41 protein-coding genes (2 of these 41 cut by a window edge) are annotated in these 57,671 nt (G+C 37.5%); 33 read left to right on the forward strand and 8 right to left on the reverse strand.

Annotated elements, in window-relative coordinates; all coding sequences use genetic code 11:
* A protein-coding gene (pxpB, locus tag ACJJVW_RS11345; RefSeq protein ID WP_405251953.1) for a 5-oxoprolinase subunit PxpB crosses the window boundary here: on the forward strand, positions 1 to 281 show its end. It extends 412 nt beyond the left edge of the window; the window shows 281 of its 693 coding nt (coding positions 413-693); its start codon lies off the left edge, out of view; it ends in the stop codon at positions 279 to 281.
* Positions 278 to 1,141, forward strand: a complete 864-nt coding sequence (locus tag ACJJVW_RS11350) for a biotin-dependent carboxyltransferase family protein (protein ID WP_405251955.1) — start codon at positions 278 to 280, stop codon at positions 1,139 to 1,141. Before pxpB ends, ACJJVW_RS11350 begins: the two co-directional genes overlap by 4 nt.
* Here ACJJVW_RS11350 and ACJJVW_RS11355 read toward each other — a convergent pair.
* Complete coding sequence (locus ACJJVW_RS11355) at positions 1,124 to 1,378, reverse strand: hypothetical protein (protein WP_298326168.1); 255 nt, start codon at positions 1,376 to 1,378, stop codon at positions 1,124 to 1,126. The two genes, ACJJVW_RS11350 and ACJJVW_RS11355, sit on opposite strands and share 18 nt — an antisense overlap.
* A 155-nt stretch (positions 1,379 to 1,533) precedes the next feature.
* Positions 1,534 to 2,907: an aldehyde dehydrogenase gene (locus tag ACJJVW_RS11360; RefSeq protein ID WP_405251957.1), complete on the reverse strand. Its 1,374-nt coding sequence runs from the start codon at positions 2,905 to 2,907 to the stop codon at positions 1,534 to 1,536.
* A gap of 337 nt (positions 2,908 to 3,244) precedes the next feature.
* Here ACJJVW_RS11360 and ilvD point away from each other — a divergent pair, with 337 nt between their 5' ends.
* The 5 genes from ilvD to ilvA all read left to right on the forward strand — a co-directional run bounded on the left by ilvD (position 3,245) and on the right by ilvA (position 10,314).
* Positions 3,245 to 4,924: a dihydroxy-acid dehydratase gene (gene ilvD, locus ACJJVW_RS11365; RefSeq protein WP_405251959.1), complete on the forward strand. Its 1,680-nt coding sequence runs from the start codon at positions 3,245 to 3,247 to the stop codon at positions 4,922 to 4,924.
* A gap of 129 nt (positions 4,925 to 5,053) precedes the next feature.
* Positions 5,054 to 6,778 (forward strand): biosynthetic-type acetolactate synthase large subunit, encoded by a 1,725-nt coding sequence (ilvB, locus tag ACJJVW_RS11370; protein ID WP_405251961.1) that lies wholly within the window; start codon positions 5,054 to 5,056, stop codon positions 6,776 to 6,778.
* 74 nt (positions 6,779 to 6,852) lie between these two features.
* Positions 6,853 to 7,410: an acetolactate synthase small subunit gene (gene ilvN / locus ACJJVW_RS11375; RefSeq protein ID WP_108878204.1), complete on the forward strand. Its 558-nt coding sequence runs from the start codon at positions 6,853 to 6,855 to the stop codon at positions 7,408 to 7,410.
* 85 nt (positions 7,411 to 7,495) lie between these two features.
* Positions 7,496 to 8,968: a ketol-acid reductoisomerase gene (gene ilvC, locus ACJJVW_RS11380; RefSeq protein WP_405251964.1), complete on the forward strand. Its 1,473-nt coding sequence runs from the start codon at positions 7,496 to 7,498 to the stop codon at positions 8,966 to 8,968.
* Between the two features lie 80 nt (positions 8,969 to 9,048).
* On the forward strand, positions 9,049 to 10,314 hold the full coding sequence (ilvA, locus tag ACJJVW_RS11385) for a threonine ammonia-lyase (protein WP_405251966.1): 1,266 nt from the start codon (positions 9,049 to 9,051) through the stop codon (positions 10,312 to 10,314).
* Between the two features lie 98 nt (positions 10,315 to 10,412).
* Here the strand turns inward: ilvA and ACJJVW_RS11390 are convergent, their stop codons facing one another.
* The 5 genes from ACJJVW_RS11390 to ACJJVW_RS11410 all read right to left on the reverse strand — a co-directional run bounded on the left by ACJJVW_RS11390 (position 10,413) and on the right by ACJJVW_RS11410 (position 25,972).
* Complete coding sequence (locus ACJJVW_RS11390; RefSeq protein ID WP_405251968.1) at positions 10,413 to 11,819, reverse strand: glycosyltransferase; 1,407 nt, start codon at positions 11,817 to 11,819, stop codon at positions 10,413 to 10,415.
* A 198-nt stretch (positions 11,820 to 12,017) separates the two neighbouring features.
* Positions 12,018 to 12,917, reverse strand: coding sequence for a DUF6503 family protein (locus tag ACJJVW_RS11395; protein ID WP_405251970.1), 900 nt, complete (start codon positions 12,915 to 12,917; stop codon positions 12,018 to 12,020).
* Positions 12,918 to 13,093: 176 nt separating this feature from the next.
* A complete protein-coding gene (locus ACJJVW_RS11400) occupies positions 13,094 to 19,456 on the reverse strand; it encodes a choice-of-anchor D domain-containing protein (protein ID WP_405251972.1) in 6,363 nt (2,120 codons plus the stop codon).
* A gap of 401 nt (positions 19,457 to 19,857) precedes the next feature.
* Positions 19,858 to 20,052, reverse strand: a complete 195-nt coding sequence (locus ACJJVW_RS11405; protein ID WP_298326137.1) for a PID-CTERM protein-sorting domain-containing protein — start codon at positions 20,050 to 20,052, stop codon at positions 19,858 to 19,860.
* A gap of 10 nt (positions 20,053 to 20,062) precedes the next feature.
* Entirely contained in the window at positions 20,063 to 25,972 is a 5,910-nt protein-coding gene (locus ACJJVW_RS11410) for a M14 family zinc carboxypeptidase (RefSeq protein ID WP_405251974.1), read from the reverse strand.
* A gap of 383 nt (positions 25,973 to 26,355) precedes the next feature.
* Between ACJJVW_RS11410 and ACJJVW_RS11415 the strand changes: the two genes are divergently transcribed.
* From ACJJVW_RS11415 to ACJJVW_RS11520, 22 genes are all read left to right on the forward strand, one after another.
* On the forward strand, positions 26,356 to 27,762 hold the full coding sequence (locus ACJJVW_RS11415) for a vanadium-dependent haloperoxidase (RefSeq protein ID WP_405251976.1): 1,407 nt from the start codon (positions 26,356 to 26,358) through the stop codon (positions 27,760 to 27,762).
* 231 nt (positions 27,763 to 27,993) lie between these two features.
* The gene (locus ACJJVW_RS11420; protein ID WP_298326127.1) at positions 27,994 to 28,509 is read left to right on the forward strand and encodes a DUF3124 domain-containing protein; all 516 of its coding nucleotides are present in this window, start codon (positions 27,994 to 27,996) and stop codon (positions 28,507 to 28,509) included.
* 39 nt (positions 28,510 to 28,548) lie between these two features.
* Positions 28,549 to 29,625: a sensor histidine kinase gene (locus ACJJVW_RS11425; RefSeq protein WP_405251979.1), complete on the forward strand. Its 1,077-nt coding sequence runs from the start codon at positions 28,549 to 28,551 to the stop codon at positions 29,623 to 29,625.
* Positions 29,626 to 29,631: 6 nt separating this feature from the next.
* Positions 29,632 to 30,972, forward strand: coding sequence for a sigma-54-dependent transcriptional regulator (locus tag ACJJVW_RS11430; protein ID WP_405251981.1), 1,341 nt, complete (start codon positions 29,632 to 29,634; stop codon positions 30,970 to 30,972).
* A gap of 482 nt (positions 30,973 to 31,454) precedes the next feature.
* Complete coding sequence (locus tag ACJJVW_RS11435) at positions 31,455 to 32,753, forward strand: Glu/Leu/Phe/Val dehydrogenase (RefSeq protein ID WP_298326118.1); 1,299 nt, start codon at positions 31,455 to 31,457, stop codon at positions 32,751 to 32,753.
* A gap of 26 nt (positions 32,754 to 32,779) precedes the next feature.
* On the forward strand, positions 32,780 to 33,199 hold the full coding sequence (locus ACJJVW_RS11440; protein WP_405251983.1) for a GreA/GreB family elongation factor: 420 nt from the start codon (positions 32,780 to 32,782) through the stop codon (positions 33,197 to 33,199).
* A gap of 11 nt (positions 33,200 to 33,210) precedes the next feature.
* Positions 33,211 to 33,636, forward strand: a complete 426-nt coding sequence (locus ACJJVW_RS11445; RefSeq protein WP_405251985.1) for a hypothetical protein — start codon at positions 33,211 to 33,213, stop codon at positions 33,634 to 33,636.
* 19 nt (positions 33,637 to 33,655) lie between these two features.
* Positions 33,656 to 34,045, forward strand: coding sequence for a hypothetical protein (locus ACJJVW_RS11450; RefSeq protein ID WP_339847169.1), 390 nt, complete (start codon positions 33,656 to 33,658; stop codon positions 34,043 to 34,045).
* 10 nt (positions 34,046 to 34,055) lie between these two features.
* Positions 34,056 to 34,898: a hypothetical protein gene (locus tag ACJJVW_RS11455; RefSeq protein ID WP_405251988.1), complete on the forward strand. Its 843-nt coding sequence runs from the start codon at positions 34,056 to 34,058 to the stop codon at positions 34,896 to 34,898.
* A 437-nt stretch (positions 34,899 to 35,335) separates the two neighbouring features.
* Positions 35,336 to 37,639, forward strand: coding sequence for a chondroitinase-B domain-containing protein (locus ACJJVW_RS11460; RefSeq protein WP_405251990.1), 2,304 nt, complete (start codon positions 35,336 to 35,338; stop codon positions 37,637 to 37,639).
* A complete protein-coding gene (locus tag ACJJVW_RS11465) occupies positions 37,639 to 39,873 on the forward strand; it encodes a heparinase II/III family protein (protein WP_405251993.1) in 2,235 nt (744 codons plus the stop codon). Before ACJJVW_RS11460 ends, ACJJVW_RS11465 begins: the two co-directional genes overlap by 1 nt.
* 6 nt (positions 39,874 to 39,879) lie before the next feature.
* Positions 39,880 to 42,177 (forward strand): alginate lyase family protein, encoded by a 2,298-nt coding sequence (locus ACJJVW_RS11470; protein ID WP_405251997.1) that lies wholly within the window; start codon positions 39,880 to 39,882, stop codon positions 42,175 to 42,177.
* Positions 42,178 to 42,181: 4 nt separating this feature from the next.
* Positions 42,182 to 42,529: a cupin domain-containing protein gene (locus tag ACJJVW_RS11475; RefSeq protein WP_013749808.1), complete on the forward strand. Its 348-nt coding sequence runs from the start codon at positions 42,182 to 42,184 to the stop codon at positions 42,527 to 42,529.
* Between the two features lie 265 nt (positions 42,530 to 42,794).
* A complete protein-coding gene (locus tag ACJJVW_RS11480) occupies positions 42,795 to 45,863 on the forward strand; it encodes a SusC/RagA family TonB-linked outer membrane protein (protein ID WP_405251999.1) in 3,069 nt (1,022 codons plus the stop codon).
* Positions 45,864 to 45,880: 17 nt separating this feature from the next.
* Positions 45,881 to 47,314, forward strand: coding sequence for a RagB/SusD family nutrient uptake outer membrane protein (locus ACJJVW_RS11485; RefSeq protein ID WP_405252001.1), 1,434 nt, complete (start codon positions 45,881 to 45,883; stop codon positions 47,312 to 47,314).
* A 16-nt stretch (positions 47,315 to 47,330) separates the two neighbouring features.
* The gene (locus ACJJVW_RS11490; RefSeq protein WP_405252003.1) at positions 47,331 to 48,167 is read left to right on the forward strand and encodes a PKD domain-containing protein; all 837 of its coding nucleotides are present in this window, start codon (positions 47,331 to 47,333) and stop codon (positions 48,165 to 48,167) included.
* Positions 48,168 to 48,174: 7 nt separating this feature from the next.
* Positions 48,175 to 49,089, forward strand: coding sequence for a polysaccharide lyase family 7 protein (locus tag ACJJVW_RS11495; RefSeq protein ID WP_405252005.1), 915 nt, complete (start codon positions 48,175 to 48,177; stop codon positions 49,087 to 49,089).
* Between the two features lie 112 nt (positions 49,090 to 49,201).
* Positions 49,202 to 49,906 (forward strand): FadR/GntR family transcriptional regulator, encoded by a 705-nt coding sequence (locus tag ACJJVW_RS11500; RefSeq protein WP_298326078.1) that lies wholly within the window; start codon positions 49,202 to 49,204, stop codon positions 49,904 to 49,906.
* 130 nt (positions 49,907 to 50,036) lie between these two features.
* Entirely contained in the window at positions 50,037 to 51,338 is a 1,302-nt protein-coding gene (locus tag ACJJVW_RS11505; RefSeq protein WP_405252007.1) for an MFS transporter, read from the forward strand.
* Positions 51,339 to 51,362: 24 nt separating this feature from the next.
* A complete protein-coding gene (locus tag ACJJVW_RS11510) occupies positions 51,363 to 52,124 on the forward strand; it encodes an SDR family NAD(P)-dependent oxidoreductase (RefSeq protein WP_298326072.1) in 762 nt (253 codons plus the stop codon).
* Positions 52,125 to 52,145: 21 nt separating this feature from the next.
* Positions 52,146 to 53,168: a sugar kinase gene (locus ACJJVW_RS11515; RefSeq protein WP_339847192.1), complete on the forward strand. Its 1,023-nt coding sequence runs from the start codon at positions 52,146 to 52,148 to the stop codon at positions 53,166 to 53,168.
* Between the two features lie 2 nt (positions 53,169 to 53,170).
* Complete coding sequence (locus ACJJVW_RS11520) at positions 53,171 to 53,839, forward strand: bifunctional 4-hydroxy-2-oxoglutarate aldolase/2-dehydro-3-deoxy-phosphogluconate aldolase (RefSeq protein WP_298326066.1); 669 nt, start codon at positions 53,171 to 53,173, stop codon at positions 53,837 to 53,839.
* 236 nt (positions 53,840 to 54,075) lie between these two features.
* Here ACJJVW_RS11520 and ACJJVW_RS11525 read toward each other — a convergent pair whose 3' ends face one another.
* Entirely contained in the window at positions 54,076 to 54,459 is a 384-nt protein-coding gene (locus tag ACJJVW_RS11525; RefSeq protein WP_339847197.1) for a helix-turn-helix domain-containing protein, read from the reverse strand.
* Between the two features lie 225 nt (positions 54,460 to 54,684).
* Here ACJJVW_RS11525 and nfsB point away from each other — a divergent pair, with 225 nt between their 5' ends.
* The 4 genes in view from nfsB to ACJJVW_RS11545 are tightly spaced (at most 33 nt apart) and all read left to right on the forward strand, a layout consistent with a single transcriptional unit that may run on beyond the window.
* Positions 54,685 to 55,338, forward strand: coding sequence for an oxygen-insensitive NAD(P)H nitroreductase (nfsB, locus tag ACJJVW_RS11530; protein WP_405252010.1), 654 nt, complete (start codon positions 54,685 to 54,687; stop codon positions 55,336 to 55,338).
* Positions 55,339 to 55,357: 19 nt separating this feature from the next.
* Complete coding sequence (locus ACJJVW_RS11535) at positions 55,358 to 55,981, forward strand: putative quinol monooxygenase (RefSeq protein WP_405252012.1); 624 nt, start codon at positions 55,358 to 55,360, stop codon at positions 55,979 to 55,981.
* 33 nt (positions 55,982 to 56,014) lie between these two features.
* Complete coding sequence (gene budA, locus ACJJVW_RS11540) at positions 56,015 to 56,872, forward strand: acetolactate decarboxylase (protein ID WP_405252014.1); 858 nt, start codon at positions 56,015 to 56,017, stop codon at positions 56,870 to 56,872.
* A 23-nt stretch (positions 56,873 to 56,895) separates the two neighbouring features.
* Positions 56,896 to 57,671 carry the 5' portion of an NADP-dependent oxidoreductase gene (locus ACJJVW_RS11545; protein ID WP_405252016.1) on the forward strand. The gene runs 163 nt beyond the window's last position, so the window shows 776 of its 939 coding nt (coding positions 1-776); it begins with the start codon at positions 56,896 to 56,898; its stop codon lies beyond the right edge, outside the window.

The raw sequence follows: 57,671 nt of genomic DNA on the forward strand, positions 1-57,671 counted from the left end.
GTTTCCCATATTTAGAAAATCTCGATGCAAGATTACATCTTGATAGAAAATCTGTTCCATCGCAATCAATAGCAAAGGGAAGCGTAGCTATAGGAGGAACTCAAACTGGTATTTATCCTCAAGATAGTCCTGGTGGCTGGCATGTCATTGGGAGAACTCCTATTTCGCTATTTGACGCTACAAAAGCAAAACCCAGCCTATTTAAGGCAGGTGATGTGATTAAATTTTATGCCATTAATGAGGCTGATTTTGAGAAGATAGCAACGTCTAATAATTTATGAAACCTTCTATTTCCATACTGCACCCAGGATTTTATACAACTGTCCAAGACAATGGTAGGGAATGTTACGCGCATCTAGGAGTTCCACAAAGTGGTGCTATGGATAAACATGCTTTTATGATTGCAAATGCTATTCTCAATAATACACCTGGTGCAGCAATGCTAGAGTGTACTTTATTGGGACCTACTATAGTATTCAATCATGATGTCAACTTTGTAATTACTGGTAGCAATGCAGGAGCTACGCTAGATGGGGCTCAGGTAATGGAAGGCGTTCCTGTTTTGGCGAAAGCCAAACAAGTATTAAAAATGTCTAAAATAAGCGGAGGATCTAGAAGCTATCTGGCATTTGCAGGAGGACTAGATTCTCAAAATATACTGGGTAGTAAAAGCTGGTATTACCCACTCACACCACAAGGAAAGCTCAGCGTAGGGATGGAGCTACCTTTGGGTATCTCGAGATATGGTGCGTCAAAAAATGCACATCTCAAGATGCAATCACAATCTGGGGTAGTTAATTCATCTATAGTTACTATTAATGTGTATACGGGGCCTGAGTTTTCAAAGCTCACTTATAACCAGCAACAACAATTAAGAAATCATGTATTTACGGTTTCAAATCTATGGAACAGGATGGCAATACAACTTGTTGAGATATTACCAAACGCGCTAAAAAGTATATATACAAGTCCCGTTATACCAGGAACAGTGCAGCTCACACCTTCTGGAAAATTAATTATTTTAATGAATGACTGTCAGACTACAGGAGGTTATCCTCGAGTGTTACAAGTAGTAGACAGTGATCTTAATAAACTGGCGCAAATGCAACAGGGTAGTCAGTTTTTATTGAACGTTACTTGATTTTCTATGCTCCATGACAATATCACTTAGTAATTGCACCACATCACCTGTGCCTAACATTTCGTCAAGTTTTAAAGCATCTTTTTTGATAGCATCGTGCTTCATCATTGTTGTCCACAGATTGTTGATGTAATCTGCATAGTCTTGATCTTCATTCCAGTGAGTAAGTTCAAGGCGACGACTGCGGGCATAGATTTTTTGTAAATTCAGTTTGCAAAAAATTAGGGTTGATTGCATAATAATTGGTCTGGCTTCTTTTAAACGTTCGGTTTTTGTTGGTCTTCCCATAAGAAAATTATTGTGGGGGGAAAATTGAACATACGTAAAAGTACTAGGGAAGTGATTATTCTAGTAGGGGTAAATGCCCTTATTTTATTGTTATAGGTAAAATACTACAACCAGTTCATAAACTTCTTGAGCACACCTATTTTTCCTTTGTAAGGAGCATAACGCATGGGTACATCTATCCATGTACCACGACTTACAATTGCCTTTGCATGACTAAAGGTGTAAAAAGATTTCTTGCCATGATAGCTTCCTATTCCTGAGTGGCCTACTCCGCCAAATGGTAACTTATCATTTACAAAATGAACAAGCGTATCATTCATAGCACCTCCACCAAAAGAAAAGCTATCATTAAACCATTTTTTAAAAGATCGCTTTTCGGAAAAAACGTAAGCGCTCAGTGGTTTCTCCATAGAATTTATAATTCTTGAGATGTTCTCTTTGTTTTCATAAGTGAGTACAGGAAGAATTGGGCCAAAAATTTCATCCTGCATAGCTTTATCTTTTAGAGTAACATTATCAAGCACCGTAGGGGCAATGTAAAGTGCATCTTTATCAGTATTTCCACCTTTAAATACCGTGGCATTTTCAAGCATACCTGAAAGTCTATCAAAGTTTTTCTTACTAATGATTCTTGCAAAATCTGGAGATGTTGCAGGATCTGCACCATAAGCATTTGTGATTTCCACATCTAGTGCGGTGAGCAACTTATCTTTTACAGAAGTATGCACGAGGATATAATCTGGAGCGATACACGTCTGTCCAGCATTTACAAATTTACCCCACACAATTCGCTTTGCTGCTAGTTGTATTTTGGCAGATTGATCAACGATGCAAGGGCTTTTTCCTCCCAGCTCAAGAGTTACCGGAGTGAGATGCTCTGCAGCTGCTTTGTATACTATTTTACCCACGGGAACGCTTCCTGTAAAGAATATATAATCCCATCGTTGTGCTAGTAATTCTTGCGCAACCTCCTTAGCTCCTTGAATAACTGCTACATGGCCATTATCAAAAACTTCGGCAATGATCTTAGCTAACAGTTCTGACGTTTTAGGAGTGAGTTCGCTAGGTTTTAACACAACGGTATTACCAGCTGCTATTGCGCCCACTATTGGTCCTACGGCAAGCTGGAAAGGGTAATTCCATGGTGAAATTACGAGCGTAGTGCCATAAGGTTCATATATGATTTTATCACTGGACGGGAAATTTAAAAGCGAGGAAGAAACCTTTTTTGGCATTTGCCATTTCCAGATTTCTTTGATGGCTTTATTAAGTTCCATCATGACAATACTAATCTCTGTAGCAACACTTTCAAAAGCTGGTTTTTTAAAATCGGCAGTGAGGGCATTGATGATATCCTGCTCGTGGTTTTTTATGCTTTCGCGAAAGCGTACCAAACAATCTTTTCTAAAAGCAATACTCTTAGTTTGTCCAGTTGCAAAATAATCTCTTTGTGTCTCTAGTAGTTGAGGAATAGTCACGGCAGTGTGTTTTTACCAAAAATAGGGACTTATTAAGGGAGCCTTGGTGATTTTCTGAAAGATTTAATATAAAGTATTGCCTAAGGATATTGCTATTAACTTAAAAGGTGAAGTATTGAGTTCTTTTTAATTTGTTAAGTATGAATTATATAACGCTGTTTCTCTATTAAATAAGTCGGTACATTCTTGTAGAAGTATGTTTTTAATTTAATTAAGTATTTGTAATTCAGTGCTTTAAGTGTATATATGCTAAGTTGGTTATCGGCAGCTTTATTATTATAAACTCCCTAGTTGATATTAGAATAATAATTTTATCAATTCCAAACACACTATACTTTTGAAGGAACTTAATAAATACAGCAAAGCGGTCACTCAAGACCCTACGCAACCAGCAGCTCAGGCTATGCTTCACGCAATAGGCCTCACAGACGAAGATTTTAAAAAACCACTTGTAGGTATTGCTAGTACAGGTTACGAAGGTAATCCATGTAATATGCATTTAAATAAGCTAGCTGTCGATATTAAAAAGGGTGTACAGACATCTGATTTAGTAGGTTTGATTTACAATACAATAGGTGTAAGTGATGGTATATCGATGGGAACTCCTGGTATGCGATATTCTCTACCTTCTCGTGATATTATAGCCGACTCTATGGAAACGGTGGTGCAAGCGATGTCTTATGACGCGCTTATTACAGTTGTGGGATGTGATAAAAATATGCCTGGAGCTTTAATGGCACAGCTACGCTTAGATAGACCATCCATACTTGTTTATGGAGGAACTATCGCACCGGGCTGTCATGAAGATAAGAAGCTAGATGTGGTATCTGCCTTTGAAGCTTGGGGAGAGAAAGTAGCAGGAACCATAAGTGAGAAAGAATTTAAGACAGTAGTAAAAAAAGCATGTCCTGGAGCTGGAGCATGTGGCGGTATGTATACTGCAAATACAATGGCTTCTGCTATAGAAGCCTTAGGAATGAGCTTGCCATATACAAGTTCAAACCCAGCAGTTTCTCCAAATAAAACAGCAGAATGCGCTAGAGTAGGAGCTGCTTTGAGAAACTTGATAGAAAAAGATATTAAGCCCTCAGATATTGTGACGCGTAAGTCATTAGAAAACGCAGTAAAATTAGTAACTGTTTTAGGCGGATCTACAAATGCAGTATTGCATTTTCTTGCAATCGCGAAAGCAGCACAAATCGATTTTAAATTAGAAGATTTTCAAAAAATAAGCGATACGACTCCATTTCTAGCAGATTTAAAACCTTCTGGAAAATACTTAATGGAAGACCTTCACAACGTAGGTGGTGTTCCTGGAGTGTTAAAATATATGCTCGATCAAGGGATGCTTCATGGAGACTGCATGACGGTAACAGGTAAAACTATTGCAGAAAACCTAGCAGAGGTAGATCATCTAAAAGCACATCAAGATGTAATTCATACCGTAGAGAATCCTATCAAGGCTACAGGGCACATCCGTATACTGTATGGAAATATAGCAAGCGAAGGTTCGGTTGCAAAGATCACTGGCAAGGAAGGGTTACATTTTCGCGGAAGCGCGCGTGTATTTAATGGTGAGTATGAGGCAAACGCAGGAATAGGTGCAGGTAAGGTGAAGAAAGGAGATGTTGTAGTAATACGATATGAAGGGCCGCAAGGTGGTCCAGGAATGCCAGAAATGCTAAAACCTACAGCAGCAATCATGGGCGCAGGACTTGGTAAAGACGTAGCACTTATTACCGATGGACGCTTTTCTGGTGGAACACATGGTTTTGTAGTGGGACATATTACTCCAGAAGCACAGACAGGTGGTGGTATTGCGCTCATAAATGATGGAGACATCATTGTAATTGATGCAGAAAAGAACACTATAAATATGGAAATAAGCGAGGAAGAACTTGCAAGCCGTGAAGCAAACTGGATTGCTCCTCCACTTAAAGTACAAAGAGGATCGCTCTACAAATATGCAAGAATGGTTTCCTCTGCAAGTGAGGGCTGTGTTACTGATGAGTTTTAAGATAATAACAAGGAATTACCTGCGAGTTTTTCCTTTTGTATTGTACAAAGGACACTGAAAGAGTTTACAGCTTTAAGAAGATAATAAACAAGGGCACGTTTAAAAATAATGCCACATAAATACCTGTATATGGAGACAAAAACCATACATAATCCAGCAAAGACAACTACCACGATGAGCGGTAGCGAGGCATTAATTCACTGTTTACTGGCAGAGGGAGCAGATTTAATATATGGATATCCCGGAGGGGCGATCATGCCATTTTACGATCAGTTGCATATACATCAAGATAAGATACATCACGTACTCACACGTCATGAGCAAGGTGCGACGCATGCTGCACAAGGGTTTGCTAGGGCAACTGGAAAAGTAGGAGTTGCTATTGCGACTTCAGGACCAGGAGCCACAAACCTAATAACAGGTATTGCAGATGCCCAGATAGATAGCACACCTATGGTTTGTATTACTGGGCAAGTAGGCTCACACCTATTAGGTAGTGATGCTTTTCAAGAGACAGATATTATAGGGATTTCTACACCTGTTACAAAGTGGAATCATCAAATTACAAGTGCTAAGGAAATACCAGAAGTACTGGCAAAAGCTTTTTATATAGCGCGTTCTGGAAGACCAGGACCTGTATTAATTGATATAACAAAGGATGCCCAGTTTGAAGAATTTGAATTTTCTTATGAAAAATGCGAACACATACGCAGTTATGTGCCCGTACCAGAAGTAAAGGAAGAACAATTACAAGCAGCTGCAGAGGCTATTAATAATGCAAAACAACCCATGATTGTATGGGGGCAAGGCGTTATTCTTGGTGAGGCAGAAGAGGCCTTTAAAGCCTTTGTAGAAAAATCTGGAATCCCAGCTGCGTGGACAATCCTTGGAGTATCTGCAATTCCTACAGACCATCCGCTTAATGTGGGTATGGTGGGGATGCATGGTAATTATGGGCCTAATGTACTTACTAACCAATGTGATGTATTAATTGCAATTGGGATGCGTTTTGATGATCGAGTGACGGGCAACCTTGAAAGCTATGCAAAGCAAGCTAAGGTGATTCATTTTGAAATAGATCCAGCAGAGGTTAATAAAAATGTAAAAGCAGACATACCAGTATTAGGTAATTCTAAAGATACGCTTGAACGAATATTGCCGCTGATAGAAAAGAAAGAACATACTGCGTGGCATCAAAAATTTAAAGATCATTACAACATAGAATTTGATAAAGTCATAAAGAACGACATTCACCCTACAAAGGAAGGATTAACCATGGGGGAAGTAATCGAGCTTATCAATACTAAAACAAATGGTGACGCCATTATAGTAACAGACGTAGGCCAGCACCAGATGGTAGGTATACGTTATGCAAACTTCAAAAAATCTAAGAGTAACATCACCTCTGGAGGTCTAGGGACGATGGGCTTTGCCCTTCCTGCAGCAATAGGAGCAAAGATGGGAGCACCAGATCGCGAAGTAGTAGCGATTATAGGTGATGGTGGTTACCAGATGACCATACAAGAGCTGGGCACTATTTTTCAAACTGAAGCTGCAGTAAAGATTGTAGTGCTCAATAATGAGTTTTTAGGAATGGTGCGCCAGTGGCAGCAACTGTTTTTTGATAAGCGTTATGCCAGCACAGAAATGAAGAACCCTAACTTTTGTAAGATAGCAGAGGCTTACGATATTGAAGCTCAGAAAGTGACCGACAGAAGTACACTAGAAGATGCTATTACACGTATGATTGCTTCAAAAAGTAGTTTCTTTCTAGAAGTAATGGTAGAAAAAGAGGACAATGTATTCCCTATGATTCCTACAGGAGCATCAGTATCAGATATACGCTTAGCATAAGAATATCATTGATTATATAGAACACCTAAACGGTTTTGCTACAATAAAATAATTAGTACTTAAACTCAACATATATGAGTGAGCAAATAACAACATACACGGTAACAATATACAGCGAGAACAACATTGGGCTACTCAATCGTATCTCTGCTATATTTCAACGTCGTAAAATTAATATTGAGAGCCTTTCTGCCTCAGAGAGTGAGATAGATGATGTTTTTAAGTTTACGCTAGTGGTAAATATTACAGAACATCAAATGGAGAAAATCAAAGGTCAGATAGAACGCCAGGTTGAGGTTATCAAAGCTTTTTATCATACCGATGAGGAGACCATTTTTACAGAAAGTGCACTTTTCAAAATCAAATCTGAGTTGCTTTTTGAAGAGCCTCAAATTCAGAATATTATTAAAGATAGCCATGCACGCATAGTCACTGTAAACAGAGACTTCTTTGTGCTAGAAAAGTCAGGGCGCAGGTCTGAAATTGATTTGGTACACCGCGAGTTAAAACCCTTTGGTATCATGCAGTTTACTCGTTCGGGTAGAATTGCAGTTACTAAGACAGAGATGCCTATCTCTTCATTATTGCAACAAATAAGGAATGAGCAGGAGGCCGCTTTCGCGAAAGCATAACACCTCAAATACAGAGTCTAAAAACAATAACTAATCATTATAAAGACGTATTTCTAACCACCGTCTTTACCGAAAATTAATTAGAATGAACTACTTCAACACATTGCCACTTAGAGATCAACTGGCACAACTAGGGAAATGCCGTTTTATGGATGCTAGCGAATTTCAAGATGGAATAGCAGCTATAGAAGGCAAGAAGATTGTGATTGTAGGTTGCGGTGCGCAAGGTCTTAATCAAGGTCTTAACATGCGTGATAGCGGTTGTGATATTTCATATGCATTACGTGAAGGTGCAATTACAGAAAAGCGTCAGTCTTTTAAGAATGCAACAGATAATGGATTTACAGTAGGGACGTACGAAGAACTTATTCCTACTGCAGATTTAGTGTTGAATCTTACGCCAGATAAGCAGCATACCTCTGTAGTAAAAGCAGTAATGCCATTAATGAAAAAGGGAGCTACGCTCGCTTATTCTCACGGTTTTAATATTGTAGAAGAAGGAATGCAAGTACGTGAAGATCTCACGGTAATCATGGTGGCACCTAAGTGTCCAGGGTCTGAGGTGAGAGAAGAATATAAAAGAGGTTTTGGAGTACCTACCTTAATTGCAGTACACCCTAATAATGATCCAGAAGGGAAGGGGCTAGCGCAGGCAAAAGCCTATGCAGCAGCGACAGGAGGACACAGAGCAGGTGTTCTAGAGTCTTCTTTTGTGGCAGAGGTAAAGTCTGATCTTATGGGTGAGCAAACCATACTTTGTGGAGTGCTACAAACGGGCTCAATCCTTTGTTTTGATAAAATGGTAGAGAAAGGGATTGATCCTGCATATGCTGGAAAATTAATCCAGTATGGCTGGGAAACCATCACAGAAGCTTTAAAACACGGAGGAATTACAACGATGATGGATCGTCTTAATAATCCGTCTAAGATTAAAGCTTTCCAACTAGCCGAGGAATTAAAAGAGATTATGCGTCCGCTATTTGAAAAGCATATGGATGATATTATTTCTGGACATTTTTCAAAAACTATGATGGAAGACTGGGCTGCAGATGATAAGAATCTTCACAAATGGAGAGCTGCCACTGGAGAAACTGCTTTTGAAAAACAACAAATCACTACCGAAGAGATTACGGAGCAAGAATATTTTGATCACGGAGTACTCATGGTAGCCATGGTGAAAGCAGGAGTGGAGCTCGCTTTTGAAACCATGACCGCTGCAGGAATTATAGAAGAAAGTGCATATTATGAGTCGCTACATGAAACGCCACTTATTGCAAATACGATTGCTAGAAAGAAGCTTTTTGAGATGAATCGTATTATATCTGATACAGCAGAGTACGGTTGCTATTTATTTGATCATGCCTGTAAGCCTTTGTTAACTGACTTTATGAAGACTGTAGATACAAATATTATAGGTTCCGCTTTCGCGAAAGAAAATGATGTAGATAATCAAGAATTAATTGCTGTAAACGATGCAATACGCAATCATCCTGTTGAGGAAATAGGTGCTACACTACGAAGAGCTATGGTTGCAATGAAGAAAGTAAAAACAGCCTAAACAGAAGAGGCGCATCATTAATCTGTAAAAGATTAGGGTGTAATAAATTTCAAAATAACAAGTATGGATACTATGTGTAAATGGCAGTAGCAACAACAATATTTATTCCCACGTTAAAGTCAATTACTGATGCAGCAAATAGGGTAAAGAAGGTTGCCATAAAAACACCATTTATGCGCAGCTTTACATACTCAACCAAGTTTGATGCAGAAGTTTTTTTGAAGCGTGAAGACTTACAGCAAGTTCGCAGTTACAAAATACGCGGCGCTTACAATAAGATAAGCACTCTTACAGATAAACAAAAAGAAGTAGGTATCGTATGTGCTAGTGCTGGCAATCATGCGCAGGGTGTAGCGTTGTCATGCTCGCGTTTAAGTATTCATGGCACCATCTTTATGCCTTCTACGACACCTAATCAAAAGGTGGAGCAAGTAGAAATGTTTGGTGGGGAGTGGATTACTGTAGTGTTAGAAGGTGATACTTTTGATGATGCTTTTGCTCGAGCTAGCCAAGTTTGCACCACAGAAGGGAAAACGTTTGTACATCCCTTTGATGACGAAAAAATAATAGAGGGCCAGGCGACTGTAGGCTTAGAGATTTTAACGCAGTCTGAGCAGCCGCTAGATTACGTTTTTGTTCCAGTAGGTGGGGGAGGATTGATAGCTGGATTGTCTAGTGTTTTTCATCACCTATCACCTAAAACGAAGATTATAGGAGTAGAACCTGCAGGAGCACCTGCGATGCTCACTTCGCTCTCTCAAAAGGAAAATACTACGCTAGATGAAATTGATAAATTTGTTGATGGTGCAGCAGTACAACGAGTAGGCGATCGCAACTTTGCAATTGCTCAGCAGTTTGTAGATAGGGTAGTTACCGTTTCTGAAGGTAAGATATGCCAAACCATTCTCGATTTATATAACAGAGATGCTATTGTAGCAGAACCTGCAGGCGCAATGACGCTTGCCGTACTAGATCAATTTGCTGAAGAAATAAAAGGTAAAAATATCGCTTGTATCGTAAGCGGAAGCAACAACGACATCACCCGTACCGCCGAAATTAAGGAGCGTGCTTTGTTACATCAAGGATTAAAGCATTATTTTATTGTGAAGTTTCCGCAGCGAGCGGGAGCTTTAAAAGAGTTTGTGGCTGAGATACTCGGACCTACAGATGATATCACCTATTTTGAATATTCAAAAAAGACGAGTAGGGAACAAGGTCCCGCAATTGTAGGTCTTGAAATAAAATCTTCAAAAGATTTACAGCCGCTTCTCGATAGAATGCGTGCGCGTAAATTTTATGGTGAGTATCTCAATGATAAACCAGAGTTATTTCAACTGCTTGTTTGAGTGTAATCACATTTTCGCGAAAGCATATCAAACCGTATAAAATCAAAAAGCTCAAATTCATATCACGAATTTGAGCTTTTCTTATGTATGTCGAGCAGTTATGCTACTTGTGGTAAACTACGTGTTAACCACCCACTTTTACCTGCTGTTGCGATGGCGTATGGAGTAATCCAAAACAAGCCAAAGGTATAGAGTAAACTGTATGAGTATGCATAAAATGACTCGGCGATATTGTATTTTTTACCATAAAATAGGGCAGGGAACGTTGATAATATCAAAATACTTACTAGCGTAGATGTTAAGAATAATACCGGGTGAGTCGCTATGAAAAATAACATAAAAGCGAGGAAAGGATAGGTCATGATAATCTCTAGTGACTGACTAATAAATAGTAATCGTGTACCTGCTTTTGATTCTTTTCTAAAGTCTGTAAACACATATTTTGCCATTGCAATATTCTCACGCACGTTGCTTCGTCCCCATCTAATGAACATTTTATAAAGTCCTTTATAGTTTTCCGGTACATTAGTATATGCGTAAGCATTTTTTTGGAATAGTACGTGCTTACCTTGGCTAAGAATCATATTAGTCATCGCACGATCCTCACCTATGTCTGATGGTTTTCCCATAAAGGTTTGATCAATCCATTCTTCTAGACAAGCAAAAACTGCATCTCTTCTATAGGCAGCTAGTGCGCCAGGAGTACATAATACAGAGTTAAGATTACTCTCTGCAGATCGTACAAACTCAAAACTTAATACAAAACTTACGTCAAGCATTTTGGGTAATAATGCTTTCTCATTATTTAATACTCTAATGTTACCTGCTACGGCACCACAATCTTCATTATTGACAAATGGACTTACTAGATTACGAAGCGTGTCTGGAGTAACAATAGAATCACTGTCTACGGTGATAAAAACTTCACCAGATCCTTCGTGAAAACCACGATATAATGCGTGACGTTTACCCATGTTTTTAGGTTGTTGGCATATAGAAACACGGTTTCCTAATTCTTTTTTAGCCACTTGCATCCAGTGCCATGTGTCATCTTGACTTCCATCATCTATAGATAGTAGTTGGATTTTTTCTACGGGATAATCACTAGCAGCAAGACTTTGCAGTGTTGCATATACTTGTTTTCCTTCATTATAAGCAGGTACAATCACAGTTACTGTAGGCAACTCTGCATCTGTAACAGACGCTACAGGTTTGTAACGGAAATAATTATAGAGAGTATATAAAAAGAAGGCACTTTTATAGGCCAGAAAAACTGATGCAACCGTCATAAATGCATAGCCAAACACGGTGCTTTTACGTTCAAAATCAAGTTGTGAAAAATCATATCGCAGCATGTATGCGATATATGCAGATATCACTAGCAGTAAGAAAGTTGTAATGAGAACAGTGGTTCCCCATGGATTTACAGCTATTTTTTTTGCAATTGAATGTTTCTTGGTAGCAGTAGATGCTAATTCTTCTGGAAGGTTGTTGTTAGTGTCCATATGTTTTGAATCAAGGTTCTATATCAAGTTGAGGTAGTTTTACGGACGGGGAAGTGATTTGGATTTTTGATGAGGTCACTTTAACAAGAAGTTAGGTTTCTTAACAATTATCAATTGGTTTTATGTTAAAGAAAAAAGCCAACTCGCAGTAACGAGTTGGCTTTAGTTATAAGTTCGCTTTCGCGAAAGCGTAAGTAATTATTCAATAATTGTTGCGCCTTCAGGAATGTCAAAATAGCTTTTTTCAACCTCTGGATTAAAGCGGATGTTGTCTATCGTAATATTAGTAATATGCTCTCCAGCTTCTTCATTTTTTGTTAACCAGTGCGTATGGAAACCTGTAGGGAGTTCAATACCGTTTACGATAGTTGTTCCTTGAACTTCCATAAGTTTTTCTGGAGCAGCGCCGCCATTAGGGAAATATTTAGGGTATGACACGATGTAACGTACAACAGCAACTTTATGGTCTTCCTTACCTACGTAGATAATATAATAATCATCTGGAGCGTCTCCAGTACCTTCACTAAAGGTAATTTTAACGACGTCATAATTATTATCCTTAAACGTTTTATCTTCTAGTTTTTCAAGGTTAACTCCTTCACCGTCTAAGATAAAAGGTGATCCTGCAAGGTAATATGGAGTAAGTGCCCAGAAGCGCATGTCAAAAGGAAATGCTGTTGAGTCTGTTACTTGTTTCCAAGCTTTTTCTCCATCCCATCCAAAACGTTGCGTAGTATCTTCTGGATTCCAGTGTACTGCTTTATTATTCCACGTGTCTAGTGTCTCATCTGTATAGCGACGAGTACTTCCATCTAATGGAACATAATCAAAACGAAAGGAAAGTGGTCCGTTTTCAAAAAATCGTTGCAGTCCACCATGAGCTTCCATAGATTGCCATACAATCTTTCCAGCCTCAGTACTATTTAGTCTTTTTTTAGTTTTAGCCACACGCTCGGTGATCCATGAAGTTTCAACCTTTGCAAGGTTCTCATTTACAGTAGCTACTTCTGGTGCAGGCGTAGCAGTTGTGTTTTCTTGTTTGCAAGATGTAATTGTAAGCAGTGCACTTGCTGCTATAGTAAGAAATGTATATTTCATAATATGGTTAGGTTATTAATCATCTAAAGTCATGCAAAGCTGACTAAACTTACAGCGAAGTATGTTAGTATTTTCTTAAAATTTAAAGTGTTGTAGTACGCTTTCGCGAAAGCGTATAAAAAACAAAAACCTCCTTAATGAAGGAGGTTTTGTCAACGTTGCGATTTGGGGCAATGTTAGTGAATAATTAATTTTTGAGTATATGTAGTTTGTGGTTTTTGCATTTTTAGAATATAAGCACCTGTGCTTACATCTTGTACCGGTAACTCTATTCTTGAAGTTTCGGTATCCGGTGTCCATTCTTTAATAAGTTGTCCTAGCATGGTGAATAGCTGTACTGACTTAACGTCATAATCTACTCTTTTGTTAATTACAATATTATTAGACTGGCTGTTGAAGTAAACACTTAAGTTATCTGACTCCTCAGTTTCATCAAGTATTTCTACTTCTACCACTTCGACATCTTGATTATTTTCTTCTTGTTCGTTAGTGTCTTCTGTGGTATCCTCCGTCTCCTCTTCAGCTTCTGCTGTTCTTTCAAAGACGATATAAAATCTTTCTAAATAGGTACCAGCCTCTAGCGTTAAGGTGAATTTCTCATCTGTAGTGATATCTGTGTAGGTGTCTTGTAAGGCGTCAAAAACATAAACAGTAGTATTTTCTGTATTTATATTTTCAAGAGCATCCACACCAATAGAGATTTCACCATCCATAGGTAATCCTATACGTAGAGGAAACTTTCTGTCATTCTCAATAGCAGGCACTCCTAAAATTATGGCTTTCTCATCATCTAGCATCCACATCATATCTTCTTGTGGATGGTTATCTATAACGGCATCATAAGCTCTATCATATCCAAAAGTTGTATTCTCATCAATAGTCATTAAGAGCTGTCTGTGATAAGCGCTAGGAGAATCAAAACCTATTCTAAATTTTTCTCTTAGGTCCTCATGTTGTACAATATCATCCTCTGCGTTAAGGGGATTTTCTGATTGTGTTGTTTCACCATTAAAGAAAAACGAACCAGAAGATGCTTCTTTTGCAAAGACACGCTGTGTATTATTAAAATTAGTTGTTCCAGTAGCCGCTGCTCTTACAAAGAACCCTTGACCTACGGCTATAAATTGAGTCGGAGTTTTAGTACCTACACCGCTTGTATTTTGAGCAGGGTGACTTACTGCCGGTGTGCCTCCACTTAAAGTATAGAGTGCATATCCTGCCTCATAGTCTGCTAAGAAGTGATTCCCTCCACCCCAGTGCTCCCAGAATGATAATGTCCCAGTTAAGTGTGGATTATCATTAATAAATTTATTTGCATCAAGAGCAGAAGGGAAAGGGTTACCCATCATGAAGTCATTACCTGCATTTATTAATTTGTCAATAGATACTGCATCTGTACCATTGTTAGGCTTACCTATAAATACATAGTTTTGAGGATCTGTGATTCCGCCACTACCTGGTCCTTTCATAGTGAAGCCGTCACCTGTTTCTAACGATCCATAAGGTCCTATTTGTTCATAAGCACTGTAGGTGTCTGCAGGGTTATTTCTATAGGTAAATAGCCAATAAGCACTCACCGTCTTAGGTGAAGTATTTGCTCCATTAAATCCAGTACTGAAATTTAATGATTGTGGATTGTTTTCATCTGTGCCATCATTCATGATAGAGGCAACAGTGTGTGCTTGGTTTATATCTGTTATGTTAATAGGTCCTACAGGTGATGACCAGATATTATATGAATAGGTATCTGAAGTTCCTTGTTGGTCTCTTTCTAACCTCCCTGCACTGGTAGCTGCTAAGTCACTATTTTCTGTCTGAATTAATTGTGACTCTCCTACGAGATCCATCACGCCGTCTAATTTTAAATAGTGAGACACTTCTATCTTACTATCATTTCCTATAGTTAACTCGGCAGTATTTACATCAAGTGCTAGAACCGTGTTATTTGATGCCGTAGAAACATTGTGAGCTGTTTGAACAATATTCCAATCAATGGTTTGCGTTCCATCAACTAGTGATGGTGCTCCTGGTAGTGCTTGTGTAGCCCCATTAGTCCATGTATTTGTATTTGCCCAAACTCCATCTGCAGTAGAAACATAAGGTAGGGGAGCCGTTTGGAAATCTACAGTTTGCAGATTTTTTATGGCTGCTACATAATTATTGTCAGACTCGTCTTTTACGTTAGTAAATGTATACTTACTCATAGGTAAATACATCTCTAGGTCTGCCCAAGGGATGGTAGCTACTTCATTTTTAGAGATATTTTGAGGGATGATTTTACCATTTACAGAATCATCTGTAAATTTCTCTATTTCCTGATTCATGATGAATTGTAGTTGTTCTTGCGATAAAGCTTGACTCCATACCCTTACCTCATCAATAGTTCCATCAAAGAATCTTGTAGGACTTTCATGATTTGAGGCAGCAATAAGAAAGTGATTGTTTGAGCTTACAGGATTATTGCGTACGGCAGAGGTATCTTCTATGCCGTCAATGTAGAATGTAGCTCTATTTCCATCATATATTACAGCAATGTGATGCCACTCATCTTGTGGAAGTGCAATCGAAGCATTTAGAGCCTCAGTAGTTCCTGCTGCATTTTTCCATACGATGCGAGGTACCATTGCATTTGTAAGTCTAAGAGCATACCCTTCTGTATATGGGATGTTGCTTTTTGAAATAATGTCGCGATTATTTGCATTTGCACCAGCTTTTACCCAAGTTGACATGGTGAAAGGTCCCGTGAGATCTGCAACGTCATCTGCATCCATGTAATCAGCCACACCGTTGAAAGAAATCGAGCGCTCATAAATGTATTCTGGAGCGTAACCGAATGTGATGTATTTTTCTCCATCAAAATCATAAGTTGTTTCAAGGTTTACTCCACTTGGATACATGATTCGATACTCTGAGGTTGGACTAAATGAAGGAGTATCTGAAATGAACATTAAAAAGTTTCCTGGAGGTGTAATTGTGGCTGAAAGTGATGCTTCAGGGACTGATATTTTAACTACTCCAACAGATCCTTTTTCTACTACTTTCCAAGTGCGCTGTATTGAAGTAAAATCTACCACTGTGTTTAATCCGGTAACACCTGAACTTAAATCAACTTGTATAGGAGCTGAGGCAGCAAAAGACCCATTGTTATTTCCCCAGATTAAAAAGTTTTTATTACTAATTGTATTAGTATTGGTCGCTATATTTTCTGAGTTAGTGTTGTAAATTTCAGAAAGTCCCATAGTAACAATAGCTCCGGGATTACTTGAGGTAGATTGTTTTTGATTTAAGGTAGCAGCATTATCTCTACCTATACCAGCAATGTCATATGTAAATCCATTATTTATGGTTGTATCCCATATAGTTGTGCCATCGCTATCAACATAGTTTTCATCACCTTGTCTCGTGGCAGTAGTACTGTTCGTACGATGAAGTGTCACTCCATTTTTTAGAGCGAGATATGACTGTATCTTCTTTTGGTTAAGTAAAGAATTTGGAGCGTTGTAGCTAATGAATTCTGTTATCTTCCCATTAAACCAAGAGGATATATCTGTTCTGTTTAAGCCAGCAAAACTTACTCCTAAGGCATAAATAGAGTTGTTAATGTCATCATATGGTAACACATTACCAACTGTGTTTGTAGATTGGTCATATGCAAATGCACTAACATTATCTACTCGGATACCATTCTTATAAATTTCTGATCCATTCCCACTAGAATTTCTCTTAATATTTATAATAATTACTTCATCAGTATAACTATCTGAATTAGTTGAATAAGCACGTCCATATGTATTTGGTGTAGTTGCATTAGCGCTTGCTGGTGTAGAACCAATCATGTGACTCAACATATTATCATTACCGGAGAAGCGTATAGATATTTTACCAGTCCAAAATCCAGTTCCATCTTCGGAGAATTGTCTATTTGATGCTCTACCAGCTACAATACCTTCAAATGCGCCTGACGTTGTACCATCTATAGTGCCGTTTTGTTTTAATACTACCCAATAATCTTGAGAGTAGAATCCTCCTTTACCTTTAAGCTGAGTCTTGCCTGCTTCATTAAAACTAAGAACAGGATTATGATTTATATTTTCAATACTATTATTGAAATATATAGGTGTATCAAAACTGCTTACAGTGGCATCATTATCTTGTGCTTGGTCAGACCATACATTTACTTGATTTCCATCTGTAGCTGTTATTCCAGAATTACTTTTTAACCAAAGTTTTAAGTTTGAAGTTACATCTGCCGGGCCAGATGGTGGATTTCCAAATGGTATCTGTGGATTTCCAACAATTATAAAATTGTCAAAGTTTGCACCATCATCCCTTGTAGTATCACCGTCATCTGAAAACCTCACTCTAAAGCGAGCTTGAGGGTTATTAGTTAGAGATATTGGTAAATCTAGATATGATGTCATAAACTGCGACTTAGCAGCATTAAAATTGCTATCATTAATACCGCTCCATCCATTTACGTTAGTTCCTAGACCCAGAACGTTAGCATCGTTGTACCATTTATTATCAGCTCCTAGACCTGAAGTTCCTAACACCATCCAATTAGTCCCTCCATCTGTTGAATATTCTATATTCATTCCATCTTCTGGATCATTATTGAGGTTATATCTCACATCAATGTATAATCTAAGGTCTGTAAAACCAGTAAGATCTATAACAGGGCTTATAGCATAAGTATCACTGCCTGACGCGAAGTCGTTATAGTTGTTGGTGTAAAAATAATTTCCATCAGTTCCTGGCTCGGTGGTGTTTGCTCCATATGTCCAAATGGAAGCTCCTCCTGGGTTTGAAACAGTCCAGCCTTCTGCACTAACATCGAAATTATTATAATGGATGGTATAACTTGGTGAGGGGTCAATAGTAGATGAGCCTCGAACAGTAAAATCATAGGTAGCTTCATTAGTATCATTAGATCTTACTCTTACAATTTCAGTATGGGTACCTACACCCGTTGGAGTGTATGTTACTTGAAAAACACTAGAACTACCAGCTGCTATTGTGCCAGATGGTAAAGAAGTAATCGCAAAATCAGGGCTGCCTCCTACGATTTCAACAAAGGCACCATTGAGTACTAAATCTGCAGTACCTGTATTATTAATGGTAAAATCATTAGTGTCTGAAGATCCTAAAAAAACGTTACTAAAATCGGTATCATCTCCAGTAGTTGGTGTAGTATCTCCATCTGCAATTTCTACGCTATTTCCAAAAATATCTATCTCAGGAGCATTTATAAGTGTGCACTGTCCTTCAATAATAAATGTAAATGGGTTTTCGTCACTATCATTATTATTTATAGTAACTGTAGCAGTATGGTCACCAACAACAAGTGGGTTGTAAGTGATTTCAAAAGAAGTAGAACCACCTCCTGGTATAATTGTACTAGAAGGTATTGCCGTTACTGTAAAGTAAGGGCTTCCAGTTATTATGGCATAGGGAGAAGCACCTGTGAGGTTAAGGTCTGCACTTCCAGAATTTGCAATGGTATAAGTTCGGCTTATAGTACCATTTACTAGGCTGGCCCCAAAATTAGTTCCATTACTAACTAGTGTTGTGGTATCGCCATCGTTTATGATGTTACCCATACCATTTAACGATATTTCTGGTTGTGGCCCAGTAGCCGTTCCTGTAATACTAAAATTATAAGGGTTTTCATTACTATCATTATTTGTAACACTGAATGTAGCATTATGTACGCCTCCTAAAGTAGGATTGTATGTAATAGTAAAGTTTGCCGAAGCACCTGCAACAATGGTTGCTGGTGGAGGTGATGTGATAGAATAACTAGTAGGACTAGCTCCCCCTAATATACTTCCAGAAAGGTTGAGAGTTGCGGTACCAGTATTTGTAATAGTGTATGTGCGATTCAGTATTGAGCCAGCCGTGATGGTTCCAAAGTCCGTACCATCTCCAACGATTGGGGTTGTATCTCCATCTGTAATTTCTGTTCCTGATCCGAAAATTGCTATTTCTGGTTGTGGAGTAGCGGAAGTCACATTAATTGTATAATCTTCAACTTCACCATCAAAATTGGTGTCGCAAGCTGCTGGGAATACCCCAAACCTCATAGAAACTCTCATTCTCGTGGATCCTAGCGTTGCTCCAACTGGAACGCTTATAGCGAGGGGTGATAATGATGAAGGTTGTGATGCGGCGTTTACTAAAGTACCAGGCTCGTATTGCTCATCTGTAGTATTAAATGTTCCGTCTTGATTCCAGTCAATCCACATACGAGTTCCGTATGCAAAATTTCCATCAGAATTACCTTCTAGTATGAAGTTGTAATTGGATCCTAGAATTAGGTTTGTGGAAATTGCCGTATTGTTAGTGTAAGCATTATCCTCCACAGGACTTGAATTGTCTATGGTGTTAATAGCTACCCTCGTAATAACTGCGGTAAAACCATCAGTCCCATTTCCAAATGAATTACAATATTGGGCGCTAGAGAATTGAATTGTAACTAATTGCAGTATTACAAAAAACGCTAACGCGTTAACTGCTTTTAAGGGGCTAAGCTTTTTCATTTAATAGAATTTTTCGCTACAAAAACCGTTGGGTTAGATTTTATAGAGAGTTGGGATTACGAAATTATGAAAAAAACTAGATTTATCATAGGAAAACCCTTGAAAATGAGTAATTGAGCTGATTTTTGTGTATTTCATCGATATTTCTAGGAAAAAAGATGATGTTGTACTTATGATTCTTGTATTTGATTGTGTATCTCGTCGATGATTTGATTCTCTTGATAGAGTGTAGTTTGCTCAATATTAGATTTTTAGTATAGAAAAAATATTATTGACTGACAGATTTTAAGTTGTTGAGGTCTGGGTATTTCTATTCAAATTTTCGCGAAAGCATAACCTTTAAAAACAAAAAGAGCATTCTAATAAGAATGCTCCTTTCGCCTTGAATTGACACTAAATAATTATTTTTCTGACTGTACGCGTTTCTTTAATCCTAAATATGCTCCTGCAGCAAGGCCTATTACTATAAATCCATCTATAGGTGCAGCCGGAGCTTCATCATCTACATCATCTGGAAATGTGATTTGTGCTTGGACTCCCACGCTCATCACTAAAAAAAGCAGCGTAGTAAGTATATGTTTTGTATATATAGTCATTTTAGTTTTATTATTGTATGACAATTTTATGAGATGCCTTGTTATTTTCACCTTTTATAGATAGTATATACATACCACTACTTAGTTGGTCTAGATCATGAAGTACCGTTTTATTGCCAATGAACGAAGCCGCCTTACTCATAACTATTTGCCCTAGTAAATTTGTGATTACCACATCTACATGACTTCCTGAAAATGTAGTAGACGTGATTGTTAACGTCCCATTAGTGATAGGGTTAGGATACATAGCAAAGTTAATCACCTCCTCATTTGACGTTGATAACACGTCGCGTTGATAAAGAATTTCAAAACGATTTGTATCTACACTAGTTTCAACATCATTGTCAACTGTAAAGGAGATAGTGTTTAATCCTTCTTCTAGTAAAGTAGTTTCACCAGTGTGGTTGTCTTTAAGATATGTTTCAACCTCATTTAATCCATAGATGTCAAGATCTAATGTGTAATTACTAGTGCGATACAGTGCATTGTAAAGCTGTATTTGATCATCTTCTGTAGGCATAGCTACTTTATCAATACTTAAGAGTCCGCCATCTTTTAAAACGCCCATGTTCTCATCAATGTTAAAGAACTTCGAAACATCTTCTGAGGTTACATCATTGCTGTAGCTATCGCTATAAAGGATTACAAAGTTGTCCTGTAAACCTATTTCTTCACCATAGTGCTCACTTCTATATAATCTACCTATGAGGTGAGGTGAGGTGGAAATAGTATTTGATGTGTTGCTGTACAAAGGCACTTCATTACCTGGAACTTTATCTGTCTCATTAAAGATTATCTCAGTACTACTGTCTGTTACAGTAGCATTTGTTGCTGTAAAAATAGCCTGCCCTGGCTGTAAGTAGTGATAATCTTTAGAATTTGCTCCATTGCTTGAGCCAGTTCCATCTAAAAGAACAGTTATATACTGGCCTCTTGCTCCTAGTGTAGCATCCCATACCCATATCTCTCCAGTTCTCACATTTGTAGCAGCTGAAAGTACCGTGTTTATATTTAGGGAAGCTTGATATGGATTTCCTATAAAGTTAAATGCCCCAGCGGTGTGGTTGAGTGCAGCGCCAGTTACACTTACAGGAGACGTTGCTATGGTCCCTGTCGCTCTTAATGTAGTAGGTGTAGGAGTGGCAGCATTGCTTGTTACATTGACACTACGATCACCTCTTACTAAAAGTCTAATAGGCTCACCAGCAGTCAATGTATTTATATCTGTATTGACAACACCTTCCCATGACTGTGATGCATTATCTAATTTAAAGATAGAACCATTTCCAGAAGCCGTAGCATCAAAACCATTTGCACCAGTTAAAGAACCTGAGATATGAGTACCATAACCAGGATTAGGATTTATATTATCTGTAGGGAAAGAGGTGCCTGTGTTATTAACACCTTCTTGCCAGTTTGCATTGATACTTGTGGTTGTGGTTACAGGACTAGAGAGTAATCTAAAAGCCCTTCTTGCTGGAATGTATCGTTCTGTAGTCACATTACCAGAGATAGTACCTCCTGTGATAACATCAATCATTGCAGTTCTTGTCGCATTACTCAATAGGGTAAGTGTATTTCCTGTATTAAGTGTACCATCAGTTAGCGTCAACAATTTGTTTACGGAAACTGCTGTGCTTAAGGTAACACCTTGGGTTGTGTCACTGTTATCTATAACTAAGTTGGCGATTTCAAGAGCATTACCTGCAATTTCTTGAGGAGAGCTTCCCGTTATTAAAAGTGTACCACTTGCTCCAGAGATAGCGCCAGAGTTTGTAATGTTACCATTTATATCTAGGGTAGTAGCTGCTAGATCTAGTGTTGCTCCGGCAAGTATGGTTACATTATTTACTACTGTATTTGCAGATAGGGTAGGAGCTCCAGAACGCACTTCTATATTATCATTACTTGTAGCTATACCACTTGGATCTTGAGGTGACCAAGCTCCAGCATCGTATACGTAGTTTGCAGCTTCAATAGTAATAGTGTAATCTTCTACTTCTCCAAAAAAGCCAATCTCACAAGGAGTAGATGGCGCATTAAATTTATTGCTTACTCTCATTCTTACGTTTCCTAGTACCGCATCTATAGGCACTATAATTGTGAATGGAGAGCTGTCAGTAGGTTGGTTAGCTTTATCAATATCTATACCTAGATCATATGATTCGCCAGTGTCTGTAAAATCTCCGTTTCTATTCCAATCTATCCAAACTGTTGTTGTATGACTATTACTACCAATGGTATTAAGGTGAATTGTGAGATTATGAGAAGATCCTCTAGAGAGTGTTGTAATCTCTGTTGTAAAATCAGTATAAGCAGGTTCAGGACCTGAAGATTGATCTATATCTCCTAGAATGACACGTGTAATCCCATTTGCAAAATCTGTACTTCCTTCTGAAATACAGTATGTAAGTTGTGTTGTAAATGTACTAGCTGCACTGTATGGAGAATCACCACCTGCTGTGCAAGTAGCCTTTACTTGAGCTTCGTATGTTTCACCAACCTCTAGACCTGTTAGGTCAAGACTATTAGTTGTGGTATTTATACTAGTGTAAGTTGTTGTTCCGCTTTCGCGAAAGCGCACTGTATAAGAGTTGTTTGGTGTTGCTACCCAGTTAAGTGTAGCAGTTGTCGCTTGAATGTTACTTGCTTGTAAGTTTAGCGGAGCTTCATCATTCACTACGGTAACTGTAGCTGTACAAGTATCTATATTTCCTTTAAAATCTGTAACAGTAAGAGTAACAGTATTTGCTCCAACATTTGTACAGTCAAAAGTATCTACATCTAAACTATAAATTTCTATCCCAATATTATCTGTGGAGCCATCATTTATCTGTGATGGTTGTAATACTACGATGCCGTCGTATCCAAGGCTTACTGTGGTGTTTTGACAAATTGCAATAGGGTCCGTTGTGTCTGTAGGGTCAATTCTAAGATTATCAATGGCAATATCACTAGACGCGCCATTTCCTGTGGTTATTATAAATCTTATTTGAAAAACCTCATTACTATATGCGTTTAAATTTATGGTTGCATTTTTCCAATCTGTTCCGTTTGTACTTTGTGCACCAGATCGAGTAAATATTTGTGTCCAAGCTGAACTATTACTCAATTTTACTTCAGCTACTAGAGATCCGACGTTTGTACCTAACATATGATAATCAAAATCAAATGTTCCAGTAAGACCACCACTCCAGTCTATACATGGACTAGTAATAATTACCTCTGCATTAGACCCTACTCCAATAGAGTTGCTTGATGCCTCAGTATAAAAATAATAAGTTCCTTGAGATGCAGCACTAGGCCCTGTACCTGTTGTTGCAGTACTCCCAGATCCATGAGTTAAATCACCGTCATCATTTAAATTTTGGGTCCAGTCACCAAGACCTATTTCAAAATCTTCATGATTTACGGGCGTAGTTCCAGAAATACAAGATCTATCTGTAGCTACATTTAAGACTCTAAATTCATCAAAGGAGAATCCTGCAAATGTAGTTGTATAACCGTCAGCATTATTTGATGAATCACTATCAAATACAAAACGTAGTTGTAGGTCTGATGCTCCTGCTAAGAAACTATTGGCTTCGGGGCTAATTTCTATCTCCTCAAGTACCCATTTATTACCTTTAAAGCCTTCAAATAACGGCAGATTGTCAGGTTGATTATCACGATCTGCTGTTGATTTTGCTATGCCACCAGACCCATTTGCTGGATTGTAGCGCATAGAGGCAAGCGTAGAGCCTGGTTTTGTGTACTTACCACTTAATGGAATCCATTGTCCTGAATTGCCATCTCGACCTTGTAATTGAGCATAATCAAAATTACGTTCTAAATCCCATTTAGCATAGAACTGTATAAGGGTAGTAGAAGATAAATTTGAGATGTCGAAACTTTGATTAAGTGTGAGTTGTACATTTCTATCATTGGCATATGGAGGTGTGGCATCAAAAGTAATACCTCTAGAATTTCCAAAACCACTTGTGGCAGATGTTACCCATTCCGTCCCGCTACCAGAGCTCGTCCAGTTAGAAATTGAGGTAGGATTTATATCATCAATAAAAAGTTCTGATGGTTGGTAAGTTTTCTGTATCGTAGCTTGGTAAATAATATGAGTGTCATTACTAAGAGTAACCTCATATTCAATAGTGTCTCCAGGAGCTATGGTTCCCAATTGGTACGATGCTGTAACGTCAGTTTGTTGTTGTTTGGTGAGATTAATGGTAGGAATTGTCCCAATAGAAGTAATGTTTGAAGAAACAGGAGTTACGTTTAATGTTAGAGGGCTCAAAGTCATTCCTAAATATTCTACACCAAATTTTAGATCACCAGAGGGTGCTATAATATTAGAAGGAGTTTCGTCATGTAATTGAGCTAATTTTCCAGCAAAGAGAGCGTTTACAAGATTCATTCTTGTTGCTCTAGCCGCAATGATTACAATCTGGGAAGGTGAAGGCCAAAATCCAGAACTAAATTGCGGGTCTGCTTCTTCACCTAGAGCATTTCCATTTTCTGGCGCAAGAGCAAGGATACCTTTTCCTGATCCTACACTACCACCATTAAGTGGGTCTGGATCACCACCTAGCATCCAGTCACTCATGTCTCCATTTGCAACCGTAAGAACATTAGGGGCTTCTCCATAAACGTATCGGTTAAATCGTGTGAGATCGTGACAGAATTTCACATAGTCGTCTTCACGACCCGACGCAGGAGAACCTGGATACGCATTATATCCATGAGGCAGCAAGTTTGAGGTTGCATGATGGTTGAGAGCTGTTTTTGAATCGTGATTTGCAACAAATGCTTTTGTAATTCTCGTTTCTGGTTCAGAAAATGCTGTGGTGCCTCTGTAAACATCAGTTGTTGGGTCATTATTAGATCCTACTCCATTTCCAGTATAGGCAGTATTTGAACCCCAGAAGTAATCGTAATTTCTATTTAAATCTACTCCACGACTATAATTGACACCGGTATTAGCAGAGGGATTTAAATTTTTACGTTGAAAGCCACCACCATTCGGAGCAAGCTGCTCGTTCCAAAGCAATCCGTCTGGATTGGCTACGGGAATGAAATACATCTCATGATTATCTACTAAGTTTTTAATATCTGCATCTGTTTCATAGTTTTCAAGTACATACCACATGTAATAGATGAGGTTCATCATGCTACTTGCTTCACGAGCGTGACTCATTCCACTATAAAAAGATTCTGGTTCATTTGATTCATCCGTGTTTGGGTTATCAGAAATACGTACGTAATATATAGTTTGAGGATTCCAACTATCATACTGACCACCATTAGTAAATGAATTACCGTGGGTTTTGATTGGCGTACCTGAGCCGTCCTCAGCAAGGGATGCATCTTTACGCACAGATATTAAATTAGGATATAATTGTCTCATTCTATCTAATTCTGAAAGCATCTCCCCATAGGTTAGACAACCATTCATGCTTCCTAACTCAAAATTTTGTGGAGTCTGCCAGTTTATTTCTGTTTCCCCTTCGTATTGAATAATGTTAGAAATAGTAGTACCCGTTGTACTTAAGGATCTAGTTTCATTATTAGAATAACTTAAAGATTTTAAGGCATTAAGTTCCTGCTTTGCTTTTGGTAATTCAACCTCACTTTGTTCTTTGTAGAAGGCATGTGTATCTTCTACTAAAGTAGTAAATGAAATATTTTGTTGTTGTATAATTTCAACTTGTGAATCAGTAAGTTCTAAAACAAGGTCATTGCCAAAAATCTCAGCACCACACTTAAGGTCTATACCCGAGGTAGCAATCAATGTGAGTTGGCTTGGTGTTGGATCGGAAATTTTAATACGTTTTCCATTTACGTGATTGTGTTGCCCTTGAACTGTAGCGATTGTACCAAAGACAAGTACAACGATAAGGATAACAACCTTTAAGTAGGTTTGCTTCATAGCAATAGTAGGTTTAAGTCAATTAAGGAATTTGGGATACCTTAATTTCTAGAGGGTTTATTTTTTGAAACTACTAAACTAAATAAAAATCAATAATAAATGTTAACAAAAAAGTTAAATTGTGTATTTTGTAGATGATAAGTGTATTTAATCGATGATTTTTCTATAATATATTTTAAGTACTTGTATATTTGTCTATAGTTGCAGTTCGTTGATTATGAGTCTTTGAGTACTTTTGAATTATGTTAGTAATTGTAAAAAGTGTCGTATGAATTGTAATTGTATTTTCATAAAAATAAATATTCATTATAAACCTATTAATAGTATTTTACAGGTAATTTTTTAATTGTTATCTCTTTATTAAACTACTTAAGTAATTCATTATGAGAATCCCACATATATATACGTTAGTACTAGGACTCCTTGTTGTAGTCCTATTTCAATCTTGTCAAGATGATGTAGATGATGTGGGTCTCAATCAAAACTTAGAAGTGTCTGATATTATTGATACTTCAATAATCGTTACAGACCCAGCCACACAGCTCATCACAGATTGGAATACACTATGGTTAGAAATAGACCGGTATGCTTATGGGATGAGACCTGTCGCAACTGCCAGATCTTTAGCTTATATACATCTCGCGGCTTATGAAGTAGCGGTTGCAGATGTAGGTGGCAACCAGTCTAACGTAAATAATCTTGATGGATTTGCTATTAATTTTAATGAGCGTCCAGATAATTTAGACATCAAAGTAGCTTTGAATACTTGCTATGCACTAGTTTTTGATCATTTCATGTATAATGTGCAAGGTGATATAGATGTGAAAATTGGCCAACATAAAAATGCCCAAGAAATCAGACTTCAAGAAGGTTTAAGTGCAGATGTAATTACAAAATCTATAGCCTGGGGAACCTACGTTGCAGAACGAGTAATTGCATACAGTCAAACTGATACTGCTGCAGAATCTCAAATAATAGAACCACAACCCTATGCTTATGAACCTCCTGCAGGTGAAGGCTATTGGACGTACAGTGCAGATGAGGAGCGAGCTTGGTTTCCTTATTGGGGTACCGCAAGAACGTTTGTAATATCATCAGAAGAGACATCGAGTGTGCCGCCAGCAATTAATTATAGCACTAATGTAGATAGCGACTTTTATAACGAGATGATGGAAGTGTATACCATCAACAACGCAGCTAGAGAAGAAGATAATGATGACCTATGGGTAGCAGAGTTCTGGTCTGATGATGTAGAAGGTCTTATGATGAGTCCTCCTGGTCGCCAAGTATCAATTGCAAATCAGTTGATAGATCAAATGGATGTGAGTTATGAGCAATCACTTATGATGCTTTTAAAGTTAGGCTTTTCATTGAACGATGCTGCTGTTTCCACATGGGCAGATAAGTATGAGTATATGGTCATGCGCCCTAGCGTCTATATCCAGGCGCATATTGACCCATTATATCAAACCAATTTATATAGGTTTATTAATTGGCCTAATCCGTCATTTCCAGGGTATCCTTCGGGTCATTCTGCATTTTCTTCGGCGGCAGCTGGGGTATTTATCAATGAGTTTGGAAACACTATGATTTTTATAGACAAAACGCACGAAGGTAGAACCGAGTTTAGAGGAGCGCCTAGACAATATAATTCGCTTTCAGAAATGGCTCAAGAAAGTGCTTTCTCTAGACTTCCACTAGGAGTACATGTGAGAATGGATTGCACAGAAGGATTACGTCTGGGTTATGAAGTATCTGATGCCGTAAATGCTTATAACCTTACTGAGTAGTTGTTACGCTTTCGCGAAAGCGTGATATAATGATTAATTACTGTGATCTTCTTGAGATTGTGAGGTGCTACGGTGAATTTATTTAGAAACAAATCTAGATGTAGATTTTCGAAAGATTCCCTCTAAAACACGAGATACAAACACCACACACTAATTTAAACCCAGAAATTTGATATCTTGTAGTACGTATCTGTTATAGTATGTACACCTTAAATATATCTCGACCCTATTATGAAATATTTACTTCCTTTTGTCTTAGTATATCTATTACTTCTTTCATGTGAGGAGCCAAAGCCACTTAGTTCTGTAGATCCAGTAAATTGGGAGAAACGAACAGTGAAGGGGGCGATAAATGATTCACTAGAGTCGGGGAGTACTTTTTTGTCTATTTACTCGCAAATTTACTTACGCACAGAAAATGATCAGGCAGATTTAACGGCGACCATAAGTTTGCATAATCCTAATCGAGAAGCGCAGGTGTTTGTTGACAAGGCAGTGTACTATAACACCTATGGCAAGCCAATACGTGTGTATTTTGACAAAACCATTTTTATCAAGCCTATGGAGACCGTTCAGATTGTTATAGACGGTGTGGATAAAGAAGGAGGAACAGGCGCAAACTTTATCTTCGACTGGAAAATACAGCCTGATACTAATGAGCCTATCATTGAGGCGATTATGATAAGTACCTACGGCCAGCAAGGAATTTCTTTTGTGACTACAGGTAAAAAGCTGTTGCGTTCATAGAGATAGTAGCTACCTGTAAATAATTGAAATGCATTAAGTATGGCAACTACAGAAGACGAACTTAAAGAAAGGATTAAAGAGCTCACCTGCCTTTATGAAGTGTCCTCTATTATTGTACATGCAGATGTAGATCAAATGCAAGAAACGCTCAATGCTATTGCATTTAGCTTAAAGAAAGGCTTTCAATATCCTAGCAACACAGAGATTTCTATTGAGACCTCATTATGGTCCACAATTACAGAGCGTACGAATGAAGCTATCTGTTTAGAAGCGCCTATTCAAGTATTTAATAAGCCTAATGGGATGATTACTGCCTACCTGATAGGTAAGAGCTCTTTTTTAAAGGAAGAAAAACAATTATTGGATAGTGTCGCTCAGAAAATAGGAAACCTACTAGAGCGTATAGAAATACAGCAAAATGAAACCTCACTTAAGAGGCAGATGGAACGTGCAGATCGTCTGGGTATTCTAGGTGAGATTACTGCGGGAATTGCACATGAACTCAACACGCCACTAGCCAATATTTTAGGATTTGCAGAGCTTTTAAAAGAAGATATAGCGAGTAATGAAAGCGTAACAGAAGATCTTGATAAGATTATAAAGAATGCTATTTTCTCCCGTGAGGTTGTAAAAAAGTTAATGTTTTTTGCCTGTGAGATGCCGCAAGAAATGCAAGCGCTTAATATGGTGCCTAGTATTAAAGGTGCCGTAGCATTACTAGAAGCTGCGTTTAAAAAAGCAAAGGTTAATTATCTGATAGACATTGATGATCAAGAACTATGGCTTAAAGCAGATACGATTCAAATCACTCAGATTATCTTTAATCTAATCATAAATGCTATTTATTTTTCGCCAGAAAACGGACTTGTAACAATAACGGCATCGCAATCTGATCGATCTATTATTTTAAAAATTAAAGACGAAGGCGTAGGATTATCTAGTGAGGTGCTAGATAAAGTGTTTCAGCCTTTTTTTACAACAAAACCTACGGGTGATGGCTCTGGGCTGGGTCTTAGTGTGGTACATGGTATTGTAGCGAGTCACAAGGGAACTATTACAGCTAGAAATAATAAAGACAAAGGCGCTACATTTACCGTAATGCTACCTAGATTTTAAGACGCTATGCAACTCAATAAAGAGAACATATTAATAGTAGATGATGATATCAACATCTTAGAGCTGTTGCAGCGTCACTTGCAATCATGGAACTATCATACCTATAAGGCAGTGTCTGTAAAAGAGGCAGTTCAAATACTACGTGATACACATATAGATTTACTTATTACAGATCTCAAAATGCCAGAGATAGATGGCACAGAACTCATTAATTTTGTGTCTGAGCATTACCCACAGTTGCCTAAACTTATAGTGACTGGTTATCCCTCTGTCCAAGATTCCCTCGCTGCGATAAAGTCTGGAGTTGTAGACTACCTGACCAAGCCTTTTACTAAAATTGAATTAAAAGCGGCCATTAATAAGTCATTCGTAAATGATGACGGAAGTTTAGCTACTAGTCGCAAAGAACATCAGCTTACGAGTAACACACAGCACAAAGCCTATGGTGAGATTATAGGAAACTCTGATAAGATTAATAGTGTTATCCAGATTATAGAGCGTGTAAAGGATAATAAAGCAACCATATTTATCAAAGGTGAGAGTGGTACCGGTAAAGAGCTTGTGGCAAGAGCTATTCATTATCAAGGTAAATTTTCGCGAGCACCGTTTATTGCAGTAAACTGTGGCGGTATCCCAGAAAACTTATTAGAGTCAGAGTTGTTTGGGTATACTAAAGGAGCATTTACAGGAGCCGATAAAAACCGGGATGGCTTTTTTCAAGCAGCAAATGGTGGGACTATTTTTCTCGATGAGATAGGTAACGCATCTACTGCCGTGCAATCACGATTGTTGCGAGTATTGCAAGAGAAGGAAGTGGTGAAAGTAGGCGCTCAAAAACCTGATAAAATAGACGTCCGCGTTATCGCAGCAACCAATAGTGATCTCAAGGAGATGATAAAAAAAGGAACTTTTAGAGAAGACCTCTATTACCGTCTTACCGTGGTTGAGGTTGATGTCGCTCCACTGCGAGAACGTAAGGAGGATATTCCTTTGCTTATTGAAAAGTTTCTTTTTAAGTATGGCGTAGAGTTCAAAGATCGTTTTATAAAAATCACACCAGAAGCAACAGCCATTTTACAACGTTATGACTGGCCTGGTAACATACGCGAACTTGAAAATATCATACAGAGAGCCGTTATTATGTGTGATAAAGTCGTTGAAGTTGCACACCTACCAGAAGCTCTTAAATATGCTATTGATTTTCCTGAGGATGGCTTACTTTCCCTCAAGGAAATGGAGAAAATTCATATAGGGAAAGTGCTGAGTGCTATGGAAAACAATAAAACCAAAGCAGCCCAAATTCTAGGCATAGACCGCAAGACTTTGCGTAGTAAGTTAGAAGATTAATAGGCTCTTTCAAAAGGTGATTTCATACCCATGCTACTGTATGAATATTGCATCCATTTTTCCATAAAATAATATTAATTAGCGATTCATTTTTCCTCAGCTGGGTAATTATTACTCGGCTGTGGTTTCTTGTTACGCTTTCGCGAAAGCGTGAAAACCCTTGTAAACATTGCGTTCTTCTATTTGTGCATCTTTCTGGCACGCGCACTGGCATATAGATTGCCATTATCTTATCAAAGTAAAAGAAGCTTATATCATCTATGTAGGTGACTAGGGCTTCAAATCTTTGTGAAACAATAACAAATAAGAAACAATTTAAAGAGTATTAAAGATGAATTTCAATTCAATGTTAAGCGCTATAGCTCCAAAAAAAGCGGGTAGCAAAAAACCAAAAAGTAAATATATCACAGAGAGATACAAGGAAAGAAGTATTTCAAATCGTCTTTTTAAATAATATATAAATAGCACTAGTGGCTTTGATTATGGAAGTAGTAACTTTAGATAAGAAGAGTAAAAAAGTACCTGTGAGAGGTATGATGGATAATGTGATGGAGCAGTTTAACAGTGCTGCAGATCATATTGAACTTCACCCTAGCATTAGAAAAATCTTGAGCATCACAAACAATGAGATTGTGGTTCATTTTCCAGTAAAAATGGATAATGGAGATGTTGAGATTTTTACAGGATATAGAGTGCAGCACAACAATGCCTTAGGACCTTACAAGGGTGGTTTACGCTATCACCCTACGGTAGATATTGATGCAGCGAGAGCTCTTGCTATGTGGATGACCTGGAAAACATCACTTGCAGGTCTTCCTTATGGTGGTGGTAAAGGTGGTATCCAGCTAGATCCTTCAAAATATTCTCAAACAGAATTAGAGCGTATTACGCGCAGATTTACGTTTGCTCTTGCAGATAATATAGGTCCAGAACATGATATTCCTGCACCAGATGTAAATACAAATAGCCAGACCATGGCATGGATGGCAGATACGTATATGAGTACGCGTCCTCCAGCAGAGCGCACAGCAAACCAGCATGTAGTTACGGGAAAACCAGATGGAAGTGGAGGATTAGAGGGCCGTGATCGTGCAACAGGTTACGGTGTATATCTCACCATTAAATATTGGGCAGAGCGCAATGAGGAGTCTTTAGATAATAAAAAATTTATCGTTCAAGGTTTTGGTAACGTAGGTTACTGGGCTGCACATTTTCTAGAGCAAGAAGGAGCAAAGCTAGTAGCCGTTCAAGATGCTTTTGGCGCTATCGAGAATAAAGAAGGAATTAATGTAGAAGATCTCTTTAATTATAGCAAAGCAAATAATGGAAGTATTGTGGACTTTCCTGAGTCTGCTGTACTAGCACAATATGACTTTTATGCCACAGATTGTGATATCTGTATTCCTGCAGCTTTAGGAAATCAAATTACTAAGGAAAATGCGCCTACTATAAAAGCAAGACTCATTGCCGAAGGTGCAAACGGACCTACCAATGGTGACGGTGAGCGTATACTCTTAGATAGAGGAATCACTATCATTCCTGATATTCTATGTAATTCTGGAGGAGTAATAGGAAGTTATTTTGAGTGGTTACAAAACCGTAACGGAGAGTTATGGCAACTGGATGAGGTGATGGTTAAGCTAGAGAAAAAAATGAGGGAATCATTTAATAAAGTTCATGCTTTTGCTCAGAGTGAATCTATGGATATGAGAACAGCGGCATATTGTATTGCTATAAAGAGAATAGAAAAGGCTTACATACAACGAGGGATTTTTCCTTGATTTTAAATGTATCTAATCACTATAATATGGAATGTAATGGTCTAATATTAGAAAAGAGAGAGTACGTGTTTTTAAATCGCGTACTCAATATCTCGGGATATGTAGATGATTTTGAAACGCAAAAGTCATTGCAGCGGTTGAGTAATGAGCTTAAAAGTGCTCATATAGTAGATGACTGTGACATGCCTTTAAACGTAATACGTTTTAATAGCAAGGTAACAGTATCCTCAGATCGAGGTTGGGAGAAAACACTACAAGTGGTAGTGCCTGCAGATAAAGATGTGACATTAAGTAAGGTCTCTGTGCTCACACCTATGGGATCCGCAATATTTGGGAATAAGGAAGGTGCTATTATAAGTTGGATGTTTCCTACTGGAATGCAAGAGCTCACCATAATAAAGGTCATACAAGATACACTAGAACACACTATGGAAGTTGTTCTTTAAAAAAATATACTATGAAGGAATTAAATATAGAAATATATGCTCATGACAGTGAAGTAGATGTTGCCCATAAAATCAACACGATGGAGCTTCATAACTGGATTAATCACCTTACCTACATACGTAAAGAGCTAGGCAATCTCATACAGTTTTATAATGCACAGCCGGCTCAAAAAAGATTAGAACAAGAATCTACCTCTCAGCGGTTTGAAATGAAGCAAATAGAGAATGATGTAATCTTGGTAGAGCTTCAAAAATTTAAAGTTTCTAGAGATACTATTGCAGAGTGTGAGGATGTTCATTGTGATATGACGTTTATACAAGAACATGAAAAATGTAGAAGGATGTACCTCTTTCACATAGATAAGTACCGTAAACTTAAGGACACTTTTTTTAAAGAGCTTCAAGGAAAAATTTCTCAAGTAGCACAACCTGCATAATGCCAAAAAAACATACTACTTGGATACCATATTATCACATAAAATCGACGCTTATAGAAGGTTGTTTATAGAAAAAGACCTCATTGAATTGAGCCAATGGATAGACGCCATTGAAAGTATTAATCTTGAAATTGATTACCTGCAATTAATAGAGAAAAGACTTATTAAAAATAGCACCCTTTCTGCAATGCTACAGGGTTTTAGAAGGAAAAACACCCTCGTTATGGCTTCATTGTGCAAATATGAGCAAGAATTAAAACGTGAATATGAATACAGTGAAAGAACATATGATGTAGTAAGAGCAAAAGAACACGAGGGGAGAAGAGATTTATATAGCAATCTTATGATTGAATTTAAACAACTAAGGAAGGTTATTTACATAGCGCTCTCTAAATATAAACGCAGCTAAAAATAGAGATATGAAAAAGATATTAATACCTATTTATTTAAATCATCATAACTGTGATGCTATAGATTATGCTGTCAAATTCTTTAAACGAGAAGTGTGTGAATTCTATTTTCTCAATACCTACAATTACAACGTTCAAGGTCTCAATGCAATCCAACTACTACAAGCAGATGAGGATTGGTTTGAACGTCCTAAACTAGAATCGCAAAAGCGCCTAGGGCGCTTGATTAAAAAATACTCTTATAATAGTAGAAATAAGAATCACAGCTTTAATGCAACCTCAGAGTGCACCGGACTTATCTCTGGTATTAAAAAAAACATCACCGAGCTAGCAATTGATATTGTGGTAGTTTCTTGTAAGGATAAATTAAATAGAGATGTTAATATGTACTGTAAAAACACCAGTCTCATCATCGATGAAATAAGAGCATGTCCTATTCTCATAATGCCTAAGGCTACCAAACAAAAAAGAAACCCCGTCTTTGCATTAGTATCAGATTTTAAATCTGAAATATCTGAAGAGGAAATAGAGAGCTGGTATGAAATCGTAAAACTTTCAAATGGTTCGCTCAAGATTGTTGTGAGCAACAGTATGAACGAGATGACTAATCAACAGATAAGTAACCAGACGAAGGTGTGTTATTACTTGAGAACGCTTACTAATAGTTCAGTAGTAGTTGATTATCTAAACACGACATCAGACATCAAGGAGTTTGCAAATACTCATAGCAACCATATCATTAGCTTGATTGATAAAAAGCCAGATTTTCTCCGCAAGTATGGATTAGGTCATTCAACCATCACAAATTTAGGGCCCTTATCTTCAAGTCCTTTGATTGCATTACACCAATAACCATTGAGATGAGCAATCGTAAATTTTATATCATTATAATAATTCTTGGAGCGCTAGTAATTCTACTTCTAAGTAGTATTGTATCTGCACCTATATTTGATTAGAGCTTCATTATACGTAGTTATTTTTTGTCTACTCTTATTTTCCATCATTCGGCTAGTAATACCTTTGAGTGTGGAAATAAGTGATTACTTCCTTGTTTAATTATAATTCAATAAATAATTGTGTAAATAATTGTGAGTATCGTAATTATCTATATATTTGAGATTATAAATTGGTAAACCAGTTTGGATAACCAATTTACGTTAAGCTCAAATTTTAAATTATTACACTCTTAAATAGCAATGTGGCGAGTGTTTGATTTTAGATAATTCTAATATAAGTGTATTGCTTTTTTGCTTTCGCGAAAGCGTACTCTTAATACTCACAACATATTTATGACTCGATATCTCTTTATTCTTCTATGTAGCCTTATTGTCTTTACTTCTTGTAAGGAGCCTATGCCTACATTGTCACAGACAGTCACTACCCCAGAGGAATTAAAAGAAGCAATTAAAGAAGCAGAGCCAGGAGATGTAATAAGTCTTAAAGATGGGGTGTGGAAAGATCTAGCTATAAAGTTTTACGGAGAAGGAACGGAGGCAAATCCTATTACTCTTAAGGCAGAAAATGCTGGGAAAGTAATCTTAGAAGGAAACTCTTCACTTAAACTAGGAGGGAAGCATCTTGTAGTAGAAGGACTTTATTTTAAAAATGGTTATACCACAGAGAATACCATTATACGTTTTAAAATTGATGATGAGAAGATTGCATATCACTCGCAAGTAACAGATTGTGTAATAGAAGATTTTACAAATCCAGATCGCGATAGTAAAAACCACTGGGTCGAATTATGGGGACAGCACAATACATTTGATCATAATTATATTACTGGTAAAACAAATCAAGGTCCTACACTTCGCGTGTTTTTAAAAGGAAATGAAAATGTAAATACCTATCACCAGATTAAGGATAACCACTTTGGACCACGTCCTAGAAAAGGTGGGCCTCGTGCTGAGACTATGCAACTAGGAGACAGCTACACATCTATGACACCGGGTTATGTAAATGTAGAACACAATTATTTTGAGAAGTGTAATGGAGAAGTAGAGATTATCTCAAGTAAGTCTAATTATAATACGTTTAAAAATAATGTCTTTTTTGAGTCAGAAGGTTCGCTAGTGCTTCGTCACGGTAATTATGCGACCATAGATGGTAATGTATTTATAGGCAATGTTGCATCTGAGTTTATAGGAGGTATACGTGTCATAAATACGGGTCATCTTATTGTAAATAACTACTTCTATAACTTAAAAGGAAATGAATTTCGCGCACCGCTCGCAGTAATGAATGGTATTCCTAAGTCCCCGCTTAATCGTTATAATCAGGTTACAGATGTGGTAGTCGCTCACAATTCATTTATAAATACAAAGACGCCTTGGCATTTTGGAGTAGGAGCAAACCTAAGTCAGGCAGAAGTCCTTCCGGCTTCAGAAATACGTTCGGCACGTGCAGAACGTATGATTGTGGCAAATAACTTAGTCTACGGAGATATTGAAACTACAGAAATCATCAAAAATTACGATAGCATCACTGGGGTTACTTTTAAAAATAACATTCTTAACGTAGAAAATAAAAGTGCTTATCAAACAGATGGTTTGTTAACTAAAGAAGTGACATTATCATCACCTACAGAAATCTTTCAATCGCCAGAATCACTAGAGACTGAGATGTATAATGGATTTGACTTTGATAAGATTGAGACTGACATTTTTGGCAATAAAAGAGCGTCCACTAATAAGGTGGGGGCAATTGCAGGTGCTAGTACGGGTGCATCGGCGTTGCTCGACGTAACTAATTACGGGACTTCATGGTTCAACCCACATCTAGAAAAGCAAGCAGGAAAAACGATAAAAGTGTCAACCACAGCAGAGCTTACAGAGGCTGTTGCGACAAGTAATGATGGAGATACTATCGAGCTTAGCGCTGGTAATTATGAGATTAATGAAAAGTACGCTTTCGCGAAAGCGGTAACTCTTCAATCTGCATCTTCAGAAAAACCGGTACTTACATTTAGTAACACTGCCAAAGGTTTTGAGCTAAAACCAAGAGCAAAACTCAAGCTCAAAAACATTTCACTTAAAGGAACGTCAACTACAGATGCTTTTGCAACGCTTGACAAAAACATGGGGCAGTCTTATGAATTATGGCTTGATAATGTAGAAATAGACGGATTTAAAAGTGTGTTAGAAACCAGTAAAGCATCTTTTGCTGATACTATTATGGTTAAAAATAGTGTGATTAAAAATACGCAGCGTGGTATCCAACTTAATAAAGAAGTAAATGATAAAGGAGATTATAATGCAGCTTTTGTATTTATAGAAGATTCTCAGTTTGAAAATGTAGCTAGTGACGTGCTAGATTATTACCGTGGAGGTTATGATGAGTCTACTATAGGTGGAAGCCTTGTGGTTACGGGTAATACATTTACAAAATGTGGTGCTAGTGATAGCGCTAATATATTATTACAGACAAGAGGTATCGTAAATGTTACCCTAGCAAATAACACGTTTAGAAATAATCGTGTGAAGTATGTCGCGGTTCTTTGGGGAGAAAAAGGTCAAGAACCAATAGACAATACAGTGTCTAACTCTGGTGAAATAAAAGTAGTTCAAAATCTGAAACTTAAACTGGTTTACTAATGCAAAAGCCACAACAGTTCCCTTTATTGAAGTGGTGTTTTTGTTTATTTTCACTTGCGCTTTGTTCTCAGCAATTACCATCAGATAAGGTGGTAGCTGTAGAAGACCTTGCTGTTTATCTAAAAAAAGAGATTAAAGATGAACTTGGTGATGACTCACTAGAGGCACTTGCTGCTCATTTTAGAACAGTTTTTCAAGAACGTTACTTTTACGACTGGACAGAGAATGATACTCGTTTTGAGGAGTATAAAACCTTGTATCCAGCGATGGAGGTTTCTCATACTGCTCGTGCTCAAGATCACTTAGATAAATTTGACGCCAGTACGCACTGGAAGTTACCTTTTAATTACAAAAATGATACTCCTATCAATGCATATGGTCTTAGGCACCTAGCGAGACAGCATAAAATGGTGGATATTGCCTTTCTATATCGCTACAAGGATAAAGATGCACAATACATAGATTACTTCACAGGCCAGCTGCAGTCACTCAATGATGCTTTAATAGCAGGTGAATATGAAACTATTCCCGATGGAAACGGAGTTTATGAAGCCTTTAGATCTGGTTACAGAGTTCTCAATTGGCTGCAAATTCATAATGGATTTCTTGGAGAAAAAGCATATTCAGATAAAGAGCAGCTTACTACGGTAGCAACATTGTTGCAACACGCTTCACATTTATATGAAAATAATGCCGAGTTTAAATCTGGTAATCACCAAACGAGAGGATTAAGTGCGCTGGCTATGCTTGCCATTATTTTCAGTGATTTTCAGGATGCAAATTTATGGTATGAAAGAGCGATGAGTATTCTCGAGCAGCACTTGCAGCGCGAGATCAATGAAGATGGTTTCCAGTTTGAACGTACCATTCACTATCATCAAAGCGATATTGATAACTACTTTTATATCTATCAACTCGCTCAAAAAAGCAACAAGAAAGTAAGTGCCATCTGGGAAGAACGGTTAAGATCACTGTTTACTACACTTACTAAAATCGCATTTCCAGACGGATCTGCACCAGTATTATCTGATGATACAGATGCACCTTGGGCAGAGAAAAACGATATTTCTGGGACACTTACCTTGGGGTATCTTTTATTTGATGATCCTGAGATGGGATACTTTGCAAAAAGCACGGTAAAACCTAAGTATTTATGGAATTTAAGTAAGGAACAACTAGGTGCTTTAAAAGAGATTAAAGCTACAGCGCCTCAAGTAGGCTCTTATGGTTTTGAAAATACGGGATACTATATAATGAGAGAAGGCTGGGATGACCAAGATAATATGCTTGTCATAGCTGCGGGACTTGATGCAGATAAGCCTGACCATCAGCATGGAGATATGCTGGGTATTCAAGCAATGGCAAATGGAATGGTAGTATTACCTAACTATCAAGTACGTTACTCGCTAGAAGATCTTGAACTCTTTAAAAATAGTAAGGTAAAGAATGTGGCACTTGTAGATCAAGAGTTACAAGGCAAGCAATACACTTCAAATAAAGGAGGAAGCGGTTTTGGGAAATTTAAAGAACTTCCTACGCCAAAGGTCTTAGGGTGGAGCGCAAATGCTACAGCAGATGTGTTTGTAGGCTCACACAACGGATTTGAAAATGTAGGTGTCAGCTATACTAGACAAGTCATAAATGTTGAGAATGAATTCTGGATTGTAAAAGATAATTTTGAATCAGAGGCTCCACATACTTACAAGCAAGTCTGGCAGGGTCATTATAGTAGTGAGCATAGCCCAGCGCTACTTAGAGCTACTTTTGATAATGGAAGCGGCTTAGATATTTTACAACTACATACCGTAGATAAGGTGGTTACAGACGGTAAACGTGGTAAAGAATGGTCTGTTGTGCAAAAAGCAGCTACAAATAATTTCAGTTTTGTGACGGTGCTTTATCCATTTGACACCTACGATAAGAGAATAGATGAAGATAGCATGGGTAGTATATTTGCCGGTTGGTCAATTAGCCCTACTAGTGATACTCAAAACAATAGTACCACCTTATCTAAGGATGATACTAACATATCATTTGCTACTTCACAATTAACAATAGGCGATGTGATTATTGATTTTTCACAAGAGGTCGATGTGATGACGCAAGTAGAAAACGACCGTTTATACATTACACTGTTAAGTGATAAGCCTACCACTGTTACGATTACCCAAGGAAAACAAAACATATCTCAGCCGCTAGCTCCCGCAGCTCTGCTAGAATATAAATTTAAGTAAGACTTTATGAAATTAATTAGCAGAAATACGGCTCTTGTAGTTGGTATCACACTTTCGACTTTATTCGTTTCTTGTGATGAGCAGGGAACTAGTCAAGACACATCGGTCGCTACTACAAGTGGCGCAAACCCAAATGTAGTACTTACCGCAACTGAGGTTGATGATATTAGAGCTAAGTTAGGAACTGTTCCGTTGTTTGATAATTCGCTAGCTGTAGCAAAACAAGAAGTAGATGCAGCAATGGAAAAAGGGATACAAGTGCCTATCCCAAAGGACATGGCTGGAGGTTATACCCACACACAGCATAAATTAAATTATACCATACTTCATAAGGCAGGGGTGATTTTTCAGCTCACGGGAGAAGAGAAATATGCACAGTATACGAGAGATGTATTAATGAAATATGCAGAGATGTATCCTTCCTTACCTCGTCACCCGCAAGAACGATCATATTCTCGTGGGAAGATATTCTGGCAATGTCTCAATGATGCAAACTGGTTAGTGCATATGAGCCAGGCGTATGACGCCATACGTAGTTGGATACCTGAAGAAGATCGTGAGATTCTCGATACAAAGTTATTTCGTCCTTTTGCAGATTTTCTGTCTGTAGAAACGCCACAATTTTTTAACCGTATTCATAATCATAGCACTTGGGGAACTGTTGCTGTAGGTATGATAGGTTTAGTGATGGATGATGATGAGCTTGTAGATCGAGCATTGTACGGCATTAAAAACGATAGTATTTCGTCAACCGCAATGGATAATGATGGAGGCCTCATAAAGGGGGAAGGGCAAAAAACAGGTTTTCTAGCAAATCTAGATGAACCATTTTCTCCAGATGGTTATTACACAGAAGGACCGTACTATCAGCGATATGCGATGTATCCTTTTTTAGCTTTCGCGAAAGTGTTAGAAACCAAAAAACCAGCACTTAAAATATTTGAATACAACGGTGGAGTCTTAATAAAAGCAGTAGATGCATTACTTAACCTCACCGATGAAGATGGTGAATTTTTCCCTCTTAATGATGGTCAAAAAGGAATGTCTTACAACACAGCTTCCCTAGTGTCTGCAGTGGATATTGCCTATTACTATGGAAATCAAGATGCACGTTTACTTTCGGTAGCGCAGCAGCAAGGACAAGTAGAACTTGATATTACCGGTCTTGCAGTAGCTCAGGCAATTGAGGCGGGTAAAGCAATCCCATTCACAAAAGAATCTGTTTTACTACATGACGGCCCAAAGGGCAATCAAGGTGGTGTTGCCATTTTAAGAGCAAACTATGAGTCTGGCACTACCGCGCTCGTAATGAAGAACGCGAGTCACGGGCTTAGTCATGGGCATTTTGATAAACTCTCTTATTCTCTTTACGAGGATGGGGAGGAGATATTACAGGATTATGGTCTGGCACGTTTTGTAAATGTTGAACAAAAGAATGGTGGCGGTTATCTAAAAGAAAATACGACATGGGCAAAACAGACGATTGCTCATAATACGGTAGTGATTGATGAGACATCACATTTTAAAGGTAGTTTTAAGGAAAGCTCAAAACATCACCCAGAGATTATCACTTTTGATACCAATGATAAAAAACTGCAAGTAGTAAGCGCCACAGAAAATAACGCGTATCCTGGAACGGAGATTACACGCACTATGATGATGGTAACACCAGAAGGTGGTAGCAAGCCATACATTATAGACATTAATCAAATAAAGAGTGACCAAGCGCATCAAATAGACTTGCCATTTTACTATCATGGGCAGGTGATTTATACTGGTTTTGATGTAGAAGCATCGCGAGAATTGCGACCGCTAGGAACTGGAAATGGCTATCAACATATTTGGAAGGAAGCGACTGGTACTCCTAAAGACGCCAGTAGCCAGTTTACATGGCTTAATAATAACAAGTTTTATAGCGTTACCACACTTTCAGACAGTAAGGATACTTTTATTCTTGGACGTGTAGGGGCAAATGATCCATCGTTTAATCTACGTAGAGACCCTATGTTTATACATCGTAAAACTGGAGTAAAAAATGCAGTATACGCTCAAGTAATAGAGTCTCATGGTACATACAATGCGGTTACAGAAAAAGCGCAGGATGCATACGCATCTGTGGCATCTATAAATCAAGAAAAAGCACCAGAAGGATATGTGGCTATAAAAATCACTATGCAATCTGGGGAGGAGCAACTAGTGGTGGTGGTAGATAACGCTTTCGCGAAAGCGCAACACTCCATTACCATATCAAATCAAACATACACCTGGAAGGGTAATTATACTTTAAAACAAATTAAAAACTAAGAATATGAAATCATTTGGAGCAAGTAAAGAATTTATAGAAGGCAACGACATTGAGTGGGAAGTTGTAGGTGAAGGAGTAAAACGTAAAATAATGGGTTATGATGACAAGATCATGCTTGTGAAAGTACATTTTGAGAAAGGCGGAATAGGACCTATGCATGAGCATTATCACTCGCAAGTTACTTACGTAGAAAGTGGATCTTTTGATGTGACTATAAATGGTAAGACAAAAACATTAAAAGGAGGTGATTCTTTTTACATACCACCACATGAATTACATGGAGCAATTTGTACTGAAGCAGGGGTGCTAATTGACGTATTCTCGCCAATAAGAGAAGATTTTATGGAATAGTTAATATTTTAACACTATAATTTTTGTATTAACAGAATATTATACTCATATTTGGTAAACCAATTTGGTTGACCAGTTTGGTAAACCAAAAAAAAGGACAGCTTCGACACCGTCCTCTTTATTATTACTTCTGGTACGAAGTATAAATAAGCTCAGTAAGCTTATCTATTGTAAATGTATGAAATAGCATACAGAATAGAGAGCAGTTAATAGGTTTCTGAGGATTATTTAATAAAACAAATTAATTTAATCTAAATCATTAATTATGAATGTAAAAACTAAGTTTTCCTTAGTCCTTTTTCTTTTGTGCGGTGTTTTACTGTATGGACAGGAAAGTTACTTATTAAAGGGTACTGTTGTTTCTGAGGAAGACAATTCTCCTATTCCTGGAGTGAATGTATCGGTGCTTAATTCTCAAACGGGAGTTTCTACTGATTTTGATGGTAACTACCAGATTTCTGTTACCGCAAACGATATAGTACAGTTTACTTATGTAGGTTTTACGCCACAAGTAGTAACGATAACTGGACAGACTAGAGCAGATATAGTCTTAAAAATTGATGCCGGGACATTAGATGAGGTTGTGGTAATTGGGTATGGGTCTCAATCTAGAACAAAGATCACAGGTGCTGTAGGAAAAGTAAAAAACGAAGATCTTGATCAAATAGCTGTAGGAACCGCAAATGAAGCCTTAGTAGGTCAAGTAGCAGGTCTTAATATACAAGCTACAGAAGGAGAGGCAGGATCAAATTCAACTATCAACATTAGAGGTATTGGGTCAATAGCAGGAGCTAGTGGACCTCTTCTTGTAGTAGATGGTGTTGTACTAGATGCCGAATTTTTAAACACAGTAGATGTAAATGATATTGAATCTGTAGAGGTTCTTAAAGATGCGGCTTCGGCGGCAATCTATGGTTCGCGAGCATCTGGTGGTGTAATAATCATTTCTACAAAACAAGGTAAGGAAGGTAAAACTCGTTTTAGTTACAATACTTTTACTGGTTTTAAAGAAGCTAGACAGAGTGATGATTATGACATAAGTGTAGCAAAGTCACATGCAGAAGAGCTTGCACAAACTGGCGAACTTTCTTTGCGTTCTCAGTATAGAGAGCTTTTAGGTATAGATCAGTCTTGGCAAGATCGCATTTTTGACGGTGGTATTATTGAGAGTCACTCTCTAAGTGCTAGAGGAGGTAGTGAGAAAACAAAATTTAATACATCACTTTCTTATTTACATGATGAAGGTGTACTTCTTACAGATGATTTTAAGAAATATAATTTTAGATTAAAAGTTGACACAGAAGTAAATGACAAATTTTCTTTTGGTGCAAATATAGCTCCGTCTTACACAAACAGAAGACGTTTTGATGGTTCTACACATGATATATTGAGACAACAACCTTGGTTGCCTACGTATCACGATGAAAATTCAATTCAGTATGTGGACAGAGAAAATTTTCCTAATGTACAAATAGGGGATTATGCTAAGGAGCGTCACTTTGACAACTATGATCTTTTTGGAGACGGAAGCGAGTTAGTAGATATAAGTACTACAAGTAATACCAATCCGGCAGCAAAAGTATTAGAAAGACATAGAACAGATGAGCAGTTTAGAATGTACGGTAACTTCTATGGAAAATACAAACTAGCCAAAGGTCTTAGCTTCAAAGCTACTTTAGGTGGGGATTACCAAAACAGAAAGCAAAGACGCTGGCAAGGTGTTGAAGCTAGTCGTAACGGAGCTTCTGCAGCGCAGTTGGATCTTGATACGTTTGATCAAATTCACATTTTAACAGAAGGATTATTATCTTATGATACTTCTTTTGGATCGCATAATATAAGTGCTATTCTTGGAGCATCGGCAGAGAAGTGGGATCGCGAGTATAGTGCTATTGGTGTAAATGGATTTGAAAACGATTTAATACAAACTCTAGGTGGAGGTACATCTGTAATAGAGAATATTTCATATAATACAGAGGAGCGTTTAGTTTCTTTCTTTGGACGTGTTAATTATTCTTTTGAAGATAAATATTTGGCTTCTGCAAGTTTAAGAACAGATGGACATTCATCTTTTGGTGTTAATAATAAGTACGGTTACTTTCCAGCTGTATCTCTTGGTTGGAACCTTGCTAGAGAAGATTTCTTAAGCGAGAGTGATGTAATAAGCGATTTGAAGTTAAGAGCAAGTTACGGTTTTACAGGAAACAAAGATATCAGTCTTGGTAGTGGTGTAATTTCAGATAATATCGAGTTATATCCTTCTTTACAATTATACGGACCTAATTCTGCAATTTTTGGAAACGAAGTTTCTAGTGGATTAGCTCCAATAAACGTTGCAAATCCAGATTTACAATGGGAACGTTCTAGTGAAACAAATGTAGCTGTAGATTTTGGTTTCTTTAATGGTAGAATATCTGGATCGATAGATGCCTACAATAAAGTATCTGATCAATTATTATTAAGTGTGCCTATCTCTACTACAACAGGTTTTAGAGAAGGACTTGCAAATCGTGGAGAGGTTGTTAATAAAGGTATTGAAGTAGAATTGAGAACTCGTAATATTACTAATGAGAAATTCACATGGAGAACTACGATACTAGCATCTACAAATGAAAATGAATTAACTGACTTTGCAGGAGCAAGCGGACTTATCACAAATGTTGATGATAAAAGAGCAGCAGAGTGGATTACACTAGAAGGACAACCTATATCTTCTTTTTACGGTTTTGTAGTAGATAGAGAAGTACCTGTAGAATTTGTAACAGATCCTTACGCAGTTGTAGGAGGAGAAGCTCAGGATGTATACGTTAGAGATTTAAATGGAGATGGATTAATTGATAATGATGATAAAACAATTATAGGAGATCCTTTTCCAGATCTTGTATGGAGTATAGCAAACGATTTCCAAATAGGAGATGTTGATTTTAGCTTCACCTTTCAAGGAAGTTGGGGAGCAGAAGTGCGTAACATAGCAGATCAATATATATTTAATCACTTTAGTAGTCGTGAGGGTACAAACCTTGACGTAGCTACAGATCAGAATTTCTTGCAACAAAAGATTTTTACAGATGCTATCATCTCAGATGCATCATACGTAGCGCTTCGTACACTAAATCTAGGTTACACATTAGACACAGACCTTATAAGTCAAGTAGGTCTTAGTAAAGCTAGGGTGTATGTTTCAGGACAAAACCTGTTATACTTCACAGCAGATGGTTATACAGGATGGAATCCAGAATCGTATCAAAATGAAGGTGCATTAAATGTAGGATACCAGCGTGGAGGAAACCCTATAGCTCGTACCATATCATTAGGATTAAACTTAGAATTTTAAAATTAAAAGACAGAACTATGAAAACATATAAATTTTTAATGATGTTATTAGTTGTTGTGAGCTTTGCATCTTGCGGTGACGATTTTTTAGAGCCTGTACCAACAGCCGTGTTGGTAGGTGATACTTTTCCAACAAATGAGAGTGATCTTGAATCTGTTCTTACTACAGTTTACGATGCGCTACAAGGAGTTAATAGTCTTGAGATTACAGATAATGACCTTAATCATGGGCAGCAAATAGAGTTTTACGTAACAGAAATGTTAAGTGATAACACAAGATCAAAAAGTGGAGAAGGAGAAGCAGGCCAGTTTGATAGCTTCACTGTACAACCTACAAATGGTTTTGTGTTTGATTACTACCGTAGTATGTACAGTGTCATTACAAGAGCAAATCTAGTTCTTGAAAATATTGACCTAGCAATTACAGATGGTGATCGTATGGAGGGAGAAGCTCGTTTTATGAGAGCATTAGCTTATTTTAATCTTGTGCGTTCTTTTGGAGATGTACCATTAATAGACAGACCTATATTAATAGAAGATGTAGAGACACAATTTACACGTGTGCCTTCTAGTGAAATCTATAGCTTTATTGTAGCAGATTTACAATCTGCGGCTTCTAAGTTAGGAAGTACGACTACGGCAAATAGAGCATCAAAAGCAGCTGCTCAAGGAATTTTAGCCAAAGTGTATTTAACACAGGGAAGTAACTATGGAGAAGCTCAAGTACTACTTGAAGAAATTATAGCTAGTGAAGAGTACGCTCTTGAATCTGATTTTAGAGAAGTGTTTTATAACGAAGCAAATGATGAAAACATTTTTACTGTTGGTTATGTAGCGAGTTCTTCTTTAGATAGTCAAAACTTTTCGGCAGAGATGCTCAACGGTGTAGGACGTACTAGTGGAGTAAATTATGTGACAGATGAAGCTATTGCAGCTTTAGATGAATTTGGAGGTGAGAGAGCACAATATTCAAAGCGCGTTGATCCTGGTCAAGCTACACAAACTCAAGTTGTAAAATATTTACCTAATGGTGATGCAAACTTAGGAATTGAGCCTACAAGCTCAGATCCTACAAGTGCAGGTAATGATTGGATTATACTAAGATATTCTGATGTATTACTTATGCACGTCGAGGCTATTCTAGCTGGAGGTGCAGTAACACAATCATCAAATGCTTTAGAATCTTTTCAAGCAGTTAGAAATAGAGCTGGCTTGACTGATATTGTAGAAGAAGTTACATCAGAGCAATTACTAATAGAACGTCGTGTTGAATTAGCTTTTGAAAATCATAGAATCCATGATTTAAAAAGATTTGGAGCAGCACAACAAGTACTAACTGATTTTTCTAATGCCAACGGACATAGCTTTAGCGCTACAGATCTCTTATTACCACTTCCTCAGTTTGAGGTTAACTTGAGTAATGGTCAATTGACGCAAAATCCAGGCTACTAATAATAAAAATAATACTATGAGATATTTTATAACACCAAGAAAATTTGTTTTTCTTTTAATAGGTATGGTTATTTCAGTTTCTTGTGAAAATGAATTAGATCTTCCTGAGGCTGGAAGTCGTGCAGATACAATGCCTCCAGAAGCTAACTTTTCTGCTACAAGAGATGTAAATAACTTTGATATTTATACATTTTCAAACCTTTCAACAAGCGCAACAACATATGCTTGGGATTACGGAGATGGTAATACGTCAACGACAATTGATGGTCAAAATCAATATGCAGCAGAAGGAGTATATACGATTACATTGACAGCTTCAGATGCTTTAGGTATGACAAGTACATTTTCATCAGATATTGAGGTGATTGAGCCAGAAGAACCAGATGCGATTATTCCAGTAATACTAGAAGCTAGTTTTGAAGATAATTCTTTACCAGATGGTACTGGAGATGGACGTGATTCTTGGAGAAACTCTGATTTAGGAGGAGTTATCCAGATCAACACAAGTTCTTCTGTTCCTGATGGAGGGCAAGCAGCAAAATTTCCAAGTGACGGGAGCAGAATTGCATACCAAGAAATTGAGGTGACGCCTAATACAGATTATACTATTACGTACTCTTATAGATTAGAAGGAGCCGGAGGAGAAGCAACTGTTGCTATTTTACCAGGTGGAGGTTATACAGATCTTACCGTAGCACAAGGCGCTGCAATTGCAGAGTTTACAGGATCTGCAGAAGACTACACTCTTACTACACTTAATTTTAACTCTGGGGTAAGCAGCACAGTAAGCATTCTAATCTATAATGCAAGTGTTGAAGCGAGAGTAGATAATTTTACTGCAGCAGTACAATAAAAAAACGATGTTGAAGACTTTCATATTATTAAGCACACTATTACTTTCTGTAAGTTTGTCCTTTGGGCAAACTTCAGAAAATAGTGGTACATCATCTCTTGAACAAGATGAAGTTAGTGCTAGTAAAATATCAAAAAGAAAGAAAAAACGTAAAAAATATAAGTTACCAAAGGTAGATCTATCTCACTGGAAAGTAACAATTCCAGTAGGTGAGCCTAAGATTATTGAAGTGGATCCTCCAGAGATTTTGGATTATGCAACAAATGAAGTTTTAAAGCCCTACATGTACAATGACTCTACAAAAGGGGCTCTTGTTTTTCATGCAGTACCTGCACAGACCACTACAAATACAAAATATTCTAGGTCAGAGCTCAGAGAGCAAATGGTGCCAGGTAATAATTCTGTAAACTGGACTTTTGCACAAGGAGGTAAACTTAAAGTGAAAATGGCCATGGATAGAATTTCTCGTGATGAGAATGGCAAATATCACAAAACAATTATCACGCAGATACACGGTAGACTTACTAATGAGCAGCGAGATAAGATTGGACAGAAAGATAATAATGCGCCTCCTATATTAAAGATTTATTGGCAGAATGGCAAAATAAGAGTAAAAACAAAGAAGTTAAGAACGCCTGACGTAGGACCTGTAGAAATTTTAAAAAAAGAATCGTGGGTTGATGATGAAGGGTTTAATTTTGAACAAAATGTAGGTTTTAAAAAATTTACAATTGAGGTAGAAGTAGAAGAAGGTAAAATGGTAATTTCTCTCAATGGTCAAGAGTATAAAACCTATGAAGATATACACATGCAACGATGGGGAGTTTTTGAAAACTACTTCAAGGTTGGTAATTATCTTCAAACGAGAGATGAGAATGCTTATGCAGATATTAGAGTTTACGATATAGAAGTTAAGCATTAATTAAAATGGTAAATCACATTGTTATCTATTATAAATCAATAACTTTCTATAACTTTTCAACTGCTTTTTGAAGAAGCTTAGTTGAGCTGTTAAGAAATTAAATTGTTACGATATGAAACTGGAGACACGTACAAAGACGATTGAAAATAATGATTCTGGAAAGGCAATCATAGGTCAAATTAGAGATATTATAAATCTCAAAAATTTGGAACCAGGTGATAAGCTACCTTCAGAACGTATGTTATCTGAGCGTTTTGAGGTGACTCGTAGTAGTGTAAGAGAAGCCATTCAAAAATTAGAGTTTTATGGAATTCTAAAGTCAATACCACAGAGTGGAACTTTTGTGGCAAATATTGGGGTCATTGCTCTTAATGGGATGATAGATGATATCCTTAAACTTGAAGATCCAGACTTCAAATCGCTAGTCGAAACTCGAATTCTCTTAGAACTTAAAACTGCTAGACTAGCTGCATTGAGACGCACAGATTGTGATCTCAAAAAAATGAGAGAAGCACTAGATGCTTACACAGAAAAAGTAATTAATGGTGAAGACGCGGTGCAAGAAGATTTACTTTTTCACCTTGCTATTGCAAAGGCATCAGGTAATAGTACCATGAATAATTTCATGCTTATTATCACTCCAGAAATTATTACAAATTTTGAAAAATATCACGTTTGTGATTCCGGAATGTCACAATCGGCCATAGAAGAGCATGAGAAAATTTATCTCGCAATCGAGCAACAAAATCCTCAGGAAGCAAAGGCAATGATGAAAAAACACTTTAAAGCTTTGTATCAATATTGCTATAATATTTAAGGTATAAAGTACGCTTTCGCGAAAGCGTAAAACTCAAAGAAAAGTTGAAAATATTAAAAGTCATGTACGCATGGCTAGGGTAATTTTTTGCCCTATTTAAAGTAACTAATTAGATTTAAAATTATAGTTTATGAAACTTAAAGGACTAAGATGGTGGGTTGTAGGACTTATAGCGCTAGCAACTGTTATTAATTATATAGACCGCCAAGCTCTAGTTGTTTTATGGCCTAGCATAGCAGAAGATTTATATCCAGATAAGACCACTACCGAAAGAAAAGAAATTTACGCTTTGATATCGGTGGTTTTTATGTTTTCATATGCTTTTGGACAATCCATCTTTGGAAAAATCTTTGACAAGATTGGAACTAGGTTTGGTTTTGTATTATCAATAGGGTTCTGGTCCATCGCGACAGCACTACATGCGCTAGCAAATGGAGTATTGAGTTTCTCAATTTTTAGATCAATCTTGGGAATCTCTGAAGCAGGAAACTGGCCTGGAGCAGCCAAAGGAAATGCCGAATGGTTCCCAGCCACAGAGAGAGCGTTTGCACAAGGATTATTTAATTCTGGAGCCGCTATAGGGGGTATTGTTGCAATCCCCACGATTGCCTTTTTGACTGTTTATTTTAGCTGGCAAATGATATTTGTAATCATAGGACTTATTGGTCTATTGTGGTTAGTTCCTTGGTTAATTTTAGTAAAAGCACCACCTAAGAGCCACCCTTGGTTAACAGAATTAGAAAAGCAACATATTCTAAAGGGTCAAAAGATAAAAGAAGAAACAGAAGAAGGCGAGAAATTAGTAGAGTACAATCCTTCGGTAGGAGAGTTGCTATCAAAGAAGCAAAGCTGGGGTGTGATTATAGCCTCTGCAGCGATAGATCCAATATGGTGGTTATTTGTTTTTTGGATCCCTATATACCTTTCAGAAGTGTACGGTATGGATGTAAAAGCCATTGGAATCTACGGATGGGTTCCTTATGTTGGAGCTATGTTTGGAGCTTGGTTTGGTGGTTTATTAGCACAAAATAGATTAAAATCAGGATGGAATATTAACAAGACTCGTAAGATGGTAATAACACTAGGTTGTGTCATTATGCTTCCTGCGCTTCTTGCATTATCAAATCCAGGATCGCCTATAGCAGCTGTTTTAATAATGGCAGTAGTGCTATTTGGGTTCCAAACAGCAATAGGAAATGTGCAAACACTACCAAGTGATTTGTATGGTAAAAAGACAGTAGGTACGCTATCAGGTTTTGCCGGAACAGCGGCAAAACTCACAGGAGCAGGGCTCGTTGCATTAGTACCTAAATTAACAGTAGGTGGTAACTATACACCAGCATTTGTAATAGGTGCAGCATTAGCATTTATTGTAATCGCAAGTGTATGGATTTTGATACCTAAAATTGAACTTCTTAAATCAAATAGATAATAATAAAAAGTAAAAATTAATATTATGAGTAACAAAGGAAAAGTAGCCGTTATAACTGGCGCCACAGGAGGAATAGGATTTGCAGTAGCAAAACGATTAGGTCACGATGGATATACCGTTGTAATTAACGGAATTCAAGATGAAGAAGGAGCAAAAAGACTTGAGGAGCTTAAAGCAGATGGTATTACTGCAGAGTATTATGGCTTTGACGTTACTAATGATGAAGCGGTAACGGAGAATATTAAAAAAATAGGGGAGAAGTACGGTAAGATTGATGTGCTTGTAAACAACGCTGGTGGACTAGGTGGTCGTTCAAGATTTGAAGAGATGACTACAGAGTTTTACAGATTTGTAATGGCGCTTAACTTAGACTCAGTATTCTTTGCGTCTAGAGCAGCAATACCATTCCTTAAGAAAGGAGATCACCCTACAATCATTAACTATACATCTAATGCTGGATGGAATGCAGGTGGACCAGGAGCAGGTATTTATGGTACTTCAAAAGCTGGAGTTCACACAATCACGAGAGCACTAGCAAAGGATCTTGCAGAATATGGTATCCGTGTGAATGCAGTATCACCAGGAACTATTGATACACCTTTCCACAAGCAAATTAAAGAGACTAAGCCAGAAGTGTTTGCTTCATGGGCAAATAATATTATGTTAGGTCGTCTTGGTCAGCCAGATGATGTAGCGGGTGTAGTATCATTCCTTGCGAGTAAAGATGCGGCCTTCTTAACTGCCGAGACAATTCAAGTAGGTGGTGGTCAAGCATTAGGTATTTAAAAAAAAATATATTCTTAGAATATGAGTAAAGTAGTCACTTTTGGTGAGATTATGTTACGGCTCTCTACAGAGCGATTCTTGAGATTTTCTCAAGCCAAAACCTTTGGGGTAACCTATGGTGGAGGCGAATTTAATGTAGCAGTCTCACTTAATAATCTAGGCGTCTCTGCAGACTTTGTTACTAGGCTTCCTAATAATGAAATAGGCGATACAGCACTTCAAGAAATTAAAAAAATTGGAGTAGGCGATAAGTATATAACAAGAGGTGGAGATAGACTAGGGATTTACTTTCTAGAAACAGGAGCCGGAACAAGAGCTAGCAACGTGGTCTATGATCGCGCTGGTAGCTCTATGGCTACTATCACAAAAGGATGTTTTGATTGGGAAGCTATTTTTGAAGGTGCAACATGGTTTCACTGGAGTGGTATTACCCCAGCAATATCAGAAGCAGCAGCGCTAGAGTGTCTAGAGGCTGTAAAAGTAGCTAGTAAGATGGGGCTCACCATCTCTACAGATTTAAATTACCGTTCAAAGCTCTGGAAATGGGGCAAGGAGCCTAAGGATGTAATGCCGGAACTTCTTAACTATAGTAATTTAATATTAGGAGATATAGACACTGCTTTTTTTATGCTAGGTGAGGACAAAGTAGGTCCTAACTATCAAGATGAAAAATCACTCCCCGTTTTGTATGATAAGCTTTTTAAACTATGCCCTAACCTCAAGCAGGTTGCGACCACATTAAGATACTCTGTGAGTGCATCTCACCAGCGCATAGGAGGATTATTATATGATGGAGAGCAAGTGTATAGAGCACACATACAAGAAGTAACGCCCGTGGTAGACCGCGTAGGTAGTGGAGATGCATTTATGGGTGGTCTAGCCTTTGGCCTCATAGATGACCCTATAAACAAGCAGCGTGCAGTAGATATTGCTGTAGCTTCTTGTTGTTTAAAACATACCATTTATGGAGATTACAACTTGGTCTCTTTACAAGATATAGAACGATTTATGGATGGAGATCAATCAGGAAAAGTTTCAAGATAATTATGGCAAGATTTACAAGATTAGAAGTAGCACAAGTAATGAAAGACACGGGAATTGTTCCTTTGTTTTATAATGAATCTGTTGAGGTAGGCAAGCATATATTACAGGCTTGTTATAACGGTGGTGCTCGAGTAATAGAGTTTACCAGCCGCGGTGATAATGCACATAAAGTGTTTGATGAGTTGTGCGCTTTCGCGAAAGCAGAATTACCTGAGTTAATACTTGGAGTAGGTAGTGTTACAGACGCAGCAGCAGCTTCTTTATACCTGCAGCTAGGAGCAAACTTTGTAGTAACTCCCGTATTGCGTGAAGATATCGCCATGGTGTGTAATAGAAGAAAAGTACTATGGTCACCAGGCTGTGGATCACTTACAGAAATTGCTCGCGCCGAAGAACTAGGCTGTGAGATTGTAAAACTTTTTCCAGGAGGTATTTATGGAGCCCAGTTTGTAAAAGCTATAAAAGGACCATGTCCTTGGACCTCAGTGATGCCTACAGGTGGTGTTTCTCCTACAAAAGAAAGCTTAGAAGAATGGTTTAATGCAGGAGTAACCTGTGTAGGTCTAGGCTCAAAACTCATAGCAGTAGATGAGAATGGTGCATGGGATTATAAAAAAATAGAAGAAAAGACAGCTTTAGCTATCGATTTAATTAAAGTTATAAGAGGATAAACCATCACAAGACTCACAATTATTTGAATTAGTTTGTTTATGTACACGTAGTTTGTGATTCAAAGGGTATCGAGAGATACCCTTTGTTAGTTTTAGGTGTTAAGGCGCTCTTATTTATTACTATATGATAGCAGATAGGTTGGTCATAACGATTGTAATACCTTTCAATGCTTTTGCATGCAAATGGTATATCATCATATTAAAACGTGAAGTTATATCTATGATCAGAATTTATATCACTCCTCAAACAAAAACTCACCTTTGGTTTCGGCAGCGTGTAATCCCCAATCAACAATTAGGTTTAAAATAGGAACCAATGTTTGCCCAAACTCCGTAAGCGTATATTCTACTTTTAATGGCGGTTTTTTAGTAAAAACCTTTCTACTTATAATACCATCTGCTTCTAATTTCTTTAATTGTAAACTCAACGTACGCTCAGTAATACCAGGAATTTCCTTCCGTAATTCATTATAGCGTTTTTTATCGCCTATTAAATGGGTTAGTATAACACTCTTCCATTTTCCACCTATCAATTCCATTGCCGCGCTTGTTGGGCAATATGATATTTTATCGTTGATTTTAATTCTTGGTTTCTTTTCAAACAATTCCTTTCTATCCATTTTCATAACATTTAAAACGATGCAAAGATACTATGCTTTAAAATAGTATGCAACTATACTTTTTATAGTGATTTATTTTATATTTAATTACCTGATATATAGTGTCTTATAATTTATTTTATATACTATACTTCTTGACCGTTATTGACGCGTATCAACTTCACGCATACATTTGCACTATAATTTTGATAGTATTAATAATTAATAAGTTAAATAAATTATAAAATGAATCTAACAGAAATATTAAACAACCGTTACTCTGCAAAAGAATTTGATGCAACTAAGAAAATATCAGATTCAGATTTTCAACAAATAAAAGATGTACTGCGTTTAAGTCCTTCTAGTGTAAACCTACAACCTTGGCATTTTTTAATAGCAGATACTCAAGAAGGTAAAGAGCGAATTGCAAAAGGGACACAAGGATTTTTCAAATTCAATACACCAAAAGTTTTAGACGCATCTCACGTAATTGTTATCGCAGCTCGCACAGATGCAAACGAGGATTATATGAACAGCATTCTAGAACAAGAAGACCAAGATGGTCGCTTTGCAGCACAAGAGTTTAAAGATCAAATGCACGGTGGCCGTATGCTATTTGCAAATATTCACCGCTACGATCTTAAAGATTTACCACACTGGATGGAAAAGCAAGTATACTTAAATATGGGCGCACTTTTATTAGGTGCAGCTGCATTAGGTATTGATGCTTGCCCAATGGAGGGTGTAGATGTAAAAGCTATTGATGAAGAATTTAGCTTACGCGAAAAGGGCTTCACCGCTCTAGCGGTTGTGTCTTTAGGTTATAGAAAAGACAGTGACTTTAATGCAAAATTACCAAAGTCAAGGTTTCCTGAAGAAACAGTGATTACTCAATTGTAAAAGTTTAAATCTATATATTATGAAAAGTACAATAGTAAAATTTATAGCAAAACCAGAACATAAAGATACGTTTGCAGCAACGCTTAAAGAAGCACAAGCGGCAACACAAAAAGAAGCTGGCAATAAAGAGATTAAAGTATTTGTATCTAAAGCAGAAGACAATGTGTTTTTTGTTTACGAACGTTGGGCAGACAAAGCTGCTATTACAGCTCACGATAACGAGCCTCATACCAAAAAATTAATGGAAGTAGGACAGACCGCCTTACAGTCGGCTCCTGATTTCTACTTTTTAGGCGATACAAATCCGCTTCCAGATCATACTAAATCTGCAAATCCCGAAGATGAAGTATTTATTATTTTCTTCATTTTTAAATTAAGAACTGAATTTAGAGAAGCACTTATAGAGCAGTTTGAAGATCACATTACCCACACAAGAAAAGAAGAAGAAGGAAATATCCTTTTTGATTTATACACAGTAGATGATCAAAAAGACACCCTAGCAGTTTACGAGCATTGGAGAAAAGAATCTGATGTTTGGGACATTCACTTTAATCAACCTTATGCAGTAAAAACAGGCAAACTAATGGAAGAAGCTGTTATTGGTGATTTAAAGCAGTATATGAATTTCGTTACAGAAATTTAAGAGAAATTAATAATCAACTAAAAAACAACTCTTATGAAAAAAGTAATTTTATTAGTTTCCTTGGCAATTTTAGCAAGCTGTGGAAATCAGGACAAAAAAGAAGCAGTTTTAACTACAGAAATGCAGGATCACGAACATCCGCATCCACACAATGTAGATGAAAACGGATTAGCACCACATACGGAAAACACCATCCATCAATATGCGCCAACGGTTGCGTTGTTAAATAGTATATATGAAGGTGATTTTAGGCCAGAACAAATGGTACAGCAAGGTAATATTGGTATTGGTACCGTAAATCACCTAGCAGGTGAACTGGTTGCTGTTGACGGTGTGGTATATACTATCGATGCTGAAGGCGGAATTAAAGAGGCACCAGAAGATTTAGAATCGCCTAATATGACGATGATAAATTTTCAACCCAAAAAAACGGTAACCGTTGAAAACATTACCTCTTACGAAGAACTAAACAAAGAACTTCAAAAATACTCTACTTCTAAAAACAGTTTTTACGCCTACAGAATTAAAGGGGAGTTTGGGTATCTAAAAATGGCATCTGCACATAAAGTAGAAAATGAAGATGTTTCTCTATTTGAATATTTAGATACAAGAGTAATGTATACTAGAGATAATATTAAAGGAACTTTAGTAGGCTTATTTACGCCAGATTATATTGGAAACGTGGTGATTCCGGGAATGCACTTTCACTTTTTATCTGAAGATATAACACTGGGAGGACATTTAGAAGATATCAAGTTTGATAAACTTCAAGTAGAAATTCAAGAAATAAACCAAGTAAACTTGCAGCTTCCTCAAACCGTAAAATTCAGAAACAAAACGTTAAAGCAAGGTGCCTCACCAAAAGCAACAGCAAAGCAAAACGGTAAATAAAATCTAACTGAAAAACGCACACTATGAAAGCAATAATATTGGAAAAAGCAGGAGGACCAGAAAACCTTCATTTAGCAGAAATAGCAAAACCAAGCATAAAAGATAACGAAGTATTAGTAGCGGTAAAGGCTATTTCATTAAATCCGGCAGATGTAAAACCAAAGTATCAAGATAAGATGCTTAATATGATGTACGGTGAAAAACGACCTGTAATTTTAGGCTGGGACATAGCAGGAACCATAACAGAAGTTGGTACTGATGTTACCAATTTTAAAATAGGCGACAAAGTCTTTGGTATGGTAAACTTCCCTGGTGTTGGTAACGCTTACGCGGAATTTGTTGCTGCGCCAGATGCACATTTGGCTATAATGCCAGACAACGTCTCTTTTGAAGAAGCTGCAGCTACAACTTTAGCTGCTTTAACTGCATTACAAATCTTAGAAGGAAGGATTAACAAAGGTGATAAAGTACTAATACAAGCAGGTTCTGGTGGTGTTGGTCATTTTGCGATTCAAATTGCAAAAGCAATGGGAGCTTTTGTGAATACTACTGCCTCGGCAAAAAATAGCGAATTTGTCACCTCTATTGGAGCAGATAATGCAATTGATTATCACACTGAAAAGTTTGAAGAAATTCTATCTGATATCGACTTTGTGTTAGATACGCAAGGTGGTGAAGTATTAGAAAATTCGGTAAAAGTTTTAAAAAGCGGTGGTACCGCTTATACAACGTTAGGTATGGACATAGATGATGTAAAAGCATCAGCTAAAAAGGAACACAAAACCGTTGCAGATATTTT

It is taken from the genome of Dokdonia sp. Asnod3-C12, from assembly GCF_045063975.1.
Lineage (GTDB): Bacteria > Bacteroidota > Bacteroidia > Flavobacteriales > Flavobacteriaceae > Dokdonia.

What these genes read in the sequence shown, in the direction of transcription:
- ACJJVW_RS11535 (WP_405252012.1), top strand. Translation starts at nt 55,358, where the DNA reads ATGAAAAGTACAATAGTAAAATTTATAGCAAAACCAGAACATAAAGAT.
- ACJJVW_RS11470 (WP_405251997.1), top strand. Translation starts at nt 39,880, where the DNA reads ATGAAATTAATTAGCAGAAATACGGCTCTTGTAGTTGGTATCACACTT.
- ACJJVW_RS11505 (WP_405252007.1), top strand. Translation starts at nt 50,037, where the DNA reads ATGAAACTTAAAGGACTAAGATGGTGGGTTGTAGGACTTATAGCGCTA.
- ilvC (WP_405251964.1), top strand. Translation starts at nt 7,496, where the DNA reads ATGAACTACTTCAACACATTGCCACTTAGAGATCAACTGGCACAACTA.
- ACJJVW_RS11460 (WP_405251990.1), top strand. Translation starts at nt 35,336, where the DNA reads ATGACTCGATATCTCTTTATTCTTCTATGTAGCCTTATTGTCTTTACT.
- budA (WP_405252014.1), top strand. Translation starts at nt 56,015, where the DNA reads ATGAAAAAAGTAATTTTATTAGTTTCCTTGGCAATTTTAGCAAGCTGT.
- ACJJVW_RS11430 (WP_405251981.1), top strand. Translation starts at nt 29,632, where the DNA reads ATGCAACTCAATAAAGAGAACATATTAATAGTAGATGATGATATCAAC.
- ilvB (WP_405251961.1), top strand. Translation starts at nt 5,054, where the DNA reads ATGGAGACAAAAACCATACATAATCCAGCAAAGACAACTACCACGATG.
- ACJJVW_RS11455 (WP_405251988.1), top strand. Translation starts at nt 34,056, where the DNA reads ATGAAAAAGATATTAATACCTATTTATTTAAATCATCATAACTGTGAT.
- ilvN (WP_108878204.1), top strand. Translation starts at nt 6,853, where the DNA reads ATGAGTGAGCAAATAACAACATACACGGTAACAATATACAGCGAGAAC.
- ACJJVW_RS11350 (WP_405251955.1), top strand. Translation starts at nt 278, where the DNA reads ATGAAACCTTCTATTTCCATACTGCACCCAGGATTTTATACAACTGTC.
- ACJJVW_RS11355 (WP_298326168.1), bottom strand. Translation starts at nt 1,378, where the DNA reads ATGCAATCAACCCTAATTTTTTGCAAACTGAATTTACAAAAAATCTAT.
- ACJJVW_RS11400 (WP_405251972.1), bottom strand. Translation starts at nt 19,456, where the DNA reads ATGAAAAAGCTTAGCCCCTTAAAAGCAGTTAACGCGTTAGCGTTTTTT.
- ACJJVW_RS11510 (WP_298326072.1), top strand. Translation starts at nt 51,363, where the DNA reads ATGAGTAACAAAGGAAAAGTAGCCGTTATAACTGGCGCCACAGGAGGA.
- nfsB (WP_405252010.1), top strand. Translation starts at nt 54,685, where the DNA reads ATGAATCTAACAGAAATATTAAACAACCGTTACTCTGCAAAAGAATTT.
- ACJJVW_RS11445 (WP_405251985.1), top strand. Translation starts at nt 33,211, where the DNA reads ATGAAGGAATTAAATATAGAAATATATGCTCATGACAGTGAAGTAGAT.
- ACJJVW_RS11465 (WP_405251993.1), top strand. Translation starts at nt 37,639, where the DNA reads ATGCAAAAGCCACAACAGTTCCCTTTATTGAAGTGGTGTTTTTGTTTA.
- ACJJVW_RS11410 (WP_405251974.1), bottom strand. Translation starts at nt 25,972, where the DNA reads ATGAAGCAAACCTACTTAAAGGTTGTTATCCTTATCGTTGTACTTGTC.
- ACJJVW_RS11485 (WP_405252001.1), top strand. Translation starts at nt 45,881, where the DNA reads ATGAAAACATATAAATTTTTAATGATGTTATTAGTTGTTGTGAGCTTT.
- ACJJVW_RS11520 (WP_298326066.1), top strand. Translation starts at nt 53,171, where the DNA reads ATGGCAAGATTTACAAGATTAGAAGTAGCACAAGTAATGAAAGACACG.
- ACJJVW_RS11405 (WP_298326137.1), bottom strand. Translation starts at nt 20,052, where the DNA reads ATGACTATATATACAAAACATATACTTACTACGCTGCTTTTTTTAGTG.
- ACJJVW_RS11490 (WP_405252003.1), top strand. Translation starts at nt 47,331, where the DNA reads ATGAGATATTTTATAACACCAAGAAAATTTGTTTTTCTTTTAATAGGT.
- ACJJVW_RS11420 (WP_298326127.1), top strand. Translation starts at nt 27,994, where the DNA reads ATGAAATATTTACTTCCTTTTGTCTTAGTATATCTATTACTTCTTTCA.
- ACJJVW_RS11395 (WP_405251970.1), bottom strand. Translation starts at nt 12,917, where the DNA reads ATGAAATATACATTTCTTACTATAGCAGCAAGTGCACTGCTTACAATT.
- ACJJVW_RS11415 (WP_405251976.1), top strand. Translation starts at nt 26,356, where the DNA reads ATGAGAATCCCACATATATATACGTTAGTACTAGGACTCCTTGTTGTA.
- ACJJVW_RS11525 (WP_339847197.1), bottom strand. Translation starts at nt 54,459, where the DNA reads ATGGATAGAAAGGAATTGTTTGAAAAGAAACCAAGAATTAAAATCAAC.
- ACJJVW_RS11475 (WP_013749808.1), top strand. Translation starts at nt 42,182, where the DNA reads ATGAAATCATTTGGAGCAAGTAAAGAATTTATAGAAGGCAACGACATT.
- ACJJVW_RS11440 (WP_405251983.1), top strand. Translation starts at nt 32,780, where the DNA reads ATGGAATGTAATGGTCTAATATTAGAAAAGAGAGAGTACGTGTTTTTA.
- ACJJVW_RS11435 (WP_298326118.1), top strand. Translation starts at nt 31,455, where the DNA reads ATGGAAGTAGTAACTTTAGATAAGAAGAGTAAAAAAGTACCTGTGAGA.
- ACJJVW_RS11500 (WP_298326078.1), top strand. Translation starts at nt 49,202, where the DNA reads ATGAAACTGGAGACACGTACAAAGACGATTGAAAATAATGATTCTGGA.
- ACJJVW_RS11515 (WP_339847192.1), top strand. Translation starts at nt 52,146, where the DNA reads ATGAGTAAAGTAGTCACTTTTGGTGAGATTATGTTACGGCTCTCTACA.
- ACJJVW_RS11495 (WP_405252005.1), top strand. Translation starts at nt 48,175, where the DNA reads ATGTTGAAGACTTTCATATTATTAAGCACACTATTACTTTCTGTAAGT.
- ACJJVW_RS11390 (WP_405251968.1), bottom strand. Translation starts at nt 11,819, where the DNA reads ATGGACACTAACAACAACCTTCCAGAAGAATTAGCATCTACTGCTACC.
- ACJJVW_RS11425 (WP_405251979.1), top strand. Translation starts at nt 28,549, where the DNA reads ATGGCAACTACAGAAGACGAACTTAAAGAAAGGATTAAAGAGCTCACC.
- ilvA (WP_405251966.1), top strand. Translation starts at nt 9,049, where the DNA reads ATGGCAGTAGCAACAACAATATTTATTCCCACGTTAAAGTCAATTACT.
- ACJJVW_RS11480 (WP_405251999.1), top strand. Translation starts at nt 42,795, where the DNA reads ATGAATGTAAAAACTAAGTTTTCCTTAGTCCTTTTTCTTTTGTGCGGT.